Consider the following 57,671-nt stretch of genomic DNA (forward strand, 5'->3'; position numbering starts at 1 on the left):
CGTTGTAGTTCAATCAGCTTTAGGGATTGCCCGCAGTTAACCCTCACTACTAGCCAATCACTTGACTAGCAGGGCTTACTGATATATTTAATTAACTTCCATTATAATTGGTTAAATAAATCGTAACAGTTAGTTACCCTTCTCGTTGTATTGTAATCATATTAATCACTATATTAAGTATAATGGATAAAATTAAAAAATTGAAATTAATTCTCATCTCAATTTAAGTAGAAAACCTACTACCACTTGTGTAAAAACAAATAGTTCATTATCCTTAAGCTATATAATCTCATTTGTTCGGAGGGAACTATGTTACAAAAATTCGGTTTCTCACAATATGAAAGCCAAGCTTATGAAGTTGTCGTATCAAGTAACGAACCACTAGATGCTACAACGATTGTGAAGCACTCTGGTGTTCCAAAAGCAAAAATATACGAAGTGCTAGCACGCCTGATCGATAAAGGGATGGTAATGGATTCTGTTTCAGAAAAGAAAAAGTTATATACAGCATTACCACTCAAGCTAGCAATTGAAAAATTAACGACTGAATTTCAATCAAATATTAAAGACTTGGAAACGAATATATCCAAAAAATCATTTACAGATGATCGTGTGTGGAGCTTAAAAATGCAATCTTCTATTCGAGTTCAAAGTAAAGAACTCATCGAAGGTGCAAAAAAATCCATTCTTATTTCAGCTTGGAATGATACTCTTTCTGAATACCTTCCTATACTAGAAGAAAAAGCAAAACAAGGCGTCCACATCGAGTCTCTTATAGTTGGAAAAGTAGAAACGAATTTAGAAAACATGCATTTTCTAATTCCAGCTGAAGAACCTAACGCATTAGAGCGCTATTTACTACTCGTCGTTGACGACCGCGAAATTTTATTTGCTGGTGTAGAGCAACAATCATGGCAAGCAATGAAAACAATGTCACAACCTTTCGTGAAGTTCTTCATAGAATTTTTCTATCACGACGTTGCACTTGCAAAGATTACCCAGAAACACCATGATCTCTTTATGCAAGATGAAGAAATTAAGAGTTTGTTGAGGAAATTGCGGTATTAATGCATGCGATTAAAAAACAAAAAAGCATCTAGTACGCCACTAGATGCTTTTTTCTAACTATTGTAATGCAACCTTAATTTCAACGTTGCTGAAGTTTAATGGTTTGTAAATTAAAGTTAAATTGTTATCGCCTTTTTTCGCTTCAAATACTACTTTACCAGCTACTTTACCACCAGCTGCAAGTTCGCCTGATTTTAAAGAATCGTTTAATGTAAATCCTTCTACACTTGTGTTAACAATTACATTATCACTATTTTGCATAGAGAAATACATGTTGTTGTAAGGAAGATTTTTTTCGCCTACGTTCTCGAACTCAACATTTGCAATGACATATTCAGAACCTTCTGGTGCATTCGAAAACTCTCCTAGAGAATCTTTCTTTTCAACACCTGTAACTGTCATTTTATAACCTTTTTGCTCGATCGCATCTCCAACTTTAAAATCTTTCTTAGTCTCAGTTGCTTTTTGTTCTGTTTTTCCTTTGCTATCTACTTTCTTAGGCTCATCATTGCCTCCAGTAGCTGCTCCAATCGCGATTACTGCTGCTACGATTCCACCGATAATATAACGTTTTTTCATTTTGTAATGCCCTCCATGATGTTTATTCTAGTTGTCTATTTTAAAGTCTTCATATATATAATCTTTATTTGTCACTATAGTCATCGGATTCTATCTTTTTACTCATTTGACTATACTGTTTAGCGTACATTCGTAACGCTTCTTTCATAATCCAGTTCTTCGGTTTTTCTTCCAAAAACTCAATTATATCTTTATCTTTTTCTTTGTGTAGACGTAAAGGTGTTTGAATATATTCACTCATGTGCTCACTCCATATTGATAAGTCTCTCGTTCACCCTGTGATTTTTTCTTGAAGAATCTTACACAGTGAATAATTTTATATCTTAATATATAATTTTTATGGTGAATAAAAGTTATTTCATATTAAGGTTCACAATCACTTGATAACATACTTTCCAAAGTGATTACTTCATAATTTTTCATATAGAATTACTAGATTTAAACTCTCTTCGATATCTATAAGAGTTTCTGCTTCATTCATTACATATTACAATCATACTAGGTACCGTTCAAAAATGATTTGTATTTCTAACATATGTATCATTTCAAGTGACATTTTATAGGATGCTCGTCTAGCACAGCATTGAATATAACATTCGTCACATACATTTTCAATACTTCTAGTCATATTCGATATATTTTGAAATCATTTGATTTCATTTTGAATACAAAAAGGAGTCTAGTTCTTCACCTAGACTCCTTTTTATTTTCCTCTTTTATCTCCGTCAACAGCTCAATAATTTTCTCATTTTGCTCCACTTGTTTCTCTGAATTTTGATAGATGAAACGAACCCATCTAAGTGCAAGAATAATAAGGAACAACGGAAGCATTGAAATTAGAAAGCCAAAAACCGAAAAATTCGTATACATATACATCACCTCGCTATATACAACGTTCTCCATACACCCACTAAAACCTGCAATTTTTCACAAATCATGAATTGTAGTATTAAGTGCCACACCTAAAGACAAAATAAAAAACTCCCTCACTTCGTGTAGAATAGAAATTACCATGCGACCTTTTACACGGAGGACGAGTATCAGTTTACTACCTTTGGATGTAGACGTATCAACAAGGTTTATTTTTATATCAAACACACCTAAACTATATCGAACCGGTTTATAATTATCCAGTTGTTATTCATCAAAAAATCTCCCCTGACCAAATAATAGTAATTATGGACGAAGAAAAAGTTCTTCAAGAACTTGAGTTTATAGGAGTAAGCGAAACGATAATTTATGGGGACAATGATTATATCGCCTCTTACCTCAAAAATAAATATACAGTCTAATAAAATATAGATTTGAATCATATTTCGCAATGAACAAAACACCGTAACATAAAATATTTGGATTATAGTACAATATATTATTAAAATTAAGATTAAGATGATTCAAATTGGAGGACTGCACATTAGTGTGTCTTTTATTTTATGTTTCCCGCAAAATATTAATAATCCACTATTTGATATAAATAAAAAACAGGGCACCTACAAATTTATATGGCTCCTGTTTTTCATTTCACTTTATTAAACCAATCTTTATAAGACAACTCATCATGAGCCCCTTCAATCCTATTACTTTCTTTCCCATTCCTATACTCAACAATTGTAGGGACTGCCTCTATCTCAAAATTATCCCATTCACCTATAGGATATTCCCCTAGATTTACTACTTTCATAGAGATATTTTTATCTTTTGTCATTGGCACAATAATAGGGCTTACTTGCTCACAATATTGACAGCCTTCCTTATAAAAGTATATAACGTGATTTTTATTATTAATTAGATCTGCCTTTAGCTTTTCAATCGAAATCGAATTTTTATAATAATTACCATCCTGCAGCTTACTTTCTTGAATTTTCTTACTCATATTTCCTTTTTGAATTACGGAAATAACAAAAAAAGCTGAAATAATTACAACACTAAATAATAAAAGCTTCTTCATTCTACACCACATTTCTTAAATGGTTTAATTTGTCTATAAAATCCTTTAAAAAACGAAGAGCTACCCATAAACTAAGCACTAGGAAGCTCTTCATTTATTAATCTTATTTATTTAATTTACTTGTCTTTTTACTTTTAATTATATAAAATATAACATTTAAAACACCTAAAATAAATATAACGAATATCATATTTACACTTGTGCCATCCATCGCTACCTGGTATTCATCTACTATAAATCCAGACATTACATACAACAAACCAGTTATTAATAAACAGATTCCAGAAACACTAAATACATATAAAGTATTTAGTATTTTGCTATTTATTACAATCAGGTACAAAAGGATCACTAAAATACCAATTAGCACCTGAAACACCGGTCTTAGTTCTGTGAAGATTTGAGCATCCAAGGAAAAGCCTCCTAAAATAATCTAAATTTATCTTGGGTTACATCCCCATCTAACTGTCACTAAATAACTTGAATTCGGTCTATCTGGTTCAATATTCCAAGGGTTTTTCTTACTACCAATAGTATCGTGATGACAGTCAAACTGTTTCTTTAATCCCGATTCGTTCTTCCAGTAACCATTCCCAGAATGAACAGCTTTTAATTTAACCCAACCATCATACCTTCTAGAAAGAACTTCTGCATTATTTCTTCCAGATGTCAAATATGGTTTATGAGTAATACTTAATGCTCTCATATCACGCATAATCCAACTGGCACCTGAGAAATAGTCTTTGTAATATTTTACACTTGCTGCCATAGCCAATGTAACTGGTCCTTCGGCTCCGTTAGTATCCACATGTAGCTGCAACACATTTCCTTCTAAAACTTCTGCATTAATCGTAACACCTTGATCCGATTTTATTTGTGGCGTATCGATTACAGCAATAGATTCATTTTCTTTATTATAAATGTTACCCGCCCCATTGAATTTACCATATTCATCTTTTATAAGTTTAATATATTCTCCATTTTGAAACTCAAATGGAATTTCAATAGTAGCGTTTTCAGGTGCTAAAGTAATTGTTTGCTCAATACTATTATTTTTCTTTTCAATTTTATAATCTAGTATATCGCCTTGAGAATTAGCAGGTGCCAAAGCATAAGCTTGATTATTCGTACTTACTGATGCCATTTTCAATTTCGGTGTTCCTACGCTAAATAAATTTCCTTCTTCAGCTATTAATTGGTTTTCGTCAACCCAATTCCCAACATATTCCATACTAATGACTTTCTGATTTGCATTTGGCATTTCTGCATTTACCGAATTATTAAATGTTGCAAATGAACTAGCTAATACAACACCTGTTGCCAAGATTTTTAAACTTTTCATAAACTCGCACCTTCTTTTTCTATTATTTACATTACATCCAAATAATAAAATAACAAGAAAAAAATACAAGTATGGTTATAAATACATACATTTGGTACAATTAACCTACAGACAACCAAAAACTTTACCATATGTACTATCGTGAATTTTCTAAAAATAAATATTTAATTATTCAAAATCAACAACTTGAGGGCAGAAAAAGTGAGACACTCGTGCACTGGAAATTAGTCACAATTGTTTCGAGCTAGGAAAAAGAAAAATGTGTTTTGCAACATTTATGGAACGAAAAACACGATATTATCAGACGATTTCCACCCCATTTCAAACAGCAGAACCTATGGAATTCGCCATCAAAAAATAGTCCCCCATCCAGCACTACTTCTTAATTAATTAAAGACCAAGAAAATGTTTAGGTTGGTAAACTATCCTCGAATCACTCTCGAAGGAACTGTCGCACTTAGGTCGATGAACTGTATAACAAAAAAGAACCTATCAAACGATAGATTCTTCTTTTGCAAACTGAGTAGAACGTCCTCTCGTAATTGAGAAGATTGCACAAAGCAGCGCTAATATAATAAAGCCGCCGCCTACCCAAGCATTATATATAACAGATGATTTTTCAATAACAACTCCGCCTACTGTTGAACCGAGTGCAATTCCTAAGTGAAGCGCAGAGTTATTTAAACTTTGCTGAATGCCAGCCGATTCTGGTGCAATTTCAATTAAATAATTTTGTTGTGCTGGCGAAATAGCCCAGCTCAGCATACTCCAAATCCCCATCATAATAATGAACAGTGGGAATGAGAATGTCATCATCGGCAATATGAAGATTGCACACGCAAATACGATAATAATGGAGATAATACTTTTCTTCGATCCCCATTTATCAGCAAGCAAGCCCCCAAGGCCACCCCCAAGTACCGCTGCGATTCCGAAAATGAAGTAAAATACACTAATCCAATTCGCTTCCACATGCATCACATCTTTTAAAAATGGTGTTAAATATGCATATAGTGTTAAATGACCTGTTAAAAATAAAAATGATGTTAACTGTGCACTTACGATTTTCTTATCTTTTAACGTAGCAATTTGCTCTCTTATTGATAATACCGATGTCGGTGGTACTTTCGTTAAGAATAATGAAATACAAGCGATTGCTATAACTGTTAATACCGAAATTAAGACAAATGGTGCACGCCATCCGTATGCATTTCCGAGTACAAGACCAAGTGGTACTCCAAGTACAAGCGATCCACTAATCCCCATGAAAATGATTCCGATTGCACGCGCACGAAAATGCGGTTCTACAACGCTAGAAGCAAGTGTTACAGATAACGCAATAATTAATGAACCACTCGCCGCACAAACAACCCTCGAGAACATTAACATCCCGTAATTCAAACTAAATGCCGAAATAATATTTCCGATTAAGAAAATTGATAATGCCCCAATGTATAATCTTTTTCTTTCAAACTTTCCAGTTACCGCTAATAAAACTGGACCTGATAAAGCAAATACTACTGAAAATATTGTTATAAGCTGACCAGCTGCACTAATAGATACTCCTAAATCATTGGCAACTAAATCGAGCGTTCCTCCTATAATTAGCTCAACCGTTCCGACTACGAAAGCCGCGATAGCTAAAATATACACACGAAAATTCAAATCTTTCCCCACGCTTTCTATTTTGGTTACTACGACTATAGTAACCAAAATAGAAATTGAACACAAGTACAATTTTTTTACAATAAAAAACAGGCGTATGATACGCCTGTTTCTAATTATTAAACACTAGTTTTATTCTTCTTATTTAAATACCAATACACCGGAAGTCCAGTAAAGACAATTCCAATTGATAAGAAACAACTTACCGGATCATTAATAATTGCACTACCAATTACAAAGAACGAACCTAAAATCGCGACGATTGGTACGATTGGGAATAAAGGTACACTATATGCACGCTCTTTATTCTTATTACGCTTTCTTAAAATGAAGACACCAATAAACGTCATTACGTAGAAAATATAAATAATGAATACGGAAATCTCAGATAGCTTATTCGGATCACTAATAATCATTAAAATAATTCCTAAAATGATTTCAACAGTAATCGCATTTGCTGGTGTTTTAAATCTTGGGCTTTCCTTTGCAATAAACTTAGCAAATGGAAGTTGTCCACGTTCTGCCATCGACATCGGGATACGTGGGAACGTTAAAATTTTTCCATTTAAACAACCAAAAATAGAAATGATAATACCGATACTAATAATTTTCCCACCATATTCTCCAAGTAGCATGCCCGCAGCTGTCGCTGTTGCATTTTCTCCAAGGTCTACAATTTTCGTTGCTGGTAATACATTTAATAATGCCAAGTTAATTAGTACGTAAGCAGCCGTTACAATTAAAATCCCAACTGTCATCGCTTTCGGTAATAACTTTGTTGGATTCTTCATTTCTCCGCCAATCGAAGCAAGTAGAATCCAGCCATCATAAGCAAATAACGTTGCTAAAATCGCCATACCAATACTTTGATTTTCTGATATTGGCACAACTACGTTAAAGATATCGCTATTTCCTTTCCAAAAACCTAACACAACAATTAAAACGATCGGAATCATCTTCCCAATTGTCGTAACCGTTTGGACGATACCTCCATATTTTGTTCCCATACTATTTACAACGCCAAGGAACACAACTGTTCCAATTGCAATTGGTAAATTCCATACTTTATCTAAATAGAAAAAATTAATCATTAAAGAACTAAAGTACAATCCTAATGTTCCAATAATAGCTGGCCCATAAACAATCGTTTGCATCCAGCCTGATAAATATCCCCAAAAACTTCCGTAAATCTCCTCTAAATACGTATACAACCCACCATTTTTCGGGATTTGCGCTCCAATTTCAGCTACTGTTAGACCACTTGCTAGCGTCAACAGACCACCAATTACCCAAGCAAGAATGGCCATATTAGAACTCCCCGAGTAATCTAATACGCTCCCTGGTTTCATAAACACACCAGATCCAATAATCGTTCCTACCACAATAGAAAGTGCTACTGTTAAACCAATTTTGTTCTTCTCATCATGATGCATGCTGCGTATCCTCCTTCCAATCCTAGTGTGATGCAAAAATGAAATAAAAAAACACTCCTCCCTAAAAAAGGGACGAGTGTTGTATTCGTGGTTCCACCCTTGTTTCAATTAGCAAAGTGACACACTTCACCAATTTCTCAAGTCTAAATAACGGTTTTTGCCGGCAAGCAATTACTAGCTGTTCGTTCACTGCTGCAGTTCAGAGGTGGTAATCCATTTTTTCGTATTAGGAAGCTCACAGCCAAAGGCTTCCCTCTCTGAGAATCGTAAAAAATTGATCATGTCCTCATCATCACTTCTTGATGTCGAATTTTGTAGTTATTGTTCATTATATTGAATTGTTAGAAAAAATCAATATATTTTTTTATATAACATACGAAATATTTCTCTTCTTATATTATAACAGAAGTTACGACACTTCTCTAATTCCCTAAAAATGGTATACTCCATATAGGAGGTGCACCAATAATGATTGCTGTTTTTTGTATTATCGCTACATTTCTTTCGGCTCTATTCGCTATCATGTACAGGCACAAGTATCCTGGTTATAGCATTTTAGCCGTAGCTATTATACCAGCTGCTTCCTTCTACGTATTAGGTACATACCAATATACAGAAGTATTTATCGGCTTTGCAATCTTCTACTGCGTCTTTGGATACATACTAACAATGAAAAGAATTTTATTGAATCATTAAAAGGGACCGATTTCTGCTAACAGAAATCGGTCCTCTCACGTACCTTTCGGTTGCCCACACGAAAGATTCGAATTCGCTCAATTATTTCTCATCTTTTTTCATAAAAAATTTGTGATGTGGAAGATCCACATTCAACGCCTCTAATTGTTTCTTTTCATTGTCTAAAATCGATTTTGCTTTTGTTTTTGTTGCCTCATCTAATCCCGCAAAGATGTCTTCATGTTTCTCTTTCTCTGGAAGTTTCACACCTAGTTTTGTTAATTCTTCTTTAGCTTGCTCATGTGTTAATTTTCCGGACTTTTCTTGTTCAAAAATAGACTTTACTTTTTCCTTCGTTGCTTCATCTAAGTTAGCAAGTATGTCTTTATGCTTACCCTTCTCTGGCATTTTCACGCCTAACTTCGTTAATTCCTCTTGCGCTTGTTCACGTGTTAATTCCCCGGATTTTTCTTGCTCTAAAATTAATTTTGCTTTTTCTTTTGTTGCTTCGTCTAAATTAGCAAACATGTCTCCATGCTTACCCTTTTCCGGGAACTTCACGCCTAGTTTTGTTAACTCTTCTTTTGCTTGTTCACGTGTTAATTTCCCAGATTTCTCTTGCTCTAAAATTGATTTTGCTTTTTCTTTTGTTGCTTCATCTAAGTTAGCAAACATATCCCCATGCTTACCCTTCTCTGGCATTTTCACGCCTAACTTCGTTAATTCCGCTTGCGCTTGTTCACGTGTTAATTTTCCAGATTTCTCTTGCTCTAAAATCGATTTTGCTTTTTCTTTTGTTGCTTCATCTAAGTTAGCAAACATGTCTTTACGCTTTTCTTTCTCTGGAAGTTTTACACCTAGTTCCTCTAACTGTTTCTTTGTATCGTCCATAATCGTTTTTACTTTTTGTTTTGTAGCGTCATCTAAATCTTTTTTCGCCGTTTTTGTAGATTGCTCAGCTGCTGGAGTATTCGTTGCCGCAAATGCTGGTATGCCGGCTCCTCCAATGATTCCGAATGATAAAGCACCTGCAATTGCTAAATACCCAACTGTTTTCTTCTTCATAGGAAATTTCCTCCTTCATATGTCTAAAGCGTGTACACTTTCGTATACAATGCCTATAGTAAAGTCGGTTTCTTAACATTTCCTTAACGACTTAACAAAAAAACACCGCTCTTGATGAGCGGTGTTTCTCTATGCTTTTTGTAATTGTAATTCTTCACGTTCCATTATTCTTCTTAATACAATTGTTTGTGTCATTGTAAATAAGTTACCTGTTATCCAGTACAACACAAGTCCTGATGGCGCCGCAAATCCCATAAATAGAATCATTGCCGGCATCATAATTTGCTGCACCTTCATCATCTGTACTTGTTCTCCAGGTGTAACGTTAGATTGGAAAACTTTCATCTGAATAAATGTCGTTAACGCTGCGATAATCGGTAATATATGATAAGGATCTGCATGTCCTAAGTTCACCCATAAAAATGAAGATGTGCGAATCTCTTCTGTTCGGCTAATCGCATAATACAAAGCAGAAAAAATCGGCATTTGTATAAAGATTGGCCAGCAACCAGCAAGTGGATTCCAACCGCCTGATTTCATTAGTTCTGACATTTCTTTTTGATACTGCTTTTGTTTTTCAAGATCTTTACTTACATCACCGTATTTTTTCTTTAGCTTCTGCAATTCAGGTTGCATTTTTTTCATTTTTGCTTGGCTACGATATTGCGAAATAGCTAATGGAATCATAGCTGAACGAATAACGAGCGTCATAATAATGATAGCAATCCCGAAGCTAGCTCCCGGTATATGATGAGCAACAAATTGAATCATATACGAGATTGGATATACGAAATAATGGTTCCAAATTCCCGTACTATGTGAATCGATTGTGCCTGCATTACTGCAGCCAGATAAAACAAAAACAAGTAATAATGATAAACTAACGAGCACAGCTCGGTATGATTTTAACATGTTCATTCCTCCAATGTTTCGTAATTATTTAGCGAAACATTGGTGTATACGGACCGACCTCGTCATTCTCTTCACTTGATTCTTGTCTGCGTACAGAACGAATCATTCCATACTTATAAAAAATTGAAAATAGCGGTACATTTCCCGCACTATCTTCACATGTATCAGCTAACGCAAAAGCTCTTTGTCTACCGCTTGATGCTTGCTGACGCACAAAGCGAGAAACATTAGCAAGGAAGAAAACTTCTAATAAACAAAGCGCTGTCGTTACAAACGATATATATAGAATTGCATCCTGCAATAAAAATTCCATCGCTTCACATCCTTAATAAGGTCATTTTAGCACATTGGGCAAATATTCTCTATTTCCTTTTATCGTCAAAAAAAGTATTTTGCATATTTTCTCAAGAAAATAATAATTAAGAAACGTTGTATTCGCTTTCTTTAGTATATTCACACACATCAATGAATAGGCTTGATTTATTAGAAATTTATAAAATTTTTGCATTATAATAAAACTATTGCCAGTTTTTGAAAAAACCTTTATTCTCTTCTTGTAATCAAAAATGAATATGGAGATGAAACATACTATGGGTCAACTAGGAGACGCCGATTACGTTCCCGACACCGCCTTTTTATCCTTCCCAGCAGCTAAAACATTTCACTTAGAATTTATCATACAGATGGTTGTTATTTTCGTAGCTTCTATTTTGTATGCAATTTCTATGAATATGTTCTTTATCCCGCATAACATGATTAGCGGTGGATTCGCTGGTGTAGGGATGATTATCGGTTATTTAATGCACTACAATATCGGTGCACTTATCTTTTTACTAAACATTCCTCTTCTTATTTTAAGTCACTTTTACTTAGGCAAGAAGACAACCTTTTTAACAGCGTACTTTGTAGCTGTATCATCGTTAGCGATGAACATTATCCCTGTACACCAAGTTTCAGACGATATTTTACTATCTTCTGTATTCGGCGGTGTAATCTGCGGAGCAGCTTCCGGAATCATATTCCGATTTGCTTCTTCAACAGGTGGTTTTGATGTCGTTGGATTGATTGTAGCAAAACATCGAGATATTTCGATTGGAGCAATCATCTTTGGATTCAACTTAATCTTACTTGTTGCAGCAGGATTTATTTTCGGATGGGATATTACACTTTATACGTTAATTAGCCGGTTTGTAGTCAGTAAAGTAATTGATGCCGTGCATACGAAACATATTAAATTAACGATAATGACAGTTACAGAAAAAGGCGAGGAAATAAAAAGCGCACTATTACATCACGGCATACGCGGAGTGACAATGGTAGATGCTGTCGGCGGCTATACAAACCATAAGAAAAAAATGATTTACACTGTCGTGACTCGCTATGAGTTAGGCGAAATGAAACGTATTATCCGTCAAGTGGATAACAAAGCATTCATGAACATTACTGAAACAGTTGAAATTGTCGGCCGTTTCAAACGCATATAAAAAGATTAATACATTAAAGGGCATAACATATTATATGTTATGCCCTTTGTTATTCAACTAACGCACCCTTTAGCATAATAAAATCACGAAGTTTATTACTACAAATCGGAGGATAGCATTCCATATACAAAACTATCTGTCCATTCATTTTTACTCCAAAAATCTTGTATGAAATGGGCTTCCTTTCTCATGCCTATTCGTTCACACAATTTTTGTGAAGCTGTATTACGTGCATCAAGATTAGCTTGTATACGATGTACATTACATTCATTAAATAATTTAAATACCAAACTACTTACTGCTTCTGTTGCCAAACCTCTCCCAGCTACTTCATTTGAAAAACTATAACCAATCTCAACAGTATCTTTCATATTTGTGTACCATACGGATAAATCACCAACTACTTTAGTCTTGTATATAACTGCCAAACTTAATATTGAATCTTGAGTAAGTACATTGTTTGCTAGCTTCTTATTAAATCTTTTCTGCATGTCTTCATGAGTCCACTTATTATGTAATAGGAACTTACATGTATCATCATTATTATAAATAGCAAATACATCCTGTAAATCAGTACTCTTAAAAGGTCTAATTATTAATCTTTCTGTTGTGATTTCCAAGTTAGTTCTCCTCCCTTTCATTCATACTACAAAACATTTTTATAGTATGTAAGTCCCCTTTTTATATCCCACCTTGATTACATATTTGATCATAATAAATTAAAATCCTTCTTCCACTAAACTGCATTGTTAATGGTACTTCCTTGCGCTTTTTATTTTATTACACTTATTACAAAATCAGATAATTCTATTATTGTGGCCCTAAATGTGTTATAATGAAAGCAGACTCACAAAAAAAGAGTATATAGACTTGGAAGTTTCTCTTATTTTACAAGCAAAAAGAAACGAGCAGTCGGGTATATTTCAAACACCATACACGTAACGGTTTAAAAAACCGATCATCTTAGTTATTCTTCCATGATCTTTTTAAAAAAAAGATACGTACAACTAAAATTCACTTCAATATACTATACCTACCTTTTTGACTTCCAAATCATCTTATTACATAGGGAGATGAACATATGAATCAATATATCAGATATACAATAGCTGTCCTGTTTGCTATTATCGGCGGAACAATCTGCTTCTGGACAAACACTCAGCTTGGAGAGAATATCATTTTTAATGGAATCGAAACACTTGTAAGCGCTTCAATTTTAGGCGGATACATTTTCTTCCTCTTCAACCCAGAAGAAAATGCGCAAAAAACAATGTTATTAACAATGATCGGAATCGTTGGCGGATGTATTTCCTACTCAATGACTAACTATACATTACCACTTCAATTAAGCTCAGCTTTCTTCCACGGTCTATGGACTTGGTTCATTGCATTCTGCCTAGCAGACGTATTCAACCTACTACAAGACAATGAAGAAGAAAACGGTCGCCAAATTGAAAGTAACTCGTAAGCTGGAAGATATTCTTCCAGCTTTTTTATGTTGGTTTGCACACTCCGTCACCACAATAAAAAGAAGCTACCCTCACGGCAACTTCTTTTCCACATACCCCATCTGGTACTTACCAGAATATATCAACGATTTTTCACATATATCGGCGATTTCTCCACTTATATCAACGATTTTTTTATTATATCGACGATTCGACACGACATATCGACTTATCGATATCCTTCGACATTCAAAGCGTACAGTATACCCTATCCCCCAAGCAATTTACTGCCGAACTCTACGATTAAAAAGATAACTAATAGGATCGCGAGTATCTTTAATGCTACATATGCTACTTTAAAAACAGCATAAATGAGCAAGACTATTAAAATAATCGTTAAAATTTCCATCTAGAATTCCTCCAAGCTTTGCTCTTCTTATCTTATTTTACTCGCCCCAGACTTTTTATGGAACGGCATAAGACGACATAGAAAAAAGAGGATACCTTACCCATCGTAAGATACCCTCTCTTTCAACTGCTCAAACCATTCTCTCTCTAATTGTAAATATCCCAATTCATTCTTTTCAGCATTCTTCAATTCTTTATCAGCTTTCTTCATATACATACGGGAAGCTTTTAGATCATTCTCTACATATTTCACAATTCCTTGTGCGCGATAATACCCATGTAAGTCTATTTTTGTAATGGCCTTCCCATACTCCTTCGCTTCTTGCAGAGAAAGGTTATCCATCTGATAAAGAGCTTTATACAAAAGGTACCAACTATGAAAACTGCCAACGAAAAATTTATTTTCCTTCGTTACAGGTTGTTGAATAATTGGTTCTATATACGATATCGCCCTTTCCATCCCCTTTTGGTCAGCTCGAGCATAAAAAACGAGCATAAGTCCACTCATGATCTCTCTTATACTTTTATCCTCTTTTAATTTTTCCTCACTCAGTTCTACTAATCTCTCGTCCCAATTTTCCGGCCTCTTATAACTAAATAACTCACTTGATACTTGAATGTTATATAAGTGCTGCTTCGCCTTTTCATCACTTTTAATTAAAATGAGGAATTGCATACCATCGCTCATTAGCGTTCCTTTTATCGGCACGATTGTAACCGCAAAAATTATAAAATGGAAAACAGAAAAATATAAAAGGTATTGATAATAACTCACCATGTATATGTAACCAAAAATCATACCAAATAATAAACTTGTAATTGGTCCGCCTAAAGTCATCCATGCCCATTTTTTTGAAAGGTTCGGTGTTACTCTGGAAGGCGATATTAACATTGCCACGCCTCCGAAGTACGCCCATAATTTATTTTCACGAATGCGTACTTTCTCCTTCTCTTTTTGAACAGTAATAGGTCCTACTGTCATAAATTTAAATGTCAAACCACCTATTACGCCGAATACGACATGTCCTAACTCATGAATGATTACCACTAACAGAAAAATACCCAATAGTGCCCATATGTTCAACATTACTTCTAATTTTCCAGTTCGGGTCACTCCGTATAAAATGGACAGAATTAGCACCACTGTCAGTGAACCAGCTGGCCTTCTTAAAATATCCAACTTTTTCTCTCCTTAATAAATCATTTTTCTATGCATTTCGTACATAAATTTTCCGAGATGCAATATCCAAATCAATGAGATTAAGCCAATTAATACAAAGTCAATATCACTAACCGCTGTATATATAACGGCAGCCCACCATACATATGCCAATACCTTATTCGTAAATTCATACGCTTTATATCCAGCCTCATGCACAATATGTTTTAATCCTTCATCTGCGTTTTTCTTCCACATCTCCATCGATTCGATATACGTAACACCTTGTTCAGGATATAGCTTATTATAACGATTCTTTGTTATGATCCCGATAATCACCACAGTCGTTAAACAGATGATAGAAGCTGCTAAATTCCATACTGCAAATGAAACATTTGTATCCTGCGACAGTGCACGTCTACATGTAATAACTGCATATACAAACCATGCCTGGGTAACTATATCACCTACACGTAAATAGATACTTATAATGCCTAATTTTCTACCTTGTACGCTCTCTTCTTCATCGCGTGCCTCCGCTAACATACGTGTATTCTTCCAAGTGTAGTACATCATTATCATTCCAAAAATAGTACATACACCTATTAATATATTGGGTGATAATTTTCTCGGTTCATCCGAAAGCATATCTAGAGCTATATACGATGCAAAAAAGCCACCTATCATACTTAATATGATTTTGCAAAAACTAAAAAATTGTTCCCCTAGTTTACTCTTCATCATCCTCTTCCCCCTCCACTAACGTAAATATTTCCTCCACTTGCACATTGAAAATTTGTGCGATTTTTAACGACAATACGATAGATGGTGCATAATCCCCGCGCTCAATTAAACTAATCGTTTGCCGTGATGATCCAATCGCTTTCCCTAAATCCCCTTGTGATAAACGATGCTTTGCCCGCAATTCCCTCACTCGATTTTGAAGCTTCATGTCTTCCCTCTTTTTCATTTATTTAATTAAAATTGTAAATAATATCCTTATTTTTGTCAATTATAATTGTCATTACGACTATAATAATTGACAAAAATAAAGATTTATTATGATGAAAATAACTTATATAATGAATGTGAAATATTAAACAAAGGAGATTCCATATGAAGAAAACATCTACCTTTTCTTACATTCTTACCAAGCTTACAGCAGCTTTCTTGTTATTATTACTTATTAGCACGCTTCTCTTAACAACTAGTCAACAAACATTATATAGTTTCTTAGCTGGATTACGAGAACTACTATATGTTCCCTTCGTTCCTATTCTTGCGGCATATGCAATTTTTTGTTCTATTTGCATCGATAAATTGAAATTAAAAACACATACAAGACTGAAGACATTGTGCCTTTATATTTTTTGCGGCTATTTATTTTCTCTTCCATTCCTAATATTTAAAGAAGCTAGTCTAATACAGTTCTTATTTCTCGGATCAATTGGAGCAATATGTTCTCTTTTTTTCTATTTATGTACAGTTATAGCAACAAAATTTAAGTGGGTACAATATGTCGTGCCAGGCATTATGCTTATTATATTTATCACAATCAACTTAATAGATATAGAAAAGTTTGGAACATCAAAAGAACAATGGGTCGAAACAAAAACAGATAACTCTTTCGAAGCATCTTTTCAACATTTTAGTGGTGAACATAAAGTTCCCATTGAACTAAAACGAGGAGATATATTAGAATTCACCATTGAATCACGAGTTGAAAATCCAGATGGCTACATAGGGGACATCAAAATGGCTAGTGAATTTCAAGACAAAGAACATTATTTAGCTTCAGTCGGCCCTGATACGTACCATTTCGCAGCAATTAAGACCGGAACTTATTACATTATAGTTAGCGGAAACCAGTTAAAAGGAAAATTAAAAATAAATTGGAACATAAAATAAAAAAGGCAGTGCGTCTGCACTGCCTTCCTAAATTTTGACATAGAATGGATTTCATATTAACTTGCGTTTTGTAAAAGTACTCGTTTTAACTGTTTGCGGAAACGAACTCCTAACGTAATTGCTACAATCACAATCACTCCAAAAATGATTTTACCGATGTGACCTTCTAACGCTCCAAAAATATCATGCAAGTTGCCACCTAACCAGTAACCACCGATTAAGAAGAACGATACCCAAAATAGAGCACCCGAGTAAATTGTAATGGCAAAACGACGGAATGGTAAGTTAATAATCCCTGCAAAATACCCTGTAAAATGACGTACACCAGGAATAAAGAAACCGATAAAAATCAGGAAGTATCCATACTTATCAAACCACATTCTTGTTAAGTCGATTTTTCTTTGTGTTAAAAATACGTATTTCCCATACTTTTGAATAAAGGGCATACCTAGTTTATTTCCTAAAAAGTATTGAATTGTCATTCCTACACTTGTCCCAATAAAAGATAGGATAATTAAAATCGGTAAACTTAAATCGCCCTTCTGTGCTAAAAATCCCGCATATGCTAACGTTGGCTCTCCCGGAAACGGAAGTGCAATATATTCTAACAGCAAACCAACAAGTACAACATAGTACCCGTACTGCTGAAATAATTCATGAATCCATTCCATGTCATCTCTCCTTCCAATCACGTACAACTTCTTACTATTATTGTATAAAAAAATTGTCGAAATAACTATCACAATAGCTTACATTTTTATTACATTTTTGTAAGGCTTACACTAAGGTTTTCTGTTCTTTATTTGATGCTATCCATTATCATTTTAAAATGAACTAACAGCTATATATCGTACGAATCAAAGGAATTAATATACATTTTTTATCCAGTTTTTAACACCTGAAAATCACCACATTTTGTTCTCAATAAAAAACCACCACAAACTCATACGAACTTCATATTAGCTTCATATACGTATTGTAAGATTATATCGGAATTTGTTGAAAAATTTAACCAATATATGACTAAGCATTAAATTGAATAAATATAAGTCGTTTTTCGAAATTGAAAAAAGGGTGAATAAGAAATGGAAGCTTATAAAATGCACGATTTTATTAATACAAATGTTGAATCTCATCAAAATGAAACCGTTTTTAATTTACACATGTGTGAAACAAGTGAATTTGACGTAAGTTTAACAAAATCTACAACACTGTCTTTTATCGTTTCAAAAAAGAACATTAAGATCGTTACGAAAAAATGGATTAATTCAAATCAAGAAAGCATGATTGGCAAAAGTTACATCATCCCAACGAAAGCTTTCCACTACTTTTTACCAATTATTTCTGAAACTGAAGATGAACTAAATATTCAAGTTCAAGGTTTTGGACTACATGGTGAACTTTTACTAAATGAAAGATTACTTATTGATAAAAACAACAAACAAAATCCAAAGATTACTACCTTCTTTGAAACATTAGATGAAAATGTAAATAAAGTATTACGCGGATTACAAATTCATTGTATGTAAGACTATTACAATAGTAAAAAGGAGAATATAATGAAAAAACTATTATTAAGCGCACTATTATCATTAGGATTTTTAACTATTCCATTCACAAATGCTGAGGCAGCTACAACGAATGATCAACTGATTGTAAACACGCAGCTAAATAAAATGGATTATTATCAAAACGGACAATTTATAAAGAGTTTTACTGTCGCTACTGGAAAAGCAGGTACACCTACACCTAAAGGTACTTTTCAAATCGTTAATAAAATTAAAAACCGTCCTTACTATACAGGAAAAATTAAAGGCGGCGACCCACGTAATCCCCTTGGTGATCGTTGGCTAGGATTAAATATGGCTGGAACTTACGGAACAACTTATGCGATTCATGGTACGAACAATAATCAGGCAATCGGCAAATGGACAACACTAGGTTGTATTCGTATGTATAACAATGATATACACTGGTTATTTGAGCGTATTCCCCAGCAGGCTACTGTCACTGTAAAATAACCTAAGAACACGATTTACGTGTAGCCAAGAATTTTATGTCTTGGCTTATTTTATTTCTTCATTTACAGTAGCAAAACAACTGTATTTACATATATAATGAAAATAGATTGTGTCAACTGACATTAAAACATTGATAAACATGGATATTAAAATTATACAGTTATAATATTTTATAAATTCTACAATACATACTATAATAGAACTACTGTAATTCTGAAATATTCAGTTTCGCTAAACAATTCCCCTTGCTGCTTTCATGATTATTTTATAGCGGGGGCTTATTATATGTATAAACAATCTGAGTCATTCAAAAATGATGAATTCGAATATTGCAGTAAAAAGCGTTATTTAGGAGGTGTTACTATGACGCATATACTGGTGATTGAAGACAACCCAGATATACAAGAACTGATTCGTGAATTTCTAATGGCACAAAACTTTACCGTTGATGTCGTTGGCGCTGGAACAGAAGGTATACTTCTTTTCCAAAAAAATTCATACGATCTTGTCCTCCTTGATGTGATGTTACCAGATATAGATGGCTATAGTATTTGTAAAATTATGCGAGGACAATCTGATGTACCGATCATTATGTTAACAGGCTTACATAATGAAGAAAGTGAAATTAAAGGATTTGAATTAGGTATTGATGACTATATTACAAAACCGTTCCATTATACCGTATTTATTAAACGTGTAGAAGCTGTATTAAGAAGGGCAGCAACGAAGGAAGCAGAAACTGCAACTATACTACAATTCCATGAATTAATGTTAAATTCTACAGCATATGCCGCTTATGTTCATGGTAATCAAATTGAATTGACAACAAAGGAATTTGAAATTATTTATACTTTACTGCAAAATCGGGGAAAAGTATTATCAAGAAGTGATTTGCTGAATAAGGTATGGGGCTATGAACATTATGGTGATGTAAGAGTTATAGATACACATATTAAAAACTTAAGAAAAAAATTAGGGATTCCTTATATTAAAACGGTGAAAGGCATTGGCTACAAAATCGAATCGTAGCACCGACAACATCACCAAAAATATTTTCATCAAAACCTTATTATTTTGTATTCTTTTATCACTTTGTCTTTATCAAATTATTTACTTTCTAGCTTCAAACTACGATAAAGAACGTTTTGCGAAAGAAAATGGAGCGCTGACGACAGAACAAGCGGATTCAGACAAACAAAACGACCAAAGTAAAATGAATCAAAGTAAGGCTGTTTCAGAGGGTATAATTTCTAACTTTCAATCTTCTATTATAGATTATAAAGCACTCTCTACAGCCATAAATCACCTTTTGCAGCCTAGCCAAACTGCAAAAGCAAAAGAACATACTCAAAATATTGCGAAAAAAAACAGTACTTCTGCTCCACCTATAGAAACAGAAAAGCAAGTCGCTACTAATGATGCCTTACATAAACAAAATGCAGCAAGTAAAACAAATGATACACAAGATCATCCAAAATTAGCAGATGCACTGCAGCAATTAGCTCCACATATTGGCGCGACAATGCTTGCATTATCTTTACTTGGATCCTTAATTTATACAAAACTAATTGCCAAACCTTTTCAATATATGAGCGATGCTTTAAAAGATATTATGAATATTGATTTCTCAGATAAAAAGGCACTTAACACAAATACAGATCAAACAGATTTTGATTTACAAGTAGCTGCTTCACAGGTCCCAAATATTGTGAAGAAGTTACATGCAAGCAATCAAGATTTAAAAAGTGAGCTCAAAAAGGAACAACAGTTAGAACAATCTCGTAAAGAATTTATGTCTATGGTATCCCATGAATTAAAAACACCAATCGCGGCAGTTATGGGACAACTTGATGGCATGATTCACGGAATTGGTGCTTATAAAGATAGAGATAAATATTTAAAACGCTCCTATGAGATGATGCAAGATATCAACATATTAACGGAAAAGATGTCAGAATTATCCAAAATACAAAACCCTCAATTTAAACCGAATTTAGAAGTTATTTCATTAACTACTATTATTGAGGATGTTATGAAAAAAGTAGATTACTTTGTATCTGTAAAGCAATTAAATGTTCAATCTAACATTAAGCAAGACGTACAAATTTTAGCTGATCCTAAATTTATTCAAACTGCTATTTTTAATATTATTTCAAATGCAATTCATTACACAATTGACCATCAGCATGTCTATATAAAGCTTTATGAAAAGCCAAACGGTTACGCATTAGAAGTATTAAATACAGGTTCACAAATCGATGAGGATAAACTTGCCCATTTATTTGAGCCATTCTATCGCGCAAACCCTGGCAAACATGGATTAGTACAAGGTAGTGGCCTTGGGCTATATATTGTAAAACAAATACTAGATAAACATCAGTTTCCTTATGGGATACAAAACACAGCCCAAGGTGTAAAATGTTCTATTGTATTCCCAAAAGCAATGTAAAAACCTACTACAATTTCATACCCCAAATTCATACTTCGTATGAGTGGCGGAATTTTGTAGAGTATCTTACTCTGTTTCGTTCGCCCGTTATCCTTATTTGGATAGCGGGCGTTTTTTATTATGTAAAAGGAGGATTTTCATGGAAAAATTTAAGTATTCATTACTCGTTTTATTCGGAGCTTGTAGCTACGGTGTACTTTCAACTATTTTTAAACTCGGATTCATTGATGGATTTTCAGCACATCAACTATTAGGGGGACAATATGTCTTCGGATGGATCGGGCTTCTTCTGCTCGTTCTTTTCGCTTCACGTCATAAAGTAACAAAAAAGCAATTCTTTTCCTTACTAACAGTTGGCACAACAATGAGTATGACTGGTATCTTCTACGCTATCTCTGTAGAAGAACTACCAGCATCTATCGCTGTTGTCCTACTTTTCCAATTCACATGGATTGGTGTAGTCATTGAAGCAATTGCAAATCGAACATTTCCAAGCCGTGAGAAAATTATATCTATCATTACTTTATTTACTGGTACATTGTTTGCAGGCGGTGTCTTTGAAGGACTCGGACAAAGCTTTTCCACAAAAGGTATTATCTTTGGTTTATTAGCCGCTGTCTCTTTTTCATTCTATGTTTTTGCAAGCGGGCGTGTTGCTACAGAAGTTCCGCCTTATACGAAAAGCTTTCTTATGACAACAAGCGCTACTCTTATCGTATGCCTATTCTTCCCGCCAACCTTTTTAACGGACGGTGCCCTGCAAGCAGGTCTTTGGAAATATGCTTTCTTCCTCGGATTGTTCGGCGTTGTCGTACCTGTCATCTGTTTTTCAATTGGTGTACCGAAAGTAGGAACAGGACTTAGTACAATACTAGGAGCAGCTGAATTACCAACGGCTATTATCGCTTCCATTACACTTGTACATGAAGTCGTAACCTTCATGCAGTGGATTGGGATACTCTTTATACTACTTGGAATTTTTACTCCTCAGCTGCTTACGGCTAGGAAAGATAAGAAACATAGTAGCGTGCATAGTGCATGAAAATAATATTTTGTATATAAATGTAAATATAGTTACAATGTAGTATAATTTCAAATCTATTTGGAGGTATAAATGACTATTCTAAGCGTAGCCTTTTTTGCCATTATGTGTATCTTCTTCTTAATAAGATATATGAAAGAGAAGAAATTTTACGATTTGCTCCTCATTCCCATTTGCATATATGCTGGGGCAGTCAAAACCCCTTTAGTAGAGTACTTAAACTTTAATACTACATTCAAAATAACATATGATATTGCAGCTATTATTCTCGTAATCCTTGCTGTACTTTTCTTCTTAAAGGATAAGAAAGAGAATCCTACTGTATAACAAAAAGACCTTTCATGTATTTGAAAGGTCTTTTTCTCTATCTCATGCTCAATTTGTTTTATATCAATTCGTTCAAATAGCGGCTGCACATTATCAATTTACCCACAGAAAAATCAAACTTTAATTCAAAAAGAAAAGGAAATCTCATCCCTCCATAGAATAACTATACGTTCACAAAAGGAGTGATAAGATTGAATCAAAATCAACTAAGCATACGTAATGAAAAAAGCTGGAATGCAGCTGCTTATGAAGCTTGGACGAACCGCCACGGGGCGCCAGCCGATTATGCGAAAAAGCTTATGGCAGATCCGGAGCGCGAGGTAGATCACTATTTACCTTACATACAATCTCCAAAAGGAAAACGTATTATTAATTTACTCGGGTCAAAAGGAAATAAAGCCGTTGCTCTCGCTCTTTTAGGAGCTGACGTAACGGTTGTTGATATTTCAGCAAGTAATGCAAAATATGCAAATGAACTTGCGGAAGCAGCAGGTGTCTCTATTCAGTATGTCGTTTCTGATGTATTACATGTGCAGCTCTCCGAATCATTTGATATCGTATTGCTGGAACTTGGTGTACTCCACTACTTCTTAGATTTAAAACCGCTCTTTCAAAAAATTGCTACCTTGCTTAAAGGAGATGGCATACTTATCCTTCGTGACTATCATCCTGTTTACACGAAATTATTAGGAGCAGACCACCCATCATTTCGGGCTAATGGAAATTATTTCGATGAAGAATTAATTGAAGATGATGTTGCTTATAGCATCCTTCTTACAGAAGCGCAGAAAGAATCATTACCTAAAACACTCATCCGTCGCTGGACGCTAGGGGAAATTATTACAACACTTGCGGAAGAACATTTTAAAATTGAAAAACTAGTTGAAGAGCACGGATCTCATCAAAAGTGGGTCTTCCCTTCTACTGCACCGGAAGGAATTGAAGAACGCGTGCCTAGTTTATATACATTAATTGCGACAGCATGCAAAAAAGGATCCCTTCACGGATAGGATCCTTTTTGCATGCTCACGCATATAAGTTGAGGTTGGAGATTACCATAATTCTGTAGAATAGGACACAAGATATTTCAACATTTCGTCTCTGACTTACGTCGTCAAAAAGGGGTATGACCAACATAACGAAGAGTAATGTTTATAGTTGATAGTGATAATCGTTATCAACTAATTAGAAGTATACATGATGTTATTTCAAATTACAATAGCATTTCTCATTTTTATTTATGAATTTTTTGATATACAAATGTATACATTTTAAGAACATTTATTCCTATCAATCTGCTTCCTTCCATTATCTGCTATAATTTTCATTGAACAGATTAATAACTTCATAACAATGTTTTTATTAATTCCGTTCTTAATATTTATAAATTATAATAAATAGTTTTAAAAAGGTAGGGGTAACGATGAAATATGTTAGTATTCGAAAAAAACTACTCTTCACGCTCTTAAGCATCTGTTCCTTATTTAGCATTGCTCTTATAGTTATTCTTTCATTCGCCATGAACCAAGCCAATGAAGTCGAAACATTAAAAAATGATGTATCAAAACGAGCAACGATTTTAAAAGAGCGTGGCGATTGGTTCCAAGCACAAGTTGCTGGTTTACAAGAATATTTACTGTCACATGATCAAAAAGGATTGGATAAATTCAACCGAGAAGGAAAAAAACTAGCTGATACTAGAGAAAAAGTAACAAGTGATAAAAAACTCCCCGAAGGAATGAAAGAAGCAATTTTAATGGGGGGAAAATGGCGAAGCGTTATAGATAATGAAGTCCTCCCTCTCGCTCGCGAAGGAAAATGGGACGAAGCATCCAAAATCGCTTTAGCTCAAACAGACTATGTAAACGACCTTTTAAGTCGCTTTACTAAATATACAAATGAAGAAAATGATAAACGTGACGCATTAATTGCTGACGTAGAGTCTTCCTCATCTCTTATTCAATATATTATTTTCTTCTCACTCATTACATGCACAGTAACGTCTATTTTATTAGCGTGGTGGTTCTCTGGTAAACTTGTTAAACCGATACGACAAATTGATGAGAAATTAAAAGAATTAGCTTCTCAAGATGGCGATTTAACTGCTAGATTACACGTAACGAGTAAAGATGAAATTGGTGATATCGCCAATTCCTTTAATCAAATGCTCGCTAATTTACAACGTATTATAAAACAAGTGCAACAATCATCTACAAGCGTCAAAGAAGCGTCTGAAAATGTATTTATCGAAACAACTACGTCTATGGAAAATACCGCAAAAACCGAAGAAACTATGAACGCTCTTGAGCATAATATTCGTTCACAAGTTTCCAGTATCGAAGAAAGTTCAACTGCAATGGATGATATGACAACGAGTGTTCAGCGTATTGCTGAATCTGCCTCTTCTGTTACTAGCCTAGCTGTTACAACTGCTGAAAAAGCAGATAGTGGGAATAAAGTCATTGAGAAATCTATTACACAAATGCATACCATTAACGAAGCTGTTAACGCTACATCACAAGTAGTAGAACGACTCATTACACATACGAATCATATTGATACTGCACTTCAATCCATTTCTAATATCGCGGAACAAACGAATTTACTCGCTTTAAATGCTTCAATTGAAGCAGCACGTGCTGGTGAACATGGTAAAGGATTCGCTGTTGTTGCCGATGAAGTACGAAAACTTGCTGAACAATCTCAGCTAGCAGCAACTGACATTAACCATTTACTTCATCAAATTCAAGCTGACACAAAAATAGCAAATGAAATGATGACACAAGGTCAGTCAGAAGCTTCTGAAGGAATTACAGTCATTCGTACCGCTGGATCTTCATTCTCAGAAATTGTTAATCACATTAACAAAGTCTCTACACAAATGCAAGAAATGTCTGCAACTGCTGAAGAAATGGCCGCAAGTTCTGAAGAAATGAATGCAGCTTTAAATAACATTGCTTCTATTTCAAATGAAGTTGCCGCCGAAACATCACAAACAGCAACTTCAGCTGGTGACCAAGTAAACAAAATGAGTGTCGTTGCTAAAAAGGCCTCTGAAATGAAAACGACCGTACAAGAACTTGAAGTTCTCGTTTCTCATTTCAAAACAAACGTTTAAAGCGAAACTTTCATCTATACTTCTATTAGCTCCAAATTGTTAAAAAGAGAGATTTACAGTCTCTCTTTTTTCAATTTAAAATATCTCTTTCTATCTCTCATTCCGTCTGCTATAATTCCTAAAGGAAAGAAGAAAGCTTTATTCCAGACGGAGTAAAGCTTTCTTTCAATTTTTTACATTTATTAATTCTAATACTTTGATTTCACAAGGAGGATTTTTATCATATGAATTTTATTAGCATTCGAAAAAAACTAATGTTCATGATGGGAACGATTTGCGCTTTATTTGGCATCGCCTTAGCTTTTATTTTATTTTTTGCTATTGACCAATCTCATAAAGCTGAAGCATTACAAAAAGAAATTTCCCCTCTGGCAACACAATTAAAAGAGCGCGGGGATGCTTATCAAGTACAGCTCTCTGCTTTAAGAGGTTATTTATTACAACGTGACCAAGTTGAATTAGACAAATTTAATGAGATGAGTAAACTTCTTGAAGATACGAAAGAGCAGCTTCTTTCAAATCCTAACATTTCTCAATCTGTGAAAAATACAATGGAATCCGGATCGACTTGGAGAAAATTTATTGAAGAAAAAGTTTTCACTCTTGCAAAAGAACAAAAGTGGGAAGAAGCTTTACAAGTAGCTTATGCAGAAAATGGTACTGTTTATAAAGTAATTGGTGACTTCACAAATTACAGTAATGAACAAGCTAAGTTACGTGATCAAGCTATCGAAAAAATTGACAAATCTTCGCTACAAATTGAATATGTTATCTTCTTATCACTTGTTATTTGTATTATCGTAGCTATCACTCTTGCATGGTGGTTCTCTGGTAAACTTGTTAAACCAATTCAGCAAATTGATAGTAAGCTAAAAGAATTATCATCTCAAGAAGGTGACTTAACAGCCCGCCTACAAGTAAACAGTAATGATGAAATTGGCGCAATCGCAACATCATTTAATACAATGTTAGAAAATCTACAACATATCATCAATCGCGTTCAAAAAACATCTGTAGAAGTACAAAATGCTTCTGAAAATATGCTAGAAAAGACGAATATATCACGCGAGGCAACAATAAAAGTTCAAAACTCGATGTCTAGCCTAAATTCAAATATTCAATCACAAGCCTCTAGTATGGAAGAAAGCTCAACTGCAATGGACGATATGGCAGTAAGCGTTCAGCGTATTGCTGAATCTGCTTCATCTGTAACTGAACTTGCTGTATCTACATCTGAACAGGCTAACGATGGAAGTACTGTTATTCAAAAATCTGTTTCACAAATGACAACGATACACGATGCGGTAAATGCTACGTCAGAAGTGGTCGAACGTCTAATCACACACACGAAATATATTGATACAGCTGTACAATCTATTTCTAATATCGCGGAACAAACAAACTTACTTGCTTTAAATGCATCTATCGAAGCGGCCCGTGCTGGCGAACAAGGAAAAGGTTTCGCTGTCGTAGCTGACGAAGTTCGAAAACTTGCTGAACAATCTAAAACAGCGGCAACAGATATTAACCAATTACTACATCAAATTCAACAAGACACTGAAACTGCGAGTTCGATGATGTCACAAGGTCGTTCTGAAGCATTTGAAGGCATTCATGTCATTCGTGAAGCTGGCAATTCTTTCACAACGATTGTAGAACAAGTAAATAAAGTATCTACTCAAATGCAAGACATCTCAGCAACTGCTGAAGAAATGGCTGCAAGCGCTGAAGAAATGAACGCTTCACTGAATAACATCGCTTCTATTTCGACTGAAGTATCTAGTGAAACAGCGGCAACAGCACAATCTGCTGAGCAAAAAGTCATTACGATGAATGAGATGACACAAACCGCTAGACAAATGAAACAAACAGTTGAAGAATTAGATCAACTCGTATCTCACTTCAAAACTGAATAGCCTTTAAAAAAGATCCCTCTTGCAAAAGGGATCTTTTTTTGAGCTCATTTCCTGCACATTATGCACATTTCCGTTATAATGAGAATCGATATCATTAATTATGCAGGGGGTGCTACACATGTCACAACAAGCATTTGAAGAAAAGTTATATGCAAACTTAGAAGCTGTTATTGATCCTGAACTAGGTGTTGATATTATCAATCTTGGATTAGTTTATGACGTTACAGCAGATGAAAATAATAATGCTGTCATTACAATGACGATGACCTCTATCGGTTGTCCAATGGCTGGGCAAATTGTATCAGACGTTAAAAAAGTATTATCAACGAACGTACCTGAAGTCAATGAAATAGAAGTAAATGTCGTTTGGAATCCGCCCTGGTCTAAAGAACGCATGTCACGTATGGCGAAAATTGCATTAGGTATTCGCGACTAAATAAAGAAAGACCTGACATCCTAGTCAGGTCTTTTTCTCTTATTATTTTACGCCTACTGCATCATAAGCTTTCGTAACAGCTTGTACAGCTTTAGAGTTTTTACCATATAAATCTTCAGCTGATTGAAGTGCAGCTTGACGCATCATTTTGAAATCAGAGTTTGCAGTTAAATATTTTGTAAGAGCACGGTAGTAAATTTTTTCTGTCGCTTCACGGCCCACTCCAGTTACTTTCACGCCGTAATGCGTACCGCCCTCAGATACTAAATATGCAGCTTTATTGTTAATACTACTATTAATATGAACGCCGCCATTATCAGCTGTTCCAGTATAGCGTTTATTGTAATGATCTGGGTAACCTTCACCTGGTTTTAATGGGTTTGGAATAGATGCTGGATCTTTCAGAGAACGAAGTGCATCACCAGGTTTTCCAGGTGTATAAATGTCAGCACCTAAATCCCAGCTCTTCTTCTCAACCATGACACCCATAATATCAGATAACGATTCATTTAACGCACCTGACTCATTTTTATAAACAAGATTTGCTGTATTTTCAGTTACAGCATGCGTTAATTCATGACCGATAACATCTAGTCCCGCAGATAATGGAATGAATGTTTTTCCATCGCCATCACCATACATCATTTGCACACCATTCCAAGCTGCGTTATTCCAGCTTTCTCCAACGTGAACAGTAGAAATAAGCTTCGCGCCTTTATCATCGAAAGAGTTACGATTAAATGTCTTTTTGTAGTAATCATATACTTTTCCTGCATTCACATGCGCATCAACTGCCGCTTTATCGTCGAAGAACTTAGATTTACTCTCAACTTCTTCTCCTGTATATCCAAGAATTTGAGAGAATAAATTAAACAAGTTTTCATCCATATTCTCTGCATCAAATGTATGAACACCTTGTCCTCGTTTACCGTCAAATAAGTTGAACGCTCCTGTTTTCTCATCTTGAGCGATTTCAAATGATTGTCTAGCGCCTAATACTCCGTAACCAAATCCAGTAATGTTATCTACAGCATTATATTTCTCAATCACATTTCCATTTGTCGCATCAACAAAATAATGCCAATATCCTGGAGCTGGTTTTGAAATCGATGCCTTAACTAAATAAGCAAGATAGTAGTTTCCATCTTTTTCATACACAAATAAATCTTTTTTCACACCGTCATAATTCTTTACTGTACCAATTTCTTTCTCAATATCCGCCTTTGCAATCGTTTCTGCTTGCTCTGCGCTAATATTTGCAAACGCAGGAATATTTTTATCTTCTAAATTCGGAATAACTTGTCCGAAGAATGCTTTTACATTATTTTCTTTATCAAGTGTAACAGTTTGATCTGAACCATACACAGGAATGTTATTATGCTTCTCAACTAACTTCACGTGTGTTGTGCCAGATTCAGCGTCTTTTTCTTCCCCAACGACATTAAAGTGTTTATCAATATTCCCTGCTAATTTAAACATATCTTTCTTACTCTCTAAATATTGAAAGACCGTTTCTTTTTTATCTAGTCCTTCTGGTGCTTTCCATTCTTCACCTATGTATGCAGGTGTTTTAAACTCTTGATGATATTGAATTTTTTGTTCTTCCGCTTTCGTTGTCGTTGCTCCAAATGTTCCAAATCCCCCGGCTATAACAGTTAACGCTAATGCTGATGAAATGACTTGCTTTTTCACTATAACATTCCCCATTCCCATAAAGATTTTTGACACTTTTATACAATTCTTGTTTTTCAAGTCGATACCTTTATCAAAAATTTGAGAAAGTTTTTTCTGACAATTTCACTCAAAAAAAAAAGACATCCTATCGGATGTCCTCTTTTCCATAAACGCTCTATTATTTTTTCAACTCAATTGCTAAATAGTGTGATTGCTCTTTCGCTTCAATATGAATATCTTCTTCTATCGCTTCTGCTGCATCACGCATAACAAGCGTTTCACCATTTATTACACTACTTCCTTCAATTTGAACAAGATACAATTGACGGCCTTCTCGCACAGGAAAATGAATTTCTTTTCCGGCATCTAACGATAAAGAATATAAATTTGCATCTTGATGAATTTGAATTGGTGCCCCTCCTTCTACTGGAGATACCATATGGAACCATTCGTTTTCACGCTTGCTCCAATCAAATGTAAACTCACCATAGTTTGGTTTATGATCCGCACGATCTGGTAAAATCCAAATTTGTAATAAACGTAGTGTTTCATTTCCTAAATTATGCTCGCTATGAAATACACCTGTGCCAGCACTCATATATTGAACATGTCCTCGCTCAATTGTTCCGCGGTTCCCCATGCTATCCTCATGTGTTAAAGCACCATCTACAACGTACGAAATGATTTCCATATCGCGGTGCGGATGCATATCAAAACCAGTTTGTGCCGCTACTAGGTCATCATTAATTACACGCAATGCACCGAAGTTCATGTTATTCGGGTTATAGTAATTCGCGAAGGAAAAATGAAAATGTGTATTTAACCATCCATGATTTGCTCTTCCCATATTTTTATGATCAACTTTTCTAAACATACCCTTCACCTCATATTATCTCGAATTCAAGATTTATTATAAAAATTTTTCTCACTGTAATTTTTTTAGTAATTGTAATAATTGATGTTGTTCTTCTACATTTAAATTTTGAAACTGCTCCGCTTGGAACGTTTCTTGAGGCGGGACGATTTCTTCATATAAAACGTTTCCCTTTTCTGTTAACGAAATATATTTTGTAGTACCTTCTTGCTCACGACGAATCCACTCTAGCTGCTCCATTTTATTTAAAAGCTGCGTGATATTTCCCTTCGTAACAAATAGTTTATTTCCAAGCTCTTGCTGCGTTAGACGATTATGCCCTCCAACTTGTGCTAGTACATCAAACTGAGCGGCAGACACATTCCATTCTTTCAAATGCTGATTCGTCTCACGAATACTTTTGTTATAAAAACGTGATAAACGAAACCATAATAGTAATCCGAGTCTATCTTCTGTTTTCATTCTATCACCTCGCTCGTTTCATACCATTAGTTTAGAACTAAACTTTATAAAAGTCAATCACTTACTTTTAGTAACCCCAAAAGAAAGCACAGTGCCATTTCTTCACTATGCTTTACATTAACTTTCTGTTTTTATATTCATCTAACTTCCTCTCTGCGAAATTCCTCGCATCTTTCTCAATCCATCTATCTTCGTACAGTTCACTTCCAACATACAGTACTTCGTTCTTATGCTGCATCGCATGGCGAAATTCATGCAGTAGTGTTTTGAGCACTTGCTCATACTCTTCCCATATGCAAACGAAAATTAATTGTTTTTCTTTATGATAAAAGCCACCTACTGGGAATAAAAATTCCTCTTCTTCTTCTCCTAACGACAGAAGCACATGATTCGCATCACACGTATCACAAAAAATAACTGGCGTTTTACATACTTCAATAAGTGAAAACACATCGTCTCTAAGTCTTTTGACATCCCAAGGAAGCTCCGAATCCAACACATACCAATTCTCAACTTGTTGATATACATTTTGAAACTGGAGTTCCATTTTTCTATAATCCCCTTTCCAAACTCCTTTTCCTATATGTATGCCACAATCTGTAAAATATTAAACATACTCTTCCCCTTTCGAAAAAATGACAATAAAAAAAGAATCTATGTCAGCATAGATTCCTTTTCTACAATCATTGTTTTATTCAGTTAGTCTTCGTATCCCACTTAAAGATTTTATTTAAAAATTTATATACATTCTTTGACTCTTTCGTCAGAAGTGGACCTAAGATCGATAGTATAAGCACGTATAGTGCTGAGAATGGTTTCAAGACTGACATTAAACCACCGGCGATACCGATATTGGCCATAATGATGGAGAACTCTCCTCTTGAAACGATTGTTAATCCAATATTTGTTGACGCTTTATGAGATAATCCAGCTTGTCGCCCTGCAATCATCCCTGCTACAAAGTTACCGATGATTGTAAGAAGGACCGCACCTAACGTTAACCATATCGCTCCGCCTAATGAAAACGGATCAATACTTAACCCGAAACTGAAGAAGAAAATAGCTCCGAAAAAGTCTCTAAATGGAACAACGAGATGCTCAATTCTGTCACTATGCTCTGTCTCAGAGAAAACTAATCCTAAAAGAAGTGCTCCAATTGCTTCGGCAACGTGAATTGTTTCCGAGAAACCTGCAATAAAGAATAACGAAGCAAATACTACAATAATGAAAATTTCATCTGAACTAATATTGAGCAATTTATTTAATAAAGGCGTCGCCTTCCTAGCTACAATAAAGAATAGAAGCATGTATCCTAAAGCAATTCCAATTGAAGTAAGAGCACCTAGGAAGGAAGCATGATCTCCTAGAACTAAACCAGATACAACTGATAAATATACAGCAAGGAATATATCTTCGAACATAATAATCCCTAAAATTAATTCGGTTTCATTATTACCAGTTCTTCTTAAATCCACTAACACTTTAGCAACGATAGCACTAGAAGAAATCGTAATAATACCCGCAATAATTAAGATTTCTAGTAAAGGGAATCCCATTATAAATCCGTATAATAACCCAAGTGAAAAGTTAATTAAAATATAAATCGTCCCGCCAATCGCAATAGAACGTCCAGATTTAATTAGTTTTTTCATCGAAAATTCTAATCCTAGATAGAACAGAAGGAACAGAACCCCAATCCGTCCAAGGAAGGAAATGACACTTGCACTTTCAATAAACTTGAAATCGATAACACCTATTGTCGGCGCATGTGGTCCCACTAACATCCCAAGAACAATCAGAAACGGAATTACTGAGAATTTAAACTTTCCAGCAATTACTGCCGCAATTGCAACTAATACTAACGCTGTACCAACTTCAAAAATTAACGTATCCATCTAGTCAGTCCCCCTATTCGAAAGTAACTCATTAATAATTTTTTTAATTTCTTCTCTCTCACCAGAAACGACAAGCATATCGCCTTCTTCAATTGCTGTTTCTGGCCCTGGATTAAATAGCTTTTTCATATTCTTTTTCATAACTGCAATGATTGTTACGCTATATGTTTTTCTTATTTCCAGATCACCGATTGTTTTTCCGATTGCTGGAGCTGCATTCTCCACTTTGAACCACTCAATCGCCAAACCTTCAAAGACCATTTCAACATTTTCTAACGCTCTAGGCTTATATACCATTCCGCCTAATATTGCTGCAATTTGTCTTGCCTCTGAGTCACGTAATGAAATACTTGAGATGCTTTCTTCATGGTCTGAATCAAAATGATACATTTCTCTACGCCCGTCATCATGAATGACAATCACCATCTTTTCGTTACCTTTCGTAACGATTTGAAACTTATAACCAATACCCGGAAGTTCACTTTCTCTAATATTCATGTTTAGCTCCTCCACAACATTTTTTATTTGAATTTTCTGTTTTTCTGTCTTTTATTCATCCAATCAACTTCAGAAATTCTAACCATTCAGGATACATGTGAGTTGGAAATCTTTTATTGTAATAATAAGTGGCTCCTAAAAAGATACTGAAAGATGTAATGATAAAAAGTATATCACTTCTCATTTTCAAACTTTTAAGGCTTACTTTCAATAAAGTTTCTTCTTTCAAATTATCCCCTCTTTCTTGCTTTACATTTAGTTTTTTAAAATGTAAATAATTCTAAAAATATTATGATGTAACATAATCATAACACATAATATGTTTAAGTAACATAATTTTTTAGAAAAATTGATTCTCGTATATTTTTTGCATATAATTTTCTTATTACGGAAAAAAGGAAGTGTATTATATGGTTGATATCTTTAGCAGATTCCTTGAGGTAACGAATAATATTTTATGGTCATATATTCTTATTGCAATGCTAATCGGCTTCGGTCTTTATTTCTCTTTTAAATTGAAATTTGTCCAAATTACTCATTTCGGTGAGATGGTCGGTTTAATTAGTAAAGGGTTTAATCGAAAAGAAAAAAAGAAAGATAGCATCTCTCCCTTCCAAGCATTTTGCTTAAGTGCAGCAGCACGTATCGGTATCGGAAACTTAGCTGGTGTAGCATTAGCCATTTCAATGGGTGGACCCGGTGCAATATTTTGGATGTGGTTTATCGCTATCCTTGGAGCAGCTACTAGTTTCGTAGAATGTACGCTCGCGCAAATTTATAAAGTAAAAGATGGAAGCAGGTTCCGTGGTGGGCCAGCATATTACATGGAAAAAGGATTAAACAAACGTTGGATGGGTGTTTGGTTTTCGTTACTTATCACAGTTGCGTACGGATTAATTTTCAATTCTGTACAAGCGAATACAGTAACAATAGCGTTTGAAAATGCTTTTGGACTAGAGCGAACAATTGTAGGAGCTCTATTAGCTTTATTAGTGGCAGTTATTATTTTTGGTGGTATTAAGAGCATTTCACGTATTACAGAAATAATTGTTCCTCCAATGGCAATCATTTATATTGGTGTGGCAATTTTTGTCGTTATTAACAACTTCACTATGTTACCAAGCATTTTTTCAGAAATTTTTAACAGTGCATTCGGTTTAGACCAAGCTATCGCTGGTGGTATCGGTGCAGCAATCAAGTTCGGAATTCAGCGCGGTTTATTCGCGACAGAAGCAGGTATGGGTAGCTCTCCTAACGCAGCAGCAACATCAGATGTATCTCACCCTGTAAAACAAGGACTTGTTCAAGCATTAGGAGTGTTCGTAGACACATTCTTAGTATGTACATCAACAGCATTTATCGTATTATGTTCTGGACTGTACAAAGGAACAAACTTACAAGGTATTGAATTAACACAGCAAGCACTAAGTTCACAAATCGGACCGTGGGCAAGCACTTTCTTAGCGATTATTATTTTCCTATTCGCTTTCAGTTCTTTACTAGGAAACTACTATTATGGTGAAACAAATATCGCATTCATTAAAGAAAGCAAAACATGGTTAATGATTTATCGCGTCGCAGTTGTCGGAATGGTATTCTTCGGATCAATCGCTGCCCTTCAAACAGTTTGGAGCTTAGCTGATTTATTCATGGGACTAATGGTATTCACAAACTTAATTGCCATCTCATTCCTTAGCAAATTCGCCTACGCAGCATTAGTAGACTATATGAAGCAAAAGAAACAAGGAAAAGATCCTGTTTTCGTTGCAAGTTCTATCCCTGGCTTACAGAATACAGAGTGCTGGGATGGACAGGATGTAGAAGAGAATAAAAAAGCTGTATAACGATTAAAAGCGGATGCGGCTCGTTTAGAATCGCAGGACATTGGAGCTCTCGACCTTGAAGCGCTTTTTGCTTCGAGCGAGAGAGCGAAATGACCGGAGATTCTAGCCGCTGGAGCTGGATATCGTAAAAAGCGGATGCGGCTCGTTTAGAACAAGAGCTATATATCAAACAAAATCCCTATTACTTCACCGTAATAGGGATTTTTATTTATAACAGTTCATAATTTGTTCAAATTAATTCCAGCAAAAGGGTTGATTTATACGAATTACTAGATTATAATAATTATAAATTAGTAATTGATATCACATAACAACTCAAAAGGAGATTGATCATAATGAACAAACAAGTAATCGAAGTATTAAACAAACAAGTAGCAGACTGGAGCGTTTTATTCACAAAATTACACAACTTCCATTGGTACGTAAAAGGACCTCAATTCTTCACATTACATGAGAAATTCGAAGAACTATACACAGAATCAGCTACTCACATCGACGAAATTGCAGAACGTATTTTAGCAATCGGTGGTAAACCAGTAGCGACTATGAGAGAATACCTAGAAATATCTACTATTCAAGAAGCAGCTTATGGAGAAACTGCCGAAGGAATGGTTGAAGCAATCATGAAAGACTACGAAATGATGCTAGTCGAACTGAAAAAAGGCATGGAAATCGCTCAAAACTCTGACGACGAAATGACATCTGACCTATTACTAGGCATCTACACAGAACTAGAAAAACACGCTTGGATGCTACGTGCGTTCTTGAATCAATAATAGATTTTAAAGCGGAAGCGGCTCGTTCAGAGTCGCAGGACATTGGAGCTCTCGACCTTGAAGCGCTTTTTGCTTCGAGCGAGAGAGCGAAATGGCCGGAGATTCTAGCCGCTGGAGCTGGATAATACTTAAAGCGGAAGCGGCTCGTTCAGAGTCGCTTTTTTTTCTACGGAGTGGTCGCACATGCTGATACATGAAATTATATCAACGATTTTTCAAATATATCGACGATTACTCACAATATATCAACGATTTTTTCATTATATCGACGATTCGACACAGGATATCGACTTACCGACAAATCACGACAATATCAGCGTCCCTCTCCTCTACTTTTATCAATATATTACAATCCCTTTTATGTTAAAATATAGGTAACATCCTTTAGTAAAATAGATCCAAAAAAGCTTTTCCATATTCATCATTTACTACTTAAATGGCGGGAGTGGTTCAGTTGAAAGACTACTTAATTAGAGCATTTTTTGCGTTAATAACAGTTGGGATTGTCTTACTTATAGCTAATATTTTCAATATACGTATCGAGGTAAAAGACTATGCTTTCCTCGTTGTTGTAGCAATTGGTGGCGGCTGGGGTGGCTGGTACCTGTATAAAAAACAAAGTAATCAAAGTGATAAAGGCATTCCAAAGTAATACGGAATGCCTTCTTTTTATTGCCGTCTATAATAAATAATAAAATTCAAACCGTTAATACAACCAATCGCAATAAACATGATAAAACTCTGTGCATCCCCAACTAGACTATACTCATCAACGATAAATCCAGACATAAACAACGTGATTGCTGAAACGCCGATACATAATATCGAAATAAACCAAAGCGAAAACTCATTAATTAGCTCTTTCTTCTGTGTTGAAACAATTAGCATAACAAGAAGGGACGCTGCTAAAATACTTTTGAAAACCGGTCTTAAATAAACAAACTCCTCCATCAATTTCTCCTTTTCCCAAAACATCATATTTCAACATTAACATATTTAACCAAATTAAAAACACATGCCTTTTCAATATAAAATGACATGTGTTTCCGAAAATCTCTATAACTTTGTATTATGATAACTGTTTCCACTTCGTTCCTAAAACAGGACGCTCGTAATTTTGGATCTCATGAATTAGTTTATCTGCCGTCTCAGCTGAAACGATCAACTCTTTATTCGATGGGTTCATAAACCCTTCTTCTGCTGCGCGTTCAACCATTTGCAGGATTGGTCCGTAAAAATCTTTAATGTTTAATAAACCAACCGGCTTATTATGTATACCAATTTGTGACCAACATACAACTTCAAATAACTCTTCAAACGTTCCGTATCCGCCTGGTAATGCAATAAAAGCATCCGCAAGCTCTGCCATTTTCGCTTTACGTTCGTGCATCGTTTCTACCTCAATGAGTTCTGTTAACCCTGTATGTACAATTTCTCCTCGGAATAGACCGCGCGGCATAACACCTGTTACACGTCCACCTAAACGAAGAACTTCATTTGCTACTTCTCCCATTAATCCAACGCATGAACCGCCGTATACGAGCTCATAGTCGTTCTCAACAAACATTTTCCCTAACGCTATTGCCTGCTCTTTAAATTCTGGTCTCTCCCCTAAGTTGGAACCTGCAAACACACAAATCTTTCTCATTCCTACACCCCGAAACTATATATTGTTATGATACAATAAACATTGTACAACATATTGAGGGGATGAGGAAGAAATGGATATCGTTGCATTTCAAAGATGGGTTGAGGAATTTTACGAAAAACGAAGCTGGTCACAATATAATGCCTTTATTCGCTTAAATTTCTTAACTGAGGAAGTTGGGGAAGTTTCACGTGTTGTTCGCGCCATTGAAATTGGCCGTGATCGTCCCGACGAAAAAGTGAAGACAGAAGAAGAGCTAAAGCAAGAGTTAAAAGAAGAACTTGGTGATGTACTATCTAATCTTATTATTCTTTCACAAAAATATGATCTAGATCTACAAGACATTATGGAGGCACACGTCACAAAGCTTTCGAAAAGGTTCGAAGTATCCAAATGAGAACATTATCAATTATGGTATAATATTCTTGTCACAATACTAAGGGGGATTTTATGTTATCTAAAAAATTGCACGACGCATTAAACGATCAAATGAACTTTGAATTTTACTCTGCCCACGCTTATATGGCAATGGCTGCTTACTGTACAGCGGAGAGCTACGATGGATTCGCTAACTTTTTCCTTGTACAAGCTGAAGAAGAACGCTTCCACGCAATGAAGCTTTACAACTATATTAACGACCGCGGTGAGCGCGCTATTGTTACTGGATTTGATAATCCGAATAACGAATATGAATCTGTACTGAACGCTTTTGAAGTGGCACTTGAGCACGAGCGTGAAGTAACGAAGCGTATTTACAACTTATCTGATATCGCTTGGGATGAGCGTGAGCACGCAACAATTACCTTCTTAAAATGGTTCGTCGATGAGCAAGTAGAAGAAGAAGCTTCATTCGATAGCATCATTCAAAAATTAAAACGTATTACAAGCGATTCAAACGCATTATTTATGCTAGATGCTGAATTAGAGAAACGTACATTTACGCCTCCAGCTGAGTAGTATTTTTATCACCTTAATGAATGTATTAAGGTGATTTTTTTATTTCCTCTCTCAGCCCAATAACCTTCGCCAAATCCTTCTTATAAATCCCTGAAACCTTTTCAACAAAATCACTCTGAGTAAACGTCCCATCGCCTTCTTCTACTATGCTTAAATATCCATGTATGAATTTCAAAAAAGTTCTAGCATCTTCACCAGTTAAACGATTAATGTTATCTATAACCTCATCAAATTCCTTTAAAATATCCTGTTCTTTCACCCGAATCCCTCCTCTCTGTATTACTTATCATACCAAAATAAAAAAGCCGTTCATCTCCTAAATGAGAGATAAACGACTTCTTTATCATTTTATTAAAGCATAACCCCAACGATAATCGCTGATAATATACTTACTAACGTTGCACCGTATACAAGTTTTAATCCGAATGAAGATACAACGTTTGCTTGTTTGCCATCGATACTCTTCGTTGCACCTGCGATAATTCCGATTGATGAGAAGTTCGCAAATGATACAAGGAAGATAGATAAAATACCTACTGTACGAGTTGATAAATCGCCTGCTACTTTACCAAGGTCAAGCATCGCAACGAATTCGTTCGTTACTAACTTCGTTGCCATAATTTGTCCTGCTTGTAGCATCTCTGATGTTGGAATACCCATTACGAATGCTAATGGTGAGAATACATATCCTAAAATGCTTTGGAATGTGATTCCGAAAATTGAATCGAATACACCATTAATTGCTGTAATTAATGCTACGAAACCGATTAACATCGCCGCTACTGTTACAGCGATAGAGAAACCAAGCATAATATATTCGCCTAACATTTCAAAGAATGTTTGTTTTTTATCTTCTTGTAATTCTAAAATATCGTCTTCTTCTTTTACTTCATATGGATTAATAATATGAACGATAATGAATCCGCTAAATAAGTTTAGTACAAGTGCTGTTACTACATATTTTGGATCAATCATTTTCATATAAGAACCAACGATTGACATCGATACTGTTGACATTGAAGATGCACAAAGTGTGTATAAACGATTTTTCGGTAATTTGCTTAGTTGATCTTTTACTGTAATGAATACTTCACCTTGACCAACGATTGCAGCTGCTACTGCATTATATGATTCTAGTTTTCCTAAGCCGTTAATTTTACTTAATAGGAAACCGACTGCACGAATGATAATCGGTAATACTTTAATGTGTTGTAAGATCCCAATTAGTACTGCTAAGAAAATAATTGGTAATAATACTGTTAAGAAGAATGGTGCTTGTCCATCATTTGCTAGACCACCAAATACGAAATTAACCCCTGCTTCCGCAAATTTTAAAATAGCGCCAAACCCATCTGCAATCCCTTTTACTAATACAAATCCGACCTTTGTATTTAGTAAGAAATACGCGAGTACCAATTGAATGACTAGCATAAGTGCAATTGGTTTATATTTAATTTTCTTACGATCTGAACTGATAAGGAAACCTAGTACAAATACTACAAGTAAACCGACTAGAAACATTACTATTTTCATATGTGAATCCTCCACTTCTCCCACGAGTTATCGGTCGTATAACGTATAACGAATGACGTCTGACCATTGATGTTAAAAAAATTTAAAACCCCTAAATACTATTCAACTGTTATCTAAAATCAGTAAGCGTTTACATAAATTGCAATTTATAAAAGGTAGCTTCTTCTCTCCTACCATACTTGAAAGTCTGAAATTGATACCACCTACAAATCAAATTGTAAGCGTTATCTACCCGAAATGCAATATAAATTTTAAAAGATTTTTATATGTTAATATATTCCTAAATAATTGGTTTTTTCATGCAAATTTACCATAAAAAATAGTCCTAGCTATAAGCTAGGACCATCTTTTTTTTATAACATAACACCAACGATAATCGCTGATAGAATACTTACTAATGTCGCACCGTATACAAGGCGTAGACCGAATGATGATACAACGTTTGATTGGTTTTCATCGATACCTTTCGTTGCACCTGCGATAATTCCGATTGATGAGAAGTTCGCAAATGATACAAGGAATACAGAAAGAATACCAACTGTACGAGCTGATAAGTCACCAGCTACTTTTCCAAGATCAAGCATCGCAACAAACTCGTTTGATACTAATTTTGTTGCCATAATTTGTCCCGCTGTTACCATCTCTGCTTGCGGGATACCCATTACGAATGCTAATGGTGAGAAAATATATCCTAAAATAGCTTGGAATGTAATACCGAACATGGAATCAAACAAGCTATTGATTGCTGTAATTAATGCTACGAAACCAAGTAACATTGCCGCTACTGTGATCGCGATTGTGAAACCAAGCATAATATATTCACTTAGCATTTCAAAGAATGACTGTTTTTTCTTATTTTCTAATTTCAGTGTATCTTCTTCTTCTGTAATATCGTACGGGTTAATAATATGAATAATAATGAAACCACTAAATAAATTTAATACAAGTGCTGTTACTACATATTTTGGTTCAATCATTTTCATATAAGAACCTACGATTGACATTGATACTGTCGACATGGAAGATGCACATAATGTATATAAACGATGTTTTGGGATTTTACTTAATTGATCTTTTACTGTAATAAATACTTCTGCTTGCCCAACAATAGCAGCTGCTACTGCGTTATATGATTCTAGTTTACCTAGACCATTTACTTTACTTAACAACGTACCAATAGCACGAATAAATATCGGTAAAATTTTAAAGTGTTGCAGAATTCCGATTAAAACGGCAAAGAATACGATTGGTAATAACGCTGTTAGGAAGAATGAAACCTCTCCTTTATTAACAAGGCCACCAAATACGAAAACGATTCCAGCTTCCGCGTATCCAAGAAGCGCGCCAAATCCATCTGAAATTCCTTTTACTAAAATATAACCAACTTGCGTATTTAATAAGAAATAACTTAACACTAGCTGAATAACAAGCATGATTGCGATTGGTTTATACTTAATCTTCTTTCGATCGGCACTTATAAGAAAACCGAGTACGAATACAACGAGCAATCCTACAAGAAACATAACAAACTTCATTAATAAAATCCTCCATTTAACTCTTCATTAACGTTGAACGTCTGACCACTCGAAATAAGAAATAATCCGAACTTTCCATTTCTCCTCCAAAACCTTCAATCGGATAGGAAAGATCATAAAACCTCTTGTTTCAAAGGCATTTTCCATTCTAACATAAATCACAACTCATATCCGCACTTTTCTTAAAAAAATTACATTTTATTATAAAACACTCATGAATGTTCGTCTTTTACTCTTTAAAATAAACTTTAATCGAGCCTCATAAATAGCAGGATAAAACAAAAAAATGAGCATCAAGTTTTACTTGATGCTCACCTCATTATACTGCTTTTTCTTTATCAGCTACTGCTGGCTTGTCCCAGCACTCTGTATTGTTCAAACCTGGAATAGACTCCGCATAGAACACTGGATCTTTTCCTTGTTTCTTTTGCTTAATGTAATCTGATAATGCCGCGAAAGCATACTTAGAAAGGAATACGATCGCAACTAAGTTAATAATAGCCATAATACCCATGAATAAATCTGCTACATCCCAAACGATTTGAATTGTTGCTACAGATCCTAACATAACCATACCAAGTACAGCAATTCGATAAGCATTTAGTAACACTTTACTTCCATTTAAGAACTCAATATTTGTTTCACCATAGTAGTAGTTACCTACTAATGAACTAAATGCAAACAAGAAGATTGCAACTGCTACAAATATAGATGCCCATGGTCCGATATGTTGGCTTAATGCTTGCTGCGTTAATTGAATACCATTTAAATCAGCCGCATTATGCACATCTGATAAAAGAATGATAAATGCTGTACAACTACAAATTAATAATGTATCTGTAAATACCCCTAAAGTTTGAATGAAACCTTGTTTAACTGGGTGCGTTACGTTTGCAGTCGCAGCTGCGTTCGGCGCACTACCCATACCTGCTTCATTTGAGAATAATCCACGTTTTACCCCTAGTAAAATCGCAGCTCCTAATCCTCCGCCTACTACTTCTTTAATTCCGAAAGCATGTAAGAAAATTTCTTTAAATACATATGGAATTGCCGTAATGTTTGTTACAACAACGAATAATGCCACTGCTACATATATAATTGCCATTACTGGAACAATCATTTCAACCGCACGTGCAATACGTTTTACTCCGCCGAAGATGATGATTGCCATTAAACCAGCCATAAACAGACCTACAAACTTACCATCTGTGTTAAATGCTCCATCAAAAGCTGCCGCTACTGTGTTTGACTGCACGGCGTTGAAAATTAACCCAAAACTAACCGTTATTAGAACCGAGAAGACAACTCCTAGCCAGCGTTTCTTTAAACCCTTTTCCATATAATACGCTGGGCCACCGCGGAATGCGTTCCCATCTTTTACTTTATAAATTTGCGCTAATGTGCTCTCTACAAATGCAGAAGCACCCCCAATTACCGCGATTAACCACATCCAAAATACTGCTCCTGGTCCACCTGCTGAAATTGCGATAGCTACACCAGCTAGGTTACCAGTACCTACACGAGAAGCTGTACTCATACAAAAAGCCTGGAACGATGATACACCGCTCTTCTCTTTTTGTGCTTTCCTCGTTTTCGAACTTGCCCCGTCCCCAAGCAATCGAATCATTTCACCGAAGTAACGAATTTGAACAAATTTCACACGAAACGAAAAGTAAAGTCCTAATCCAATTAACATCGCAATGATTATATATGACCAAAGAACATTATTTATATCCCCAATTATATTAGTTAAAAAATCCATAATTGCATTGCCCCCTCTTCTTCACAATAAGAAAATTATATTCTAAAAACTCTTAGTAATCAAGAATTTTCGACAAAAAGATGTGAGGTTTTCTAACATGAAAATGTTACCACATATAACACAGTTGTTTTTTCTCTACTAAAACATCACAACTAGCACAAGCATCCCTACCTATTCAACTGATTATTTCCATACTGAAAATAGCAAGACAAACAAACCACCGAGTTACAACAAAAAAAGATGAGTATCGACTTCAGCTCGATACTCATCTTTTCATCACACTGCTTTTTCTTTATTCGTTACAGCCGGTTTATCCCAACACTCTGTATTCGTTAAACCTGGAATAGAATCTGCACTGAACACCGGATCTTTTCCTTGTTTCTTTTGCCTTACATAGTCCGCCAATGCAGCGTATGCAAATCGCCCAAGAAGTGTAATCGCAATTAAGTTTGTGATTACCATTAGACCCATAAATAAATCTGCCATATTCCATACAACTTGAAGTGTAGCAACAGAACCGAATAATACCATTGCAACCACCGCAATACGGTAAATTGTTAACCAAGTTTTACTTTGTTTAATGAATTCAATATTCGTTTCACCATAATAGTAGTTTCCTAGAAGTGAACTAAATGCAAATAAGAAAATAATAATCGCTAGGAAGCTACTTGCCCACGGACCAATTTGTGAACTTAATGCATTTTGCGTTAATTCAATCCCTTCTAAATTTGTCGCTTTATATGCACCAGAGCATAGTACGATAAATGCTGTTGATGTACATACTAAAAATGTATCTACTAGTACTCCAATTGTTTGAATAAATCCTTGTTTCGCTGGATGTGTTACATCCGCTGTTGCTGCCGCATTCGGCGCACTACCCATACCTGCTTCATTCGCAAATAATCCGCGCTGAATACCAAACTTCATCGCAGCACCGATACCGCCACCTACAGCTGAATCTAAACCAAATGCACCTTTAAAGATTTCTGTAAACATATCCGGTATTAAATAATAATTTTTAATAACAACGAAAATTGCTACTGCAATATAAATAAGCGCCATTGGCGGAACGATCATTTCAGACATACGCGCGATACTTTTCACGCCACCAAAAATAATAACCGCGACTAATACCGCTAATACAATCCCAACAACGTAACGCTCAATACCGAAAGCATTTTTAAATGCTAATGTAACTGTATTTGCTTGTACTGAGTTGAAAATTAATCCGTAACTAATTGTAATTAGAATAGAGAACCAAATCCCCATCCAACGTTTATTTAAACCTTTTTCCATATAATAAGCAGGTCCACCACGGAAGCCACTGCCATCTTTTATTTTATAAATTTGCGCAAGCGTACTTTCTACAAAACTTGAAGACGCCCCAATAATCGCAATTACCCACATCCAAAATACCGCTCCAGGTCCTCCCATAGAAATAGCTAACGCTACCCCAGCTAAGTTCCCGATTCCAATACGAGCTGCTGAACTCATACAAAATGCTTGGAAAGAAGATACACTACCTTTTTTACGCGTCTTTCCAGTTAATCCATCACTCATTAATCGAACCATTTCCCCTAAATGAGTGATTTGTACGAATTTCAATTTAATAGAAAAATAAAGACCTAAACCAATTAACATTGCAATAAGAATATATGACCAAAGAATTGTATTCGTTGATGTAACAAATTGCTCTAACATATTCATACAATTAACCCCCTCCTTTTCTCCATAAAACGAATTATATTTAAAAAATATTTAAAAATCAACATTTTTCGACAATTTTCGATTTCCAAATGTTAGAGGTTTATAAAGTAACAATTTTTTTATGACTCCACTCCCTCTAACTGTACATACTAAAACAAAAAATAAATCTACAAACAACACCATTGACAAAAATACCAGCCTGTAACTATAATGATTACATCAGGTTGTAACAAACCTAATTACAATACATTCATTTACTTTCAGATATACACTTTAACAAAACAATTTGGAGGGATTTATTATGAAAATCGGAATCATCGGAGCAACTGGTAAAGCAGGAAGTCGTATTTTAAAAGAAGCTGTAGATCGCGGACATGAAGTAACTGCAATCGTAAGAAACGGTGCAAAAATTACAGAAGAAAACGTAAAAGTTTTAGAGAAAGATGTATTCTCTCTTACATCTAATGACCTACAAGCATTTGACGTAGTTGTAAATGCTTTCGGCGCTCCAGCAGGCGAAGAGCACCTTCACGTAGATGCAGGAAACGTACTAATTGAAGCGATGAAAGGTGCACCAACCACAAAATTACTTGTAGTTGGCGGAGCTGGAAGCTTATTTGTAGACAAAGAAAAAACAACACGTGTATTCGATACACCAGGTTTCCCAAATGAATACCTTGCAACAGCTCAAAACCAAGGGAAAAACTTAGAAATCTTAAAGCAAACTAACGATATTACTTGGACATTCATCAGCCCTTCTGCACTATTCGCATTAGGAAAACGCACAGGCTCTTATACAGCTGGAAAAGACAACCTTCTTGTTAACTCAAAAGGTGATAGCTACGTAAGTTACGAAGACTTCGCAGTTGCGGCACTTGATGAAATCGAAAATCCAAAACACGTAAACGAACGCTTCACAGTAGTTTCTGAAGCTGAATAATAGAAAAAGCTCGTAAAACATAATGTTTTACGAGCTTTTTTATTATTGTACTTGCTCTAAACCATTTGGAGTAATCTTAAAGGAAATTTCTTTAAACTTTTTCTTATCTCCTTTTCCAACTAACTCACTCTTTTTATACCAATTCAAACGATTTGATTCAGCATGGTATACTTTCACTACATCCCCATACTGGAATGAAGTTCCGTTTACTTGCTCAGCAAAATTCTTTGAAGTTTCTTGTCCTTCTGCCGTTACTTGCTTTTTCACGTTTCCATTTTGATCATATAGTGTAATTCCCATATATAATTCATTTTTAAAGTAGCTATGAATTTGTTCATTTGTATACGTTACATGTAGTTGCTTATCTTCATGATTGAACGTTACAACAGAACGAATATCATCACCCAGCCCTTGGTATACAAGACTATCGCCATACGTTACTTCTAACGCTACTTCTGTCACTTGCTTATTTCCAAATCGATCTTTCGTTTCTACTTTCACCGTTTGTTCACCGATTTTTGTTGTATCTGGTTTCCCTACAAAACCTACTACTTCTCCGCCCGTTACTTCAACAAATTTCCTCGCGTCCAGCGTTTCGCTGTTTGTTCCGATTGCTACTTGCTGCGGATTTGCTTTTACTGTTTGCTCACCGTCTAACCTTTCAAATCCATTTTCAGTGATTTTGAAGACTAATTCTTTTATATCCTTACTTTTCCCTTCGCCCACATATACATCTTTTTGATACCAATGTAAACGAGAAGATTCTGCATGATATACTTTCACTACATCTCCATACTCAAATGCAAGTCCATTTACTTCCTTAGCAAATTCTTGCGTATTCTCTAAACCTTTTACCGCTATATTTTTCTTCACCTTTCCTTCTTTATTGTACAGGGTGAATTCAAAATACTTCTCATCTTTAAAGTAATCATGAATTAGATTCTTTGTATCTGTCGCACTCAGTTTTTTCGTATCATGATGCAGAGTTACAATTGATTTCAAGTCACCATCTCTATAACCTAATCCATATACTAATAGGCTATCTCCATATGTTACTGTTAGAGATACTTCCGTCACTTGCCTATTTCCAAACATATCTTTCGTTTCTACTTGCACTTGTTGTTCACCGATTTTTGTTGTATTTGGTTTTTCTACAAATCCAACTACTTCTCCATCTTTCACGTCAACAAAGTCCTTTGCATCTAACTTCTCAATATCTGTTCCTACTACTACTTGTTGCGGTTTCGCTGTTATTTCTTGTTGAGTCGCCATTCTTTCGAAACCGTGCTCCGTAACTTTAAAGACTACCTCATGAACGCCATACTCTGTATTCACAAATTCATTCTTTTTATACACTTTAAATCTATCAAACTCTTTTTGATATACTTTTACTACATCACCATATTCAAAAGTCATTCCATTGAATTGCTCTGCAAATGCTTTTGTATTTTCAGACGCTTTTACAGATACTGCTTTCTTCTCTTTTCCATCTTTATCATATACAGTCATTTCCATATATTTCTCATCTGCAAATGACGTATGCATTGGACCTTCTGAATTTGTTGTACTAAATTTCTTGTCTTCATGGTTTAATGTCACAATCGATTTAATATTTGTTCCACCATGCCATGTACCGAAGAACATAATGCTATCACCGTAAATTACTTCTAACGACACTTCTGTCACTTGCTTATTTCCAAATCGATCTTTCGTTTCTACTTTTACCTTTTGTTCACCGATTTTTGTTGTATTTGGTTTCTCTACAAAGCCAACTACTTCTCCATCTTTCACGTCAACAAAGTTCTTTGCATCTAACTTCTCAATATCTGTTCCGACTACTACTTGTTGCGGTTTCGCCGTTACTTCTTGCTCGCTGTCTAACCTTTCAAATCCATTTTCAGTGATTTTGAAAACTAATTCCTTTATCTCTTTACTTTTTCCTTCACCCACATATGCATCCTTTTGATACCAATGTAAACGAGAAGATTCCGCATGATACACTTTCACTACATCTCCATACTCAAATGCAAGCCCATTTACTTCCTTAGCAAATTCTTGCGTATTCTCTAAACCTTTTACCGCTATATTTTTCTTCACTGATCCTTCTTTATCGTACAATGTGAATTCAAAATACTTTTCATCTTTAAAGTAATCATGAATTAGGTTCTTTGTATCTGTCGCACTCAGTTTTTTCGTATCATGATGCAAAGTTACAATTGATTTCAAGTCACCATCTCTATAACCTAATCCATATACTAATAGGCTATCTCCATATTTTACTGTTAGAGGCACTTCCGTCACTTGCTTATTTCCAAACATATCTTTCGTTTCTACTTTCACTTGTTGTTCACCGATTTTTGTTGTATTTGGTTTTTCTACAAATCCAACTACTTCTCCATCTTTCACGTCAACAAAGTCCTTTGCATCTAACTTCTCAATATCTGTTCCTACTACTACTTGTTGGGGTTTCGCTACTACTTCTTGTAAGCTATCTTTTAATTCGAACCCTTGCGGAGTGATTTGGAATAATTTCTCTTTTTTATTTTTAGCCTTCCCTTGATCTACAAGTGTATTATTTTGGTACCACTTCAAACGGTCCGGTTCTGCATGAAATACTTTTACTACATCACCATATTCAAAATCAAATTCATTTAGTTCCATCGCAAATCTTTTTCCAGTTTCTTGCCCTTCTGCTGATACACGTTTCTTTTCAATTCCATTTCGATCATATATCGCTAAGCCCATATATTTTTCTTTCTCGAAACGGTAATGTATTTTATTATTAGTAAAGTTTACATTTAATTTTTTTTCATTGTGTCGAAGCATCACTGTCGACATTACATCATTTGAAAGTCCTTGAAAAATTATACTATCACCATAAATCCCATTGACTTGGACAGGGATTGAATTTTTATTTCCCTTCTCATCCTCAATTTCTACTAATACTTCCTGTTTCCCATCATCTAATTTAGACCATATAATCTTACCTGTTACTTTTACATTCTCCCCTAAGTTTCGGACAAGTTTACTCGCTTCATTCTCATCCAAATCCGTACCAACTAAAAGGTTTTGTACCTCATTAGCAGGTTCACCATACGGAACTTTATACGGTTCAACTTGCTTCTCGCGAATCTCATTACTATCTGTAGCTTTCCAAATTTCCTTTTCTAATTTAGGTAATTTTAATTTTTCTATTTTCTCTCTAATATCATCATTTGGCGTTAATCCCCATTCCTCAAAGAAAGGAATTAAATTTTGCCCTGCCACTTGTGATGTCATATAAATAAATAGCTGCTTTTTCTCTTCATCAGACGCAGGCATTTCACTCTGAGGTAACAAACGATAAGCTTGATGTAACCTAGGATAAAAATGTTCTCCATACACTACATTTAATTGCCAAAACATTGTAAGAGGATTAATGTCATCAATAAATCTTTCTGCTTTAGGTTTCTCTAAATACTCAAATGAGTTTTTATAGTGCTCATCCATTTCTAATTGATTCCCTAACGCCTTTTGAACAGCTAATGAGTAAATATTTACTGTAACTTCCCTTACTTTAGACCACTTCCAAGGTTCTTGCTGATGTAAATGTCCAACTTCATGCCACGGTCCCCAGCCATCCTTTTCAAGCACTTCTATATCTAAAACTCTATTCATTGCGCTTGGGATATATCCTGTATGATAATTTTTCGCAAACATAAAGTCACCTTCAGCAGGCTTCCTTTTCTCAATAAACTGAGCATAATGAATTGGAGATTTCGCAACCCCAACACCGTCCTCAGATAATCCTGCTACTGCATTTTCTATTCGAATAATCTTATCGTGTAATTTCATTAACTCTATCGGGTTTGTGTTCTTCATAAACTTTTGTATAGAGCTCGGACTAGCAGTAATTAAACTTCTCTCACCTTTTAATTCCACTGCATAAGGATCCTTATATTTTTTTAACATTTCATCCCAATCTTTTTTCGTATGCTTCCCTAAAATAAATAATGGGAAGTGACTACCACCATTCGTAACTGAAGCTGTTACTTCTCCTTCGTTATTCATATTATAAAAATATAAAATACCGCCTCTTGGAGATGAAATAACATTTTTCCCTGGTTTTAAATCAAACTCTTCTGGGTCCTTTTCATCATAAGATCTCGTTCCTATGAAAGCTTGAATGGACTGTGTTCCTTTTATTTCAATTGTAATCTCTTCATTTGGCTCTGCATAAATTCCAGTTGGTTCATTCGCAGAAAGTTTCCAACTAACTCTTAAACGTTTATTTTCTTCATCCACGCTACCTTTACCCGGTAACTGAAACACTCTCTGCTCAAATTCATTCTCTTTAACCTCTTCTAATTTCCCACCTTTATTCTCTTCCAAAGGTGCCGCATATCCTTTCGATGCTTCGAAAGCTACTGGCGATAATAATGTTGATATGCATATTCCAGCTACTAATACCCTACTACTCTTTTTCTTCGACATAATCTGTGTCCCCTGTTCCTTTATTTAGAGAAACTACCCTATATATATTCATTTAATAAGACATCCTATTATTTTTATAAAAACATGTAATGAATAGACTAACACCTCGCGCACCTGTATCAATTACTACCGCATTCCTCTCCATGTATTCGCTTTCTTACATTATAAAAATTTTTATGTAACGTATCCTCCTCACTTCCCTCTACTTGTGATGAGTTCTCTCTACATAAAAAAGAGAATAGTAAAAGATATATTTTCAGTATTGTCATCTATACATCTAAAGTTATGAATAACGATAGGAACTTACATTTTCTTCATATATGACCATCTATAGGTAGTTTTTCCAACTGAATTTTACACGCTTTCTACTTTGTTTGATAGCCTTTTCAATTAGAATAATGTTACAATTTTGTGAATACAATCTATTAATTGTAACGTTAAGATTTTACTATATTTATATTATTTCTAAATAAAGTTTATACTGTATAAACAGTACTTTTATCCCACATTTAATTTTCTTAATATAATTTTATCGTTCACAGAAAAAGCATTGGCACACGGCCAATGCTTTTTCATTATCTCTTTTGATTCGGTTTATGTGGTTCGTTTGGAGTATATGGTTTATTATCATGACTATGTGTTTTTTTCCAACTTACCGATAACTCAGGACTTGTTTTTTCCTCACTTCGTTCAAGTAATACGACTGCATTTTGAATTGTTGGTGTACCCTTATGAGCAATACCTTGTAGCTTCGTTAAATTCCCTAATACTTTAAAGCTAAACCCACCAGCTGGTGTTTGTTTTGGAATTAAGATGCGGAACTTTTCACCCACATTAAATTCCGTTTTCGCTTCGCCTTTTTCATTTACAAACTTCGCGCCCGCTGGTGCACCTGTTGCTTGCACTTTATACGTTCCGCTTTTCGCGTTTGTTTCTACTGTATATAAACCTGTTTCAAAGAAATCATTTTTTAACACTGCTTGTTGTTCTTCTGATGGCACGACGCTCATCGTAATTTCTTGTAATTCTTCACTCGCATTTGCTTTTGCAACGATATCTTTCGTTACCTTTTCTACATTTTTATTTCGGAAATCTAAATCATTAATATCGATTTGTTTTAACGCATTCCATACTGCAAGCTGCGTTGCATAATGTGCTTCTCTCCAATCAGAAACACCTAATTCTTGTGGACTTTTTTGTGGATATCCATTCAATAGTACACGGTACACATTAATATCCACTTTCCCCATTTCTGGTAAATCTTGACCACTCGGAGATTTCAAATCTACATTTAAGCAAAAGGCAATTTTACCATCTGCTGTTTTTATAAGCTCTGTTCGAATTGGTTTCTTCTTTGATTTGCTATAACTCCAATCCATTTCATACTTTGTATGATCCATAACTTCGGCGAATGCTTTTTGAAGTGGAAATAATAAGTTCGCAAATACAAATAAAACACTCAAAAAAGCGGCCATTAGCTTGAACGATCGTTTTATATTCATGTTTACAACCCCTTATGAAATAACAAATTTTCTCCTGTTTATTATTTAGTTAGAAAATTTTTTTATGCATAAGCAAAACAAAAAAAGAGTGCAAATTGTTTGCACTCCTTCTCTCTACTATAAGTTTAGAAATCAAAGTTATCAGGGTCTGGACCAACGCGATGATTTTCATTTAACGCATCGATTTTCTCCATATCTTCTTTCGTTAATTCGAAATTAAATATATCGGCATTCGCAACGATGCGGTGTTCCTTCGTTGACTTCGGAATTGTGACAACTTCATTTTGAAGATCCCAGCGTAAAATGATTTGAGCTGTCGTTTTCCCATACTTATCAGCAATTTCTTGCAATGTTTCGTTATCTAACAATTGACCTTGCATAAGTGGTGACCATGCTTCCATTTGAATACCTTGCTCTTTACAGAAAGCTTGTAATTCTTTTTGTGTTAAGCGAGGGTGATATTCCACTTGGTTAATCATCGGTTTCATTTCTGCACCTGCTAGTACGTCTTTCAGATGATGAATTTGGAAGTTACTTACGCCAATTGCACGTACGCGTTCTTCTTTATAAAGTGTTTCTAATGCTCTCCACGACTCTTTGTATTTCCCTTCTACAGGCCAATGAACAAGATATAAATCTAAATAATCTAGTTCTAATTTTTTTAAGCTTTCTTCATATGCAGCAAGTGTCGTTTCATATCCTTGATCCGAATTCCACACTTTTGAAGTAATGAATAAATCTTCTCGAGAAATCCCTGCTTCTTTTATACCAGCACGAATTCCTTCTCCTACTGCTTTCTCATTTCCATAAATCGCAGCTGTATCGATACTGCGATATCCTGCTTTAATCGCTGATTTCACAGCCTCTACAAGCTCCGGTCCGTCTTCTACTTTAAATACACCTAAACCGAACCAAGGCATTTCTACACCGTTATGCAATGTTGTTGTACTTTGTAAATTCATTATATTTTCTCTCCCTTAATTCACTTGATCTCTTTTTTCTAATGTCATACTCCACGCCGTTAACATAACAGCACCTACTACCATCATGCCGCCTACCCAAGCTGTATGAATTAACCCTAACGAGTTCGTTACAATGCCGCCTAAGTAAGCACCAAGAGCGATTCCTGCGTTAAATGCTGCAATGTTAATCGCGGATGCTACATCAACAGCGCTAGGTACAAATCTCTCAGCCAATATAACGACATACACTTGTAACCCTGGAACATTCATAAATGCGAATAGTCCCATGAAAATAATTGTGATGAATCCAGCGACTTTAAACGGCGCTGTAAATGTTAAAACAAATAATACAACTGCTTGAATGAAGAACATGTAAAATAGCGCTCGAATTGGATTATGATTTGATAATTTTCCGCCGACCATATTCCCAATCGCAATTGCGATTCCGTACACTAACAAAATAATTGTAACGGTACTTGCTTTAAATCCTGTTACTTCTTGTAATAGCGGAGATAAATACGTAAATGTTACGAATGTTCCCCCGTATCCTAATGCAGTAATAATAAATACGAGTAGTAGTCTTCCATTCGTAATTAGCTTAAACTGATCGCGAAATGATACAGGCGTACCTTTTTTTAAGTTAGAAGGAATTAGCATACTATTGGCTATTAAGGCAACGATTCCAATTGCCACAATTACAATAAACGATGCTCTCCAGCCAAATTGTTGACCGATAAACGTTCCAATTGGTACACCTGTAATGGTCGCAACGGTTAAACCAGTAAACATAAATGCAATTGCACTCGCACGTTTATTCTCTGGTACAAGCGCAGCCGCAATTGTGGATCCTATCGACATAAAAACGCCGTGCGCAAACGCAGATACAACCCTCGCGATAAGTAACACAGTAAAACTTGTTGCCACCGCCGCAATTCCATTACCAATAATGAAAATAATCATAATCCACATTAATAACGTCTTTCGCGACATACTAGCTGTTAATGACGTTAATACTGGGGCACCAAACGCTACTCCTAATGCATATAAAGAAACGGTTAAACCCGCTGTTGTAACAGAAACATGTAAATCCTCTGAAATAGATGGTAATAAACCGACACTAATAAATTCGGTTGTACCAATTCCAAACGCACTAATGGCTAGTGCTAATAAAGCAAACATACTTCTCCGATTCGTCTGTACTGCCGAAGAAGATACTGTATATGAATTCAATTGAACTCCTCCTTAATGCGAGAAATCCAATCATAATAGTATGAAAAAAGGCCTTTTTTCTTCTACAAAAATAAATTTACTGCTCATATATGCTATTATGAATGGCTTCACTCTTTTTTTGAAGAACGCACTTAAAAGTACGATAGGTACCTAAAAGTAACATAGGCACTTTTTAGTACCGTACTACTCATTCCCCTCTTACGTATGCTATTATGGAACATATTCAACATGATAAAAAGTACGTACTTTAAAGTGCTATAGGTACTTTTTAGTAACATTTAAATTATTTAGCTTCTTTTGTTGGAGAACTGAAATTTACATTCATCAAAGGAGATTTTCATATGAAGAAATATAATATTCCCGTTGAAGCGACTTTAGAGGTTATCGGTGGAAAATGGAAAGTCGTTATTCTTTGCCACTTAACGAAAGGTACAAAGAGAACGAGTGAATTAAAACGTCTCATGCCTGGTATTACACAGAAAATGTTAACGCAGCAATTACGTGAATTAGAAGAAGACGGCGTTATTCAAAGAAAGGTATACAATCAAGTACCACCGAAAGTAGAATATTCTCTTACAGACTACGGTTGGTCTTTAGAATCCATTCTTGATTCTCTTTGTACTTGGGGCGAATGCCATCTTGAAAAAAGCGGTAATACATCGATGCTAATAACAGAAGATGAACAATAAAAAAAGGAAAAAATGAACATAAATTTGTCCATTTTTTCCTTTTTCTCTTTATATATACGTACATTTCTAAGCTTAACAAAATAATTTATGCGCTTTCACACCTTGTCAGTACTACGTTATACACTTAATATCAAATAATTAGGAATCATTTTTATGTTAACATAGGTGTATATAGTATATAATATAGGATATATATTATATACACTTTCCGATAAAGGAACTTTCCATTATGCGGACAAGCCAAGTATCGGACAGTTCATAAATAATAGGTAGGACATTATGGTTTTGGATTTATGATTTCAGCTTACTTGCTGGCATAAATTTAAAGGCATTTTATTGTGCTTTGTGAAACTTTGTATAAAGTTTCGCAAGCGTTTACTATCTTACCTATCAAAAATAAGAGTATTGCTATCGTAAAGGAGAATTGGAGATGCCAGAAACTATGACTCAAACAAAGCCAGAACAAGAAACTGTACAAATTTCTGCTAGCCAAGGACAACTTGATGTACTTGATCAGTTGTTAAAACCTGAGGTACAAGAATCATTAACTACACTAGTAGAACAGCTTCCCAAATTAACTGAGCTTGTTAACATTTTAACTAAGTCTTATGACTTCGCTCAAACTGTTGCTACTGATGAAGTATTAAAAAGCGACACTGTTAGTGCAATCACAGAGCTTGTAGAACCTGTAAAAGATACAGTGAAAGGCATGGCTGCAACTGCTATCGAAGCGAAAGATCGTGCTGACGAAAGCAACGAAGTTATCGGCCTGTTCGGTCTATTAAAATTACTAAAAGACCCACAAGCACAAAAAATGTTCCGCTTTGTGAACGCATACCTTCAAATTAGTGCAGAACGTAACAATAAATAATTTAACTTATAACAACAATTAGTAAAGACGGGGGATATCATACTATGTCAAAACAAATTGTCATCTTAGGCGCTGGTTATGGCGGTCTTCTTGCCGCTTTAAACGTACGTAAATATTACAGCAAATCAGAAGCACAAGTTACAGTGATTAACCAATACCCAACACACCAAATCATCACTGAACTACACCGCCTTGCAGCTGGTAACGTTGCTGAGCAAGCAATTGCAATGCCACTTACAAAACTTTTCAAAGGTAAAGATATCGATCTTAAAATCGCAACAGTTGAGTCATTCTCAGTTGATAGCAAAGAAATCAAACTAGCTGGCGGCACTACTTTATCTTACGATGCACTTGTAGTTGCTTTAGGAAGTAAAACTGCTTACTTCGGTATTCCAGGACTAGAAGAAAACAGCATGGTATTAAAATCTGCTGCTGATGCAAACAAAATCTACAAACACGTTGAAGACCGTATTCGTGAATACGCGAAAACGAAAAACGAAGCTGATGCTACAATCGTAATCGGTGGTGGCGGATTAACTGGCGTTGAGCTAGTTGGTGAGCTTGCTGACATTATGCCTAAACTTGCGAAAAGCCACGGCGTAAATCCAAAAGAAGTTAAACTTCTTCTTGTTGAAGCAGGTCCAAAAATCCTTCCAGTATTACCAGACCACTTAATCGAACGTGCAACTACTAGCCTAGAAGCACGCGGTGTTACATTCTTAACAGGTCTTCCTGTAACAAACGTTGCTGGCAATGAAATCGACTTAAAAGACGGTCAAAAACTTGTTGCTAACACATTCGTTTGGACAGGTGGCGTACAAGGTAACCCATTAATCGGTGAATCAGGTCTTGAAGTAAACCGTGGTCGTGCAACAGTTGATGCATACCTACAATCTACTTCTCACAAAGACGTATTCGTTGCTGGAGACAGCGCTGTTGTCTTCGCTCCAGACGGACGTCCATACCCACCAACTGCACAAATCGCTTGGCAAATGGGTGAGTTAATTGGATACAACTTATACGCAGCACTAGAAGGCAAAGCATTCGAAGAGTTCGCACCTGTAAACTCTGGAACACTTGCTAGTCTAGGACGTAAAGATGCTGTTGCTACAATTGGAGCAAGCAATACTCCACTTAAAGGCTTACCAGCATCATTAATGAAAGAAGCAAGTAACGTTCGTTACTTATCACACATTAAAGGCCTATTCAGCTTAGCTTACTAATCTGAATATAAGCCCGAATCATGCCCTGCATGGTTCGGGCTATTTTTGTCCGTAATTTTCTCTAACTTATTTATTCGGCAGAAGAACCATATAACCCTTTAAATTATCTAAATTTACTGATTATTTTATGTCTAAATTGTGTATATGAAAGAATGGAAGTATTCTTCCTACTCCCATCCTTTCACACAAATTATTATCCTAATTTAACTAAGC

59 protein-coding genes and 1 other annotated feature (1 of these 60 running past the window's edge) are annotated in these 57,671 nt (G+C 35.2%); of the genes, 24 read left to right on the plus strand and 35 right to left on the minus strand.

From position 1 onward, the window contains the following. Positions 1–309: 309 nt before the first annotated feature. Positions 310–1,068, plus strand: a complete 759-nt coding sequence (locus tag FOT98_RS23065) for a TrmB family transcriptional regulator (protein ID WP_063261757.1) — start codon at positions 310–312, stop codon at positions 1,066–1,068. Between the two features lie 57 nt (positions 1,069–1,125). On the opposite strand, the gene FOT98_RS23070 is transcribed toward FOT98_RS23065, so the two are convergent. From FOT98_RS23070 to FOT98_RS23100, 8 genes are all read right to left on the minus strand, one after another. Further along, entirely contained in the window at positions 1,126–1,647 is a 522-nt protein-coding gene (locus FOT98_RS23070; RefSeq protein WP_063261756.1) for a DUF4352 domain-containing protein, read from the minus strand. Positions 1,648–1,711: 64 nt separating this feature from the next. Further along, entirely contained in the window at positions 1,712–1,888 is a 177-nt protein-coding gene (locus FOT98_RS32515; RefSeq protein WP_161940842.1) for a hypothetical protein, read from the minus strand. 446 nt (positions 1,889–2,334) lie between these two features. Then, on the minus strand, positions 2,335–2,517 hold the full coding sequence (locus tag FOT98_RS23075) for a hypothetical protein (RefSeq protein ID WP_063261755.1): 183 nt from the start codon (positions 2,515–2,517) through the stop codon (positions 2,335–2,337). 646 nt (positions 2,518–3,163) lie between these two features. Next, entirely contained in the window at positions 3,164–3,595 is a 432-nt protein-coding gene (locus FOT98_RS23080) for a thioredoxin family protein (RefSeq protein ID WP_063261754.1), read from the minus strand. Between the two features lie 103 nt (positions 3,596–3,698). Further along, positions 3,699–4,007, minus strand: coding sequence for a hypothetical protein (locus FOT98_RS23085; protein WP_063261753.1), 309 nt, complete (start codon positions 4,005–4,007; stop codon positions 3,699–3,701). 27 nt (positions 4,008–4,034) lie between these two features. Then, positions 4,035–4,919 (minus strand): DUF2599 domain-containing protein, encoded by an 885-nt coding sequence (locus FOT98_RS23090; protein WP_239584547.1) that lies wholly within the window; start codon positions 4,917–4,919, stop codon positions 4,035–4,037. 510 nt (positions 4,920–5,429) lie between these two features. Next, positions 5,430–6,614: an MFS transporter gene (locus FOT98_RS23095; protein ID WP_116758418.1), complete on the minus strand. Its 1,185-nt coding sequence runs from the start codon at positions 6,612–6,614 to the stop codon at positions 5,430–5,432. 107 nt (positions 6,615–6,721) lie between these two features. Further along, positions 6,722–8,035 carry an APC family permease gene (locus FOT98_RS23100; RefSeq protein ID WP_063261750.1) on the minus strand — a complete coding sequence of 438 codons (1,314 nt, stop codon included), beginning with the start codon at positions 8,033–8,035 and terminating at the stop codon, positions 6,722–6,724. A gap of 65 nt (positions 8,036–8,100) precedes the next feature. Continuing rightward, positions 8,101–8,337, minus strand: a binding site (T-box leader). A 166-nt stretch (positions 8,338–8,503) separates the two neighbouring features. Between FOT98_RS23100 and FOT98_RS23105 the strand changes: the two genes are divergently transcribed. Continuing rightward, complete coding sequence (locus FOT98_RS23105) at positions 8,504–8,731, plus strand: hypothetical protein (RefSeq protein WP_063261749.1); 228 nt, start codon at positions 8,504–8,506, stop codon at positions 8,729–8,731. Between the two features lie 81 nt (positions 8,732–8,812). On the opposite strand, the gene FOT98_RS23110 is transcribed toward FOT98_RS23105, so the two are convergent. The 3 genes from FOT98_RS23110 to FOT98_RS23120 form a co-directional block, all read right to left on the minus strand. Further along, complete coding sequence (locus FOT98_RS23110; protein ID WP_063261748.1) at positions 8,813–9,775, minus strand: hypothetical protein; 963 nt, start codon at positions 9,773–9,775, stop codon at positions 8,813–8,815. 129 nt (positions 9,776–9,904) lie between these two features. Beyond that, positions 9,905–10,687, minus strand: coding sequence for a membrane protein insertase YidC (locus tag FOT98_RS23115; protein WP_063261747.1), 783 nt, complete (start codon positions 10,685–10,687; stop codon positions 9,905–9,907). 28 nt (positions 10,688–10,715) lie between these two features. Next, positions 10,716–11,000 carry a hypothetical protein gene (locus FOT98_RS23120; RefSeq protein ID WP_061678999.1) on the minus strand — a complete coding sequence of 95 codons (285 nt, stop codon included), beginning with the start codon at positions 10,998–11,000 and terminating at the stop codon, positions 10,716–10,718. A 277-nt stretch (positions 11,001–11,277) separates the two neighbouring features. Here FOT98_RS23120 and FOT98_RS23125 point away from each other — a divergent pair, with 277 nt between their 5' ends. After that, entirely contained in the window at positions 11,278–12,171 is an 894-nt protein-coding gene (locus FOT98_RS23125; RefSeq protein WP_063261746.1) for a YitT family protein, read from the plus strand. 98 nt (positions 12,172–12,269) lie between these two features. Here FOT98_RS23125 and FOT98_RS23130 read toward each other — a convergent pair whose 3' ends face one another. Continuing rightward, complete coding sequence (locus FOT98_RS23130) at positions 12,270–12,791, minus strand: GNAT family N-acetyltransferase (RefSeq protein ID WP_063261745.1); 522 nt, start codon at positions 12,789–12,791, stop codon at positions 12,270–12,272. A 461-nt stretch (positions 12,792–13,252) separates the two neighbouring features. Between FOT98_RS23130 and FOT98_RS23135 the strand changes: the two genes are divergently transcribed. Next, positions 13,253–13,639, plus strand: coding sequence for a DUF3938 domain-containing protein (locus FOT98_RS23135; protein ID WP_001077770.1), 387 nt, complete (start codon positions 13,253–13,255; stop codon positions 13,637–13,639). A gap of 248 nt (positions 13,640–13,887) precedes the next feature. Here FOT98_RS23135 and FOT98_RS23145 read toward each other — a convergent pair whose 3' ends face one another. The 4 genes from FOT98_RS23145 to FOT98_RS23160 form a co-directional block, all read right to left on the minus strand. After that, entirely contained in the window at positions 13,888–14,028 is a 141-nt protein-coding gene (locus FOT98_RS23145; protein ID WP_000404783.1) for a DUF3985 family protein, read from the minus strand. 96 nt (positions 14,029–14,124) lie between these two features. Beyond that, entirely contained in the window at positions 14,125–15,207 is a 1,083-nt protein-coding gene (locus FOT98_RS23150) for a site-2 protease family protein (RefSeq protein WP_063261744.1), read from the minus strand. Positions 15,208–15,219: 12 nt separating this feature from the next. Continuing rightward, complete coding sequence (locus FOT98_RS23155) at positions 15,220–15,927, minus strand: DUF3169 family protein (RefSeq protein ID WP_063261758.1); 708 nt, start codon at positions 15,925–15,927, stop codon at positions 15,220–15,222. Beyond that, positions 15,917–16,138, minus strand: a complete 222-nt coding sequence (locus FOT98_RS23160; RefSeq protein ID WP_063261743.1) for a helix-turn-helix transcriptional regulator — start codon at positions 16,136–16,138, stop codon at positions 15,917–15,919. Before FOT98_RS23160 ends, FOT98_RS23155 begins: the two co-directional genes overlap by 11 nt. A 164-nt stretch (positions 16,139–16,302) precedes the next feature. Here FOT98_RS23160 and FOT98_RS23165 point away from each other — a divergent pair, with 164 nt between their 5' ends. Then, positions 16,303–17,094: a hypothetical protein gene (locus tag FOT98_RS23165; protein ID WP_063261742.1), complete on the plus strand. Its 792-nt coding sequence runs from the start codon at positions 16,303–16,305 to the stop codon at positions 17,092–17,094. A 56-nt stretch (positions 17,095–17,150) separates the two neighbouring features. On the opposite strand, the gene FOT98_RS23170 is transcribed toward FOT98_RS23165, so the two are convergent. Beyond that, on the minus strand, positions 17,151–17,765 hold the full coding sequence (locus FOT98_RS23170; protein ID WP_063261741.1) for a DedA family protein: 615 nt from the start codon (positions 17,763–17,765) through the stop codon (positions 17,151–17,153). Positions 17,766–18,179: 414 nt separating this feature from the next. Between FOT98_RS23170 and FOT98_RS23175 the strand changes: the two genes are divergently transcribed. The 10 genes from FOT98_RS23175 to FOT98_RS23220 all read left to right on the plus strand — a co-directional run bounded on the left by FOT98_RS23175 (position 18,180) and on the right by FOT98_RS23220 (position 28,403). Then, positions 18,180–18,623: a DUF3978 family protein gene (locus tag FOT98_RS23175; protein WP_063261740.1), complete on the plus strand. Its 444-nt coding sequence runs from the start codon at positions 18,180–18,182 to the stop codon at positions 18,621–18,623. A 30-nt stretch (positions 18,624–18,653) separates the two neighbouring features. Further along, positions 18,654–19,115: a L,D-transpeptidase gene (locus FOT98_RS23180; RefSeq protein ID WP_061678994.1), complete on the plus strand. Its 462-nt coding sequence runs from the start codon at positions 18,654–18,656 to the stop codon at positions 19,113–19,115. 363 nt (positions 19,116–19,478) lie between these two features. Beyond that, positions 19,479–20,144 carry a response regulator transcription factor gene (locus FOT98_RS23185; protein ID WP_002145008.1) on the plus strand — a complete coding sequence of 222 codons (666 nt, stop codon included), beginning with the start codon at positions 19,479–19,481 and terminating at the stop codon, positions 20,142–20,144. Then, positions 20,122–21,564, plus strand: a complete 1,443-nt coding sequence (locus FOT98_RS23190; RefSeq protein WP_063261739.1) for a sensor histidine kinase — start codon at positions 20,122–20,124, stop codon at positions 21,562–21,564. Before FOT98_RS23185 ends, FOT98_RS23190 begins: the two co-directional genes overlap by 23 nt. Positions 21,565–21,703: 139 nt before the next feature. Further along, on the plus strand, positions 21,704–22,606 hold the full coding sequence (locus FOT98_RS23195) for an EamA family transporter (protein WP_063261738.1): 903 nt from the start codon (positions 21,704–21,706) through the stop codon (positions 22,604–22,606). A 72-nt stretch (positions 22,607–22,678) separates the two neighbouring features. Next, on the plus strand, positions 22,679–22,933 hold the full coding sequence (locus FOT98_RS23200; RefSeq protein ID WP_063261737.1) for a hypothetical protein: 255 nt from the start codon (positions 22,679–22,681) through the stop codon (positions 22,931–22,933). A gap of 191 nt (positions 22,934–23,124) precedes the next feature. After that, on the plus strand, positions 23,125–23,943 hold the full coding sequence (locus FOT98_RS23205; RefSeq protein WP_063261736.1) for a class I SAM-dependent methyltransferase: 819 nt from the start codon (positions 23,125–23,127) through the stop codon (positions 23,941–23,943). A gap of 413 nt (positions 23,944–24,356) precedes the next feature. Beyond that, positions 24,357–26,051, plus strand: a complete 1,695-nt coding sequence (locus FOT98_RS23210) for a methyl-accepting chemotaxis protein (RefSeq protein WP_063261735.1) — start codon at positions 24,357–24,359, stop codon at positions 26,049–26,051. A gap of 224 nt (positions 26,052–26,275) precedes the next feature. Continuing rightward, positions 26,276–27,967, plus strand: coding sequence for a methyl-accepting chemotaxis protein (locus tag FOT98_RS23215; RefSeq protein ID WP_063261734.1), 1,692 nt, complete (start codon positions 26,276–26,278; stop codon positions 27,965–27,967). A 118-nt stretch (positions 27,968–28,085) separates the two neighbouring features. Continuing rightward, positions 28,086–28,403 carry a metal-sulfur cluster assembly factor gene (locus FOT98_RS23220; protein ID WP_000082521.1) on the plus strand — a complete coding sequence of 106 codons (318 nt, stop codon included), beginning with the start codon at positions 28,086–28,088 and terminating at the stop codon, positions 28,401–28,403. 42 nt (positions 28,404–28,445) lie between these two features. On the opposite strand, the gene nprB is transcribed toward FOT98_RS23220, so the two are convergent. From nprB to FOT98_RS23250, 6 genes are all read right to left on the minus strand, one after another. Then, positions 28,446–30,095 (minus strand): neutral protease NprB, encoded by a 1,650-nt coding sequence (nprB, locus tag FOT98_RS23225; protein ID WP_063261733.1) that lies wholly within the window; start codon positions 30,093–30,095, stop codon positions 28,446–28,448. A 160-nt stretch (positions 30,096–30,255) separates the two neighbouring features. Beyond that, the gene (locus tag FOT98_RS23230; protein ID WP_063261732.1) at positions 30,256–30,951 is read right to left on the minus strand and encodes a pirin family protein; all 696 of its coding nucleotides are present in this window, start codon (positions 30,949–30,951) and stop codon (positions 30,256–30,258) included. Positions 30,952–31,002: 51 nt separating this feature from the next. Continuing rightward, positions 31,003–31,413, minus strand: a complete 411-nt coding sequence (locus FOT98_RS23235; RefSeq protein ID WP_061678985.1) for a MarR family winged helix-turn-helix transcriptional regulator — start codon at positions 31,411–31,413, stop codon at positions 31,003–31,005. 112 nt (positions 31,414–31,525) lie between these two features. After that, positions 31,526–31,960 (minus strand): DUF3920 family protein, encoded by a 435-nt coding sequence (locus tag FOT98_RS23240; RefSeq protein WP_061678984.1) that lies wholly within the window; start codon positions 31,958–31,960, stop codon positions 31,526–31,528. 148 nt (positions 31,961–32,108) lie between these two features. After that, positions 32,109–33,308: a cation:proton antiporter gene (locus FOT98_RS23245; RefSeq protein ID WP_000380218.1), complete on the minus strand. Its 1,200-nt coding sequence runs from the start codon at positions 33,306–33,308 to the stop codon at positions 32,109–32,111. Then, entirely contained in the window at positions 33,309–33,806 is a 498-nt protein-coding gene (locus FOT98_RS23250) for a cation:proton antiporter regulatory subunit (protein WP_048528229.1), read from the minus strand. Positions 33,807–34,216: 410 nt separating this feature from the next. Between FOT98_RS23250 and FOT98_RS23260 the strand changes: the two genes are divergently transcribed. From FOT98_RS23260 to FOT98_RS23270, 3 genes are all read left to right on the plus strand, one after another. Further along, positions 34,217–35,650: an alanine/glycine:cation symporter family protein gene (locus FOT98_RS23260; protein WP_063261731.1), complete on the plus strand. Its 1,434-nt coding sequence runs from the start codon at positions 34,217–34,219 to the stop codon at positions 35,648–35,650. Positions 35,651–35,985: 335 nt separating this feature from the next. Further along, a complete protein-coding gene (locus FOT98_RS23265; protein WP_061678982.1) occupies positions 35,986–36,426 on the plus strand; it encodes a Dps family protein in 441 nt (146 codons plus the stop codon). Between the two features lie 454 nt (positions 36,427–36,880). Further along, positions 36,881–37,078, plus strand: coding sequence for a hypothetical protein (locus FOT98_RS23270; RefSeq protein ID WP_000656323.1), 198 nt, complete (start codon positions 36,881–36,883; stop codon positions 37,076–37,078). Positions 37,079–37,095: 17 nt separating this feature from the next. On the opposite strand, the gene FOT98_RS23275 is transcribed toward FOT98_RS23270, so the two are convergent. Together FOT98_RS23275 and FOT98_RS23280 are read right to left on the minus strand one after the other, a co-directional pair. Continuing rightward, positions 37,096–37,377 carry a hypothetical protein gene (locus FOT98_RS23275; protein WP_063261730.1) on the minus strand — a complete coding sequence of 94 codons (282 nt, stop codon included), beginning with the start codon at positions 37,375–37,377 and terminating at the stop codon, positions 37,096–37,098. Positions 37,378–37,495: 118 nt separating this feature from the next. Continuing rightward, positions 37,496–38,074 (minus strand): LOG family protein, encoded by a 579-nt coding sequence (locus FOT98_RS23280; protein ID WP_048528219.1) that lies wholly within the window; start codon positions 38,072–38,074, stop codon positions 37,496–37,498. Between the two features lie 73 nt (positions 38,075–38,147). On the opposite strand from FOT98_RS23280, the gene FOT98_RS23285 reads away from it, so the two are divergent. Together FOT98_RS23285 and FOT98_RS23290 are read left to right on the plus strand one after the other, a co-directional pair. After that, positions 38,148–38,471, plus strand: coding sequence for a MazG nucleotide pyrophosphohydrolase domain-containing protein (locus FOT98_RS23285; protein ID WP_063261729.1), 324 nt, complete (start codon positions 38,148–38,150; stop codon positions 38,469–38,471). 53 nt (positions 38,472–38,524) lie between these two features. After that, on the plus strand, positions 38,525–39,031 hold the full coding sequence (locus FOT98_RS23290; protein WP_063261728.1) for a ferritin: 507 nt from the start codon (positions 38,525–38,527) through the stop codon (positions 39,029–39,031). A 25-nt stretch (positions 39,032–39,056) separates the two neighbouring features. On the opposite strand, the gene FOT98_RS23295 is transcribed toward FOT98_RS23290, so the two are convergent. The 5 genes from FOT98_RS23295 to FOT98_RS23315 all read right to left on the minus strand — a co-directional run bounded on the left by FOT98_RS23295 (position 39,057) and on the right by FOT98_RS23315 (position 45,568). Next, on the minus strand, positions 39,057–39,290 hold the full coding sequence (locus tag FOT98_RS23295) for a hypothetical protein (RefSeq protein ID WP_063261727.1): 234 nt from the start codon (positions 39,288–39,290) through the stop codon (positions 39,057–39,059). Positions 39,291–39,382: 92 nt separating this feature from the next. Beyond that, positions 39,383–40,564: a NupC/NupG family nucleoside CNT transporter gene (locus FOT98_RS23300; protein WP_061678975.1), complete on the minus strand. Its 1,182-nt coding sequence runs from the start codon at positions 40,562–40,564 to the stop codon at positions 39,383–39,385. A gap of 353 nt (positions 40,565–40,917) precedes the next feature. Continuing rightward, on the minus strand, positions 40,918–42,099 hold the full coding sequence (locus FOT98_RS23305) for a NupC/NupG family nucleoside CNT transporter (RefSeq protein ID WP_016085638.1): 1,182 nt from the start codon (positions 42,097–42,099) through the stop codon (positions 40,918–40,920). A 319-nt stretch (positions 42,100–42,418) separates the two neighbouring features. Continuing rightward, positions 42,419–43,861 carry an alanine/glycine:cation symporter family protein gene (locus FOT98_RS23310; RefSeq protein WP_063261726.1) on the minus strand — a complete coding sequence of 481 codons (1,443 nt, stop codon included), beginning with the start codon at positions 43,859–43,861 and terminating at the stop codon, positions 42,419–42,421. 276 nt (positions 43,862–44,137) lie between these two features. After that, the gene (locus tag FOT98_RS23315; protein WP_063261725.1) at positions 44,138–45,568 is read right to left on the minus strand and encodes an alanine/glycine:cation symporter family protein; all 1,431 of its coding nucleotides are present in this window, start codon (positions 45,566–45,568) and stop codon (positions 44,138–44,140) included. Positions 45,569–45,869: 301 nt separating this feature from the next. Between FOT98_RS23315 and FOT98_RS23320 the strand changes: the two genes are divergently transcribed. Next, the gene (locus FOT98_RS23320; RefSeq protein ID WP_063261724.1) at positions 45,870–46,508 is read left to right on the plus strand and encodes an NAD(P)-dependent oxidoreductase; all 639 of its coding nucleotides are present in this window, start codon (positions 45,870–45,872) and stop codon (positions 46,506–46,508) included. Between the two features lie 42 nt (positions 46,509–46,550). On the opposite strand, the gene FOT98_RS23325 is transcribed toward FOT98_RS23320, so the two are convergent. The 4 genes from FOT98_RS23325 to FOT98_RS23340 all read right to left on the minus strand — a co-directional run bounded on the left by FOT98_RS23325 (position 46,551) and on the right by FOT98_RS23340 (position 54,624). Then, positions 46,551–50,981: a putative mucin/carbohydrate-binding domain-containing protein gene (locus FOT98_RS23325; protein ID WP_144291157.1), complete on the minus strand. Its 4,431-nt coding sequence runs from the start codon at positions 50,979–50,981 to the stop codon at positions 46,551–46,553. A gap of 575 nt (positions 50,982–51,556) precedes the next feature. Further along, positions 51,557–52,483 (minus strand): thioester domain-containing protein, encoded by a 927-nt coding sequence (locus tag FOT98_RS23330; protein ID WP_063263153.1) that lies wholly within the window; start codon positions 52,481–52,483, stop codon positions 51,557–51,559. A 125-nt stretch (positions 52,484–52,608) separates the two neighbouring features. Next, the gene (locus FOT98_RS23335) at positions 52,609–53,445 is read right to left on the minus strand and encodes an aldo/keto reductase (protein WP_161940853.1); all 837 of its coding nucleotides are present in this window, start codon (positions 53,443–53,445) and stop codon (positions 52,609–52,611) included. Between the two features lie 15 nt (positions 53,446–53,460). After that, positions 53,461–54,624 (minus strand): MFS transporter, encoded by a 1,164-nt coding sequence (locus FOT98_RS23340; RefSeq protein WP_186292135.1) that lies wholly within the window; start codon positions 54,622–54,624, stop codon positions 53,461–53,463. A 392-nt stretch (positions 54,625–55,016) separates the two neighbouring features. Here FOT98_RS23340 and FOT98_RS23345 point away from each other — a divergent pair, with 392 nt between their 5' ends. The 3 genes from FOT98_RS23345 (at position 55,017) to FOT98_RS23355 (ending at position 57,458) form a co-directional block, all read left to right on the plus strand. Then, positions 55,017–55,364, plus strand: coding sequence for a winged helix-turn-helix transcriptional regulator (locus FOT98_RS23345; RefSeq protein ID WP_061679266.1), 348 nt, complete (start codon positions 55,017–55,019; stop codon positions 55,362–55,364). Positions 55,365–55,794: 430 nt separating this feature from the next. Continuing rightward, positions 55,795–56,235, plus strand: coding sequence for a DUF1641 domain-containing protein (locus tag FOT98_RS23350; protein WP_001115312.1), 441 nt, complete (start codon positions 55,795–55,797; stop codon positions 56,233–56,235). 44 nt (positions 56,236–56,279) lie between these two features. Then, positions 56,280–57,458 carry an NAD(P)/FAD-dependent oxidoreductase gene (locus tag FOT98_RS23355; protein WP_000043194.1) on the plus strand — a complete coding sequence of 393 codons (1,179 nt, stop codon included), beginning with the start codon at positions 56,280–56,282 and terminating at the stop codon, positions 57,456–57,458. Positions 57,459–57,651: 193 nt separating this feature from the next. Here the strand turns inward: FOT98_RS23355 and tyrS are convergent, their stop codons facing one another. Continuing rightward, positions 57,652–57,671: the 3' end of a tyrosine--tRNA ligase gene (gene tyrS / locus FOT98_RS23360; protein WP_063263150.1), read on the minus strand. The gene runs 1,240 nt beyond the window's last position; 20 of the gene's 1,260 nt are visible here — the last part of the coding sequence; its start codon lies beyond the right edge, outside the window; the stop codon is at positions 57,652–57,654.

This window comes from Bacillus sp. HY001 (assembly GCF_007558965.1).
GTDB lineage: Bacteria > Bacillota > Bacilli > Bacillales > Bacillaceae_G > Bacillus_A > Bacillus_A mobilis.

Excerpts from the sequence above, each read along its gene's own strand:
- FOT98_RS23065 (WP_063261757.1), top strand. The coding sequence starts at position 310 with ATGTTACAAAAATTCGGTTTCTCACAATATGAAAGCCAAGCTTATGAA.
- FOT98_RS23070 (WP_063261756.1), bottom strand. The coding sequence starts at position 1,647 with ATGAAAAAACGTTATATTATCGGTGGAATCGTAGCAGCAGTAATCGCG.
- FOT98_RS32515 (WP_161940842.1), bottom strand. The coding sequence starts at position 1,888 with ATGAGTGAATATATTCAAACACCTTTACGTCTACACAAAGAAAAAGAT.
- FOT98_RS23075 (WP_063261755.1), bottom strand. The coding sequence starts at position 2,517 with ATGTATACGAATTTTTCGGTTTTTGGCTTTCTAATTTCAATGCTTCCG.
- FOT98_RS23080 (WP_063261754.1), bottom strand. The coding sequence starts at position 3,595 with ATGAAGAAGCTTTTATTATTTAGTGTTGTAATTATTTCAGCTTTTTTT.
- FOT98_RS23100 (WP_063261750.1), bottom strand. The coding sequence starts at position 8,035 with ATGCATCATGATGAGAAGAACAAAATTGGTTTAACAGTAGCACTTTCT.
- FOT98_RS23105 (WP_063261749.1), top strand. The coding sequence starts at position 8,504 with ATGATTGCTGTTTTTTGTATTATCGCTACATTTCTTTCGGCTCTATTC.
- FOT98_RS23110 (WP_063261748.1), bottom strand. The coding sequence starts at position 9,775 with ATGAAGAAGAAAACAGTTGGGTATTTAGCAATTGCAGGTGCTTTATCA.
- FOT98_RS23115 (WP_063261747.1), bottom strand. The coding sequence starts at position 10,687 with ATGTTAAAATCATACCGAGCTGTGCTCGTTAGTTTATCATTATTACTT.
- FOT98_RS23120 (WP_061678999.1), bottom strand. The coding sequence starts at position 11,000 with ATGGAATTTTTATTGCAGGATGCAATTCTATATATATCGTTTGTAACG.
- FOT98_RS23125 (WP_063261746.1), top strand. The coding sequence starts at position 11,278 with ATGGGTCAACTAGGAGACGCCGATTACGTTCCCGACACCGCCTTTTTA.
- FOT98_RS23135 (WP_001077770.1), top strand. The coding sequence starts at position 13,253 with ATGAATCAATATATCAGATATACAATAGCTGTCCTGTTTGCTATTATC.
- FOT98_RS23145 (WP_000404783.1), bottom strand. The coding sequence starts at position 14,028 with ATGGAAATTTTAACGATTATTTTAATAGTCTTGCTCATTTATGCTGTT.
- FOT98_RS23155 (WP_063261758.1), bottom strand. The coding sequence starts at position 15,927 with ATGAAGAGTAAACTAGGGGAACAATTTTTTAGTTTTTGCAAAATCATA.
- FOT98_RS23160 (WP_063261743.1), bottom strand. The coding sequence starts at position 16,138 with ATGAAGCTTCAAAATCGAGTGAGGGAATTGCGGGCAAAGCATCGTTTA.
- FOT98_RS23165 (WP_063261742.1), top strand. The coding sequence starts at position 16,303 with ATGAAGAAAACATCTACCTTTTCTTACATTCTTACCAAGCTTACAGCA.
- FOT98_RS23170 (WP_063261741.1), bottom strand. The coding sequence starts at position 17,765 with ATGGAATGGATTCATGAATTATTTCAGCAGTACGGGTACTATGTTGTA.
- FOT98_RS23175 (WP_063261740.1), top strand. The coding sequence starts at position 18,180 with ATGGAAGCTTATAAAATGCACGATTTTATTAATACAAATGTTGAATCT.
- FOT98_RS23180 (WP_061678994.1), top strand. The coding sequence starts at position 18,654 with ATGAAAAAACTATTATTAAGCGCACTATTATCATTAGGATTTTTAACT.
- FOT98_RS23185 (WP_002145008.1), top strand. The coding sequence starts at position 19,479 with ATGACGCATATACTGGTGATTGAAGACAACCCAGATATACAAGAACTG.
- FOT98_RS23195 (WP_063261738.1), top strand. The coding sequence starts at position 21,704 with ATGGAAAAATTTAAGTATTCATTACTCGTTTTATTCGGAGCTTGTAGC.
- FOT98_RS23200 (WP_063261737.1), top strand. The coding sequence starts at position 22,679 with ATGACTATTCTAAGCGTAGCCTTTTTTGCCATTATGTGTATCTTCTTC.
- FOT98_RS23210 (WP_063261735.1), top strand. The coding sequence starts at position 24,357 with ATGAAATATGTTAGTATTCGAAAAAAACTACTCTTCACGCTCTTAAGC.
- FOT98_RS23215 (WP_063261734.1), top strand. The coding sequence starts at position 26,276 with ATGAATTTTATTAGCATTCGAAAAAAACTAATGTTCATGATGGGAACG.
- FOT98_RS23220 (WP_000082521.1), top strand. The coding sequence starts at position 28,086 with ATGTCACAACAAGCATTTGAAGAAAAGTTATATGCAAACTTAGAAGCT.
- FOT98_RS23230 (WP_063261732.1), bottom strand. The coding sequence starts at position 30,951 with ATGTTTAGAAAAGTTGATCATAAAAATATGGGAAGAGCAAATCATGGA.
- FOT98_RS23235 (WP_061678985.1), bottom strand. The coding sequence starts at position 31,413 with ATGAAAACAGAAGATAGACTCGGATTACTATTATGGTTTCGTTTATCA.
- FOT98_RS23240 (WP_061678984.1), bottom strand. The coding sequence starts at position 31,960 with ATGGAACTCCAGTTTCAAAATGTATATCAACAAGTTGAGAATTGGTAT.
- FOT98_RS23245 (WP_000380218.1), bottom strand. The coding sequence starts at position 33,308 with ATGGATACGTTAATTTTTGAAGTTGGTACAGCGTTAGTATTAGTTGCA.
- FOT98_RS23250 (WP_048528229.1), bottom strand. The coding sequence starts at position 33,806 with ATGAATATTAGAGAAAGTGAACTTCCGGGTATTGGTTATAAGTTTCAA.
- FOT98_RS23260 (WP_063261731.1), top strand. The coding sequence starts at position 34,217 with ATGGTTGATATCTTTAGCAGATTCCTTGAGGTAACGAATAATATTTTA.
- FOT98_RS23265 (WP_061678982.1), top strand. The coding sequence starts at position 35,986 with ATGAACAAACAAGTAATCGAAGTATTAAACAAACAAGTAGCAGACTGG.
- FOT98_RS23275 (WP_063261730.1), bottom strand. The coding sequence starts at position 37,377 with ATGGAGGAGTTTGTTTATTTAAGACCGGTTTTCAAAAGTATTTTAGCA.
- FOT98_RS23280 (WP_048528219.1), bottom strand. The coding sequence starts at position 38,074 with ATGAGAAAGATTTGTGTGTTTGCAGGTTCCAACTTAGGGGAGAGACCA.
- FOT98_RS23285 (WP_063261729.1), top strand. The coding sequence starts at position 38,148 with ATGGATATCGTTGCATTTCAAAGATGGGTTGAGGAATTTTACGAAAAA.
- FOT98_RS23290 (WP_063261728.1), top strand. The coding sequence starts at position 38,525 with ATGTTATCTAAAAAATTGCACGACGCATTAAACGATCAAATGAACTTT.
- FOT98_RS23300 (WP_061678975.1), bottom strand. The coding sequence starts at position 40,564 with ATGAAAATAGTAATGTTTCTAGTCGGTTTACTTGTAGTATTTGTACTA.
- FOT98_RS23305 (WP_016085638.1), bottom strand. The coding sequence starts at position 42,099 with ATGAAGTTTGTTATGTTTCTTGTAGGATTGCTCGTTGTATTCGTACTC.
- FOT98_RS23310 (WP_063261726.1), bottom strand. The coding sequence starts at position 43,861 with ATGGATTTTTTAACTAATATAATTGGGGATATAAATAATGTTCTTTGG.
- FOT98_RS23315 (WP_063261725.1), bottom strand. The coding sequence starts at position 45,568 with ATGAATATGTTAGAGCAATTTGTTACATCAACGAATACAATTCTTTGG.
- FOT98_RS23320 (WP_063261724.1), top strand. The coding sequence starts at position 45,870 with ATGAAAATCGGAATCATCGGAGCAACTGGTAAAGCAGGAAGTCGTATT.
- FOT98_RS23325 (WP_144291157.1), bottom strand. The coding sequence starts at position 50,981 with ATGTCGAAGAAAAAGAGTAGTAGGGTATTAGTAGCTGGAATATGCATA.
- FOT98_RS23330 (WP_063263153.1), bottom strand. The coding sequence starts at position 52,483 with ATGAATATAAAACGATCGTTCAAGCTAATGGCCGCTTTTTTGAGTGTT.
- FOT98_RS23335 (WP_161940853.1), bottom strand. The coding sequence starts at position 53,445 with ATGAATTTACAAAGTACAACAACATTGCATAACGGTGTAGAAATGCCT.
- FOT98_RS23340 (WP_186292135.1), bottom strand. The coding sequence starts at position 54,624 with ATGTTTGCTTTATTAGCACTAGCCATTAGTGCGTTTGGAATTGGTACA.
- FOT98_RS23345 (WP_061679266.1), top strand. The coding sequence starts at position 55,017 with ATGAAGAAATATAATATTCCCGTTGAAGCGACTTTAGAGGTTATCGGT.
- FOT98_RS23350 (WP_001115312.1), top strand. The coding sequence starts at position 55,795 with ATGCCAGAAACTATGACTCAAACAAAGCCAGAACAAGAAACTGTACAA.
- FOT98_RS23355 (WP_000043194.1), top strand. The coding sequence starts at position 56,280 with ATGTCAAAACAAATTGTCATCTTAGGCGCTGGTTATGGCGGTCTTCTT.